Raw genomic sequence first — 57,671 nt, 5'->3', positions numbered from 1 at the left:
GGGTAAACGTGGATGAATGCTGACAATCGAAGCAAGCCCCATGTGAAGCTGCCGCTTGAGGCTTCGATTACATTGCTGAATCATGGAATTTATCAGTTTGGGAATGCGTTATCTACCATTTTCGTGAACCTGTACCTTTGGCGTTTGACCAATGATTTATGGATCAACGGCGCGTATAATCTGCTTGTCTTGATTTCTGCGCCGATCGCAACCGTTTTTGTCGGAAAGCTGGCGAAGCAGAAGGATCGGCTGCTGGCCTACCGCCTCGGTATTTTTTTGACAGCCATATTTTACTTGTGTATTCTACTCGCGAAGGAAGCAATGGTGCAGTACTTTGTAGTGTTCGCCATCCTGCGCGGAGTTTCTAATGCGTTTTACTGGCTGGGTCATTTTACGATGATTTATGATGTAACGAACAACGAGAACCGGCATCGTTACTTGGGCTTCAATTTGATTGTTACCAACGCTGCTATGCTGGCCGGCCCCTCGGTTTCCGGTTTGATGATCGGGATGTTCGACGGACTTCAAGGCTACACGATTATTTATACGCTTGCTTTCGTAATGTTTTTAGTATCTACGTTAATCAGTTTAAAAATGAAGCCCGTACCGGCCCAGCATAAAACCTACTATTTAAAATACACGTGGCAAATGATTCGGAAGTATCCCCAGTTCGGCCGGTCCTTATTTGGCTGGTTTATACTTGGCTTTCCGCAAGGGATCATGTCGTATATACCGGCAATTCTGCTGTATCAGGCGATCCCAAAGGAATCGTTTGTCGGTTATATCAATGTTGGCTTTACGGCACTGACGATGATCGCCAGCTACGGAATGGCCAAAACGGCGACCGAGGAACGGACGAAGCTTTATTTGTTGATTGCCGCCTGGGCGGTTGTCCTTTCCGCTCTACCTTTAACCTTAGGAATGACGCTTTGGACAGTTATTCTTTTTATGGTTATTTACTCGCTGAGTAAGCCGCTGCAAACCAATTCGTACACCGCGCATTACTACAAAATGAGCAGTGCGCTGCCGCTCAAAGAAAACTTTAAAATTGAAGCGGTCGTGACGAGGGAAACTTCTATTAATATGGGGCGAGCGTCTGGTATTGTCGTGTTTATGCTTTTTTCAAGCCAGATGGATGGGGCCTTTATGGCTTGGGTTCTCGTCTTCGCCATGGCGACACAGTTGTTTATTAACCGGCTGATTTTTAACAGCCGGGATCATGCTATACAAAAGACTGCAAGCTAGACGATCAACTAGACGAAAAATTTATTCGGATGTAGGAGGAACACACATGGCACAGTTTGACATTACACAATTTGGAGCGATTGGCGACGGTGTTACAGATAATACGGCAGCGATCGCAAAGGCAATTGAGGCTTGCAGCGAGGCAGGAGGCGGCACGGTTGTCGTTCCGGCAGGAACGTTCGTTACCGGACCGATTCAGCTGAAGAGCAACATGGTATTTTATGTAGGTGCTGGCGCTACGATTTTATTCTCGGACGATTTTGAGCGTTATACTCCGGTTGAGTCCCGCTGGTCCGGCTACGAGTGCTACAGCTACTCACCGCTCCTGTTCGGCACTGGTCTGAAAAACGTCTCCGTAAAAGGGGAAGGCGTTATCGACGGTCAAGGGAAGAAGTGGTGGAACGCGTATCGCGAGCTGAAGAAAGGTGTGCTGCCGGATTCGGGCATCCGCACACAGCTGCTTGAATTGAACCGTGCGAAGCTGGAAAGCATCAAGAGCAACATCGTTGAAATGGAAACACAATTTTTGCGCCCGCCGCTTTTCCAGCTCATCAACTGTGAGCATGTAGTAATTGAAGGAATTACACTGCAAAACTCCCCATTCTGGAATACGCATCTTGTGTACTGTAATGATGTTATTATTCATGGGGCGACAATCCGCAACCCGTCCGATACGCCAAACGGCGATGGAATCGACCTCGATTCCTGCGTGAATGTACGTGTTTCCGACTGTTTCTTTGACGTTGGCGATGATTGCTTATGCTTGAAATCCGGCATCGATGAGGACGGGCGCCGCGTTGGCCGTCCGACAGAAAATGTTGCGGTAACAAATTGCACCATGCTTCGCGGCCACGGCGGTGTTGTGCTTGGCAGTGAAATGTCGGGCGATATCCGTAACGTTGTCATTTCCAACTGTATTTTCATCGGTACGGACCGCGGCATTCGCTTAAAAACGAACCGCGCTCGCGGCGGGATTGTGGAAGATTTGCGCGTAAGCAACATTTTTATGAAGGATGTGCTTTGTCCGCTGGCGATCAACGGTTTTTACCGTTACGGCGTTGACGAATCCAACCCGCTGATGACCAGCCAAGAGGCGGTGCCGGTTGGGGAAGGGACGCCAATTATTCGCGGGCTTTATATTAGCGATATTACAGCGAAAAATGCGTTGGCAGCGGCAGGCTTTATTTATGGATTGCCGGAAATGCCGATCGAAGACGTTGTTCTGAAAAACATTACGATTGAAATGACATTAAATCCTGACGAACAGGGCGGCGAGCCGGATATGGTGCGCGAGCACCGCATTATGGCGGGCGACGGAGTGCTCTGTAAGCATGTACGCGGTTTAGAAATTCAAGGCGTACGCATCGAAACTCGTCAAGGACCGGCATTGCTGCTGGAAGATTCGCAGGATGTGACGGTTTCCGGGCTTGACATGAGACGCCGCCATAACGACACGCCGGTAATTTCGGCTTCTAAAGTAGCGGGCTTGAACGTAACTGGAGCACGTTCGGATGAAGCGGGATATCTCGCACTGAACTCCTAAGCAGGACGGTGCGGACTATGTATAATCCGGACGCATATATTGAGAATCTGCTTGATCGGCTCGAACAAAAGCGTTCCGAAGATCAGCGTCCTTGGCTAGAGCGGAAGCATGCGCTTCGCGGTGCCGTAACCCAGGCGCTCGGCAGTTTCGGGGAAGAGGGGCTTCCGCCCCTTGATCCCGTTGTGCTCGAGAGGGATGAGGTGGACGGACTGATTCGGGAACGGCTGGAGTATACAACGGCGCACGGACTGCGCGTTCCCGCTTATGCGGTTTACCCGAAGGAGGCGCTTGCGAAGGGCAAGCTGCCTGCAGTCTTGGCATGGCACGGCCATGGGTATGGCGTAAGGGAATCCGTAGGTTATGCGGTTGACGGCAGCTCAAATAAGGATAACCCTGGATGTCATAACAATTTTGTGCTGGAGCTTGCCAAAAAGGGCTTGTTTGTTCTTACTCCGGAGGTGGTTGGCTTCGGCAGCCGGAAGCTGGAGGAGGATATGTCGGCGCCGGAGGCGAATGCGAATTCGTGTTATATGTTGTCCGTCGCGCTGCTGATGGCCGGCAAAACCTTGGCCGGACTCCGTGTGTTTGAAGCGGTACGCGCTGCCGATTATTTGCTTTCACGCGACGAGATCGATCCAGACCGTCTCGGCTGTATCGGTTTTTCGGGCGGCGGTGTGATCGCCTCGCTTTCTTCCGCCTTGGATTCACGTATCAAGGCATCGGTCATTTGCGGATATACGAATACATACCGGGGAAGCATTCTGGATCGCAGGCATTGCCTGGATAATTACGTTCCGGGCACGCTGGTGCATGCGGAAATGCCGGAGGTCATAGGCCTTATCGCACCGCGACCGTTATTTATTGAATCGGGAGCGGGGGACCATCTGTTCCCTGAACGTCATGTGCGCCATGCGATTGAGGTTTTACGAGGCATTTATGAGAAGGAAGGCTGTGCTGAACGGCTTCAATTTGATATCCATGAGGGCAAGCATGAGATCAGCGGACGAACGTCCTTTGATTGGCTCGCGTCCGTACTGCGAAGCTAAATTTGCAGTGTTGCCGGCATGCACGAGTTTTGGCGCCGCAAGGCGCCTTTGCTCATTTTTTTATAAGGTTCCGCTAATCGCGGTCATTCAGCTTTGATAAGACTTCAATAGATGTTAAACAGTGACCGGGATTGGACATTTATGGAGGTGTTTCCCAATGAAAACGTTCCGTAATCCAATTTTGTCAGGTTGTTATCCCGACCCTTCCGTTTGTCGAGTGGGGGAGGACTATTACATGGTTACCTCTACCTTTGAATATTTCCCGGGTGTTCCGATTTTCCACAGCAAGGATTTGGTAAATTGGCGGCAGCTCGGTCATGTGCTGGATCGCCCTTCCCAGCTGAATTTGGACGGAACACCTTGCTCCAAAGGGATTTATGCGGCTACCATACGGTATCACGCAGGAGTTTTCTACATGATAACGACGTTTGTGGAGAGTGTGGAAGGCGAACGCCGCAACTTCTACGTAACAGCGGAGCGTCCGGAAGGACCATGGTCCGATCCGGTTTGGCTTCCTGGGGCACCGGGGATCGATTCCTCGTTGTTTTTTGACGACGACGGTAAAGTATATTTCACGGCAAACCGGAGACCGCCGCAAGGACAGCAGTATCCGAAGCATATGGAAATTTATATGCAGGAGCTGGATATCAAGGAAGGGAAGCTCGTCGGCCCGACCTACAGCCTTTGGGATGGCGCTTTAAAGTACATTCATGCCCAGGAAGGGCCGCATATTTATAAAGTCGACGGTTATTATTATTTATTGATCGCGGAAGGCGGAACGGGTCACACTCATTCGGTGACAATTGCACGCAGCGAATCGATTACCGGACCTTATGAGGGCTGCAAATCCAACCCGATCTTGACACACCGTCATCTTGGAAGGCAGCACGGCATCGTAAATGTCGGCCATGCCGATATGATTGAAACGCAGAATGGCGAATGGTGGATGGTATGCCTAGGATCACGGCCTTACGGAGGTTACTACCGTAATTTGGGTAGAGAAGCGTTCCTTGTCCCTATGATATGGGAGGAGGGCTGGCCTGTCGTTAATCCGGGAAAAGGCATCGTCGAGATGGAAATGCCATTTCCGAATTTGCCGGAAACGCGCTGGAGCTCTCAGCCGGCGTGCGACCATTTTGAAAGTGCGGAGTTAGGTTTGCAGTGGAACTTTATTCGCACCCCGCGCGGGGAATTTTGGAGCTTACGCGAACGGCCAGGTTATTTGCGGCTTCATCTGAAGCCGGACTCCATTACCAAGCTGGAAAATCCAAGCTTTGTCGGACGGCGTCAGCAGCATATAAACATGTCCGTGCGTACCGTAATGGAGTTTACGCCAGCGTCGGAACATGAATGCGCAGGGCTTGTGCTGCTGCAAAACACGGATTTTCAGTTCCGTATGGAGCTTGGCCGCAGAGAAGGTCAGTCGGAGCTTCGCCTAGTCGAGCGCAGGGCCGGAGAAGAGCGTGTGCTTGCGGCGCATGAAGTGGATGTAGGAAAGCTTTATCTTAAGGTAGAGGCAATCGGGCAATCCTATCGGTTCTACTATGCGGTTTCCGCAGAGCAGTGGATTGCATTATATGAAGATGCCGACGGCACGATCCTAAGCTCCGATGTGGCCGGAGGGTTTGTAGGCGCGTACATCGGCTTATATGCCGGAAGCAATGGATCCGTTTCTAACAATTACGCAGATTTTGATTGGTTTGAATATAAGGAGGAGCAGTAAATGATGACGAATGAAATGCCAGAAATCAAAGTACCCAACATTCCTGACCGTACATACCGCATTACCGACTTTGGAGCAGTAGCTGATGGCATAACTCTCAATACGGAGGCAATCAACCGTGCGATTGAGCAGTGTGCTGCTCAAGGGGGCGGAAAGGTTGTCATTCCTGCTGGTACGTGGCTGACCGGACCGATCCACCTGAAAAACAACATTGAGCTTCACGCGGAGAGCGGCGCACTTGTTGTATTCAGCAAGGATCCGCGGCATTATCCTCTGATTGAAACGATGTGGGAGGGCAATCAAGCAATCCGCTCGACGTCCCCGATTAATGGCGTCAATTTGGAAAATATCGCGATTACCGGCGAGGGAATCTTTGATGGTAACGGAGACGCTTGGCGTCCGGTTAAGCGGTTCAAGATGACCGATAAGCAGTGGAATGCGCTGCTTCAATCCGGCGGTGCGGTGGAGCAGACGAAGGAAACGGAAATTTGGTGGCCGAACGAAGGCGCGCTTCAGGGCGGGAAGGCCGTAGCGGCGCTGCAAAAATCGGAAGCTACGCAAATTTCGGATTATGAGCCGTATCGTACCTACCTCCGCCCGGTGATGCTTAATCTTAGACATAGCAAAATTATTCGCTTGGAAGGCGCGACGTTCCAGAATTCGCCGGCTTGGAATCTGCATCTGTACGATTGCGAGCACATTACGATGCGCCGTGTCGCCGTGCGCAACCCATGGTACGCGCAAAACGGCGACGGTCTTGATCTGGAATCGAGCCGCTATGCAATCGTGGAAGATTGCACCTTTGACGTCGGGGATGACGCGATCTGTATGAAGTCGGGCAAAAATGAAGAAGGCCGCCGCTTCGGCAAGCCGGTCGAATGTGTAATCGTTCGGAACTGTACCGTGTTCCACGGCCATGGCGGTTTTGTCGTGGGCAGCGAAATGTCTGGCGGAGCTCGCAACATCGTAGTGGAAAATTGCAGCTTTATTGGAACGGACGTCGGATTGCGCTTCAAGAGCACCAGAGGGCGCGGCGGTGTCGTAGAAAACATCGTCATCCGCGGTATTCAAATGAAGGATATTGCCGGACCGGCCATCAGCTTCAACTTATTCTACGGCTTATCCCAAGAGCAGGCCCAGCCGGTGCCGGTATCCGAAGAGACACCGGAATTCCGCAATATCATGGTTGAAAATGTATCCTGTGCCGGCGCGAAGCAGGCTATAGAAATTAAGGGCTTGCCGGAGCTTCCGGTAAACCGGATCTTCATGGACGGCGTAACGATCGAAGCCGATCGCGGGGTTACCGTATGGAACGCGAAGGATATCGTATTTAAGAACACGAAGATTGTGGCCAAAGAAGGCGAGACTTGGAATGTCTCTGAAAGCGAAAATATCCAACTTCCATAAATACATGATTTTCCCAACCTAGAGCATACTTGGAGGGAAAGGTGGTCGAAGCCATTATGTGCGAACGATTTTCCCTCAAGGCGGATGCTCGCGACTTAACAGAACGATATCAAATTGACCGTGTGCTTGTGTATGCTGCAAATCGTCACGAAATCGGTCCGATGCAGGAGATCGCAGCTGTCATCGTGCGGGAGGGTGAGCGGCAGCTTGATCAATTCCGATGGGGACTGCTGCCGTTTTGGGCGAAGGGTTCCCAGCTTGCCGATCAAAGCATTATTTTTGGAAGCAGGGGGCTGGATCGGCTGGTCCGCAAGCAGCGCTGTGTGATTCCCTCGGATGCGCTGTATGTGTGGGAGCGTAGAAGCCGCCGCCGAATGACCGGTCTTATGCGGATTGCCCTACCCGAACGTGAAGTGTTTGCGATGCCGGGTTTATATGAGGAATGGCGCAGCGCTTCTGGTGAAATGGTCCGCTGCTGCACCATTATCACGACGGTGTCGATCCCGGATGTGCTCCCTTACCGGGAACAAATGCCGGTGCTGCTGCCGTCACATTCCGCAGATGCTTGGCTGGATCCGAGTTTAACCGATAAGCAGGAGCTGACTTACGTTCTGGAGAAGAACGAAAATAAGCGTTTGCGGATGTATGCGGTACGCTCGTTTGAAGATTATGCCGAGGAAGACGGAGAAGAGCTTACATCAAATCCTGTTGCCGCTTGGTGACAGGATTTTTCTCCAGCATCGAATGGTTATTGAGACCGTACCCACTTTCTGGTAACGTAAAGAAAGAAGCAAGCGGGGGAAGAAAATCCGGCGTTATGGATGGAGTTAACGATCATTAAAGGGGGACGTTTACATGTCTATCGGTGTGTTGGCGCATTTATGCGGGAAGCTTCCATATCAGGAGCTCGCTCCTCGAGTAGGAGCCCAAGGCTTTCGCCACGTTCAGCTTGCACTCTGGAAAGCGCTCAGCGGGATTGATTTCAGCAAGCCGGGGAAATTGAGTCCAGGCTTAGCCAGCTCGATCGCGGAATCATTTGCGGAAAACGGCGTATCCATTTCCGTTCTAGGATGTTATGTGCATATGTTTGAGCATGACGAGGAGAAGCGTCGGTTTAATATCGAGCGGTTTAAAGAGCTGATCCGTCATGCCCGTTATTTCGGTGCGCCGATTGTAGCCGCCGAAACCGGAGTGATCGCTGATCGACCTTACAACGAGCAGGATTGGACGATTCTAAAAGATACAATGGCCGAACTGATTGAGGAAGCGGAAAAATGGGGCGTCATTATTGGGATGGAGCCGGCCGACCGGCATTTAATTGGAACGGTTCCGGACCTGAGTCGTCTGCTTGAGGAAATGCCGAGCTCGCAAATCGGTTTTGTGTTCGATCCGGGCAATTTGATTACACCGGCTAATATCGCACGTCAGGATGAAATTTTCGAGGAAGCGTTCCGGCTGCTAGGCAATCGCATTGTTGCATGCCACTTTAAGGACCGCATTCTGCGGGAAGATGGGACGGTTGACAGCGTGGCGCCTGGTACCGGCCACATGAATTATCCGCTCATCGTGGAGCGGCTGAAGGAGTATAAGCCGGGCGTACATATTGTAATGGACGCGGTTAACGAAACGACCATGCCGACTGCGAAGCAGTATATCGAAAGCTTCTTTCAGCGTTCCTAAGCGATTGCAGCGGAGCATGCAGCTGAATTCTTGATAAATTCGGGTAAAAAGCGCAAATGAATAGCGAAAGAAAAGCAGCCCTTCGGCCGACTGTATAAAACAGCGTCCCGAAGGGCTTTTTCGTTGCTTACAATGCGCTTCCGCCGAAAATAAAGCGGTGCTCCAAATGGGTATTGTCGATGCTGTCGATTCGAACGCCTCCAGAGGTCTTGGAGTATGTATGGAGGATTTTTCCGTTGCCAAGATAAATCCCTACGTGCTCCACACTTTGGCCGGATTTACTGGAAGGGTAATCAGATCTGCTTGTACCGCGGTATTCCATGAAAAACATCAAGTCGCCTGGTTTAAGTTTGGACCAAGATGTTGTTGTATTACCCTTGGATCTTACAAAGGATGCTTGTTCCTTCGAGTTGCTTGGAATCTTTCTTCCCGCGTCGAGGAACGCTTGGCGAGTAAAGTCAGAGCAGTCAAATGTGTTGGTATTGGAACGGCTGGAACCGAACTCGTACGGAGTTCCCATATATTTCTTCCCCGCATTGATCACTTTATTAGCTAAAGTCGTAGTACTCGTCGTTGAAGATCCGGACGATGAGCTAGATCCGCTGGACGATACACGGATATATTTAGAACTCGATGAAACATAACCGGTTCTTCCTTTAGAATCACGAATTTTATACCAATACGAATTCACCCGGCTGAGTATTTGGACCTTCATATCCTCTTTGAGTACAAACTTTATATTGCCATCCGTGTTTGGTGCGCTTCTTACGTTTACGGTATTATTGATGATGCCCGAAGCAGCGGATGCTTGTCCGGCAAATCCGACAATGGGGGATAACGCAATAGCAGAAACAATTAGCAGCGAGCCTAGTTGCTTTTTCATAGTTGAGTCCTCCTAATTGTAATGGTGGAAAATACTTTGGGTTGACTATTTTCGTAAATTGCATCCTTCTTTTCCATTGTACATGGTTTTGTACCAAGTAATGGGGGGTTAATTTGAGAATAACATGTCGAAATATGTCGTGACTAGCGGAAATACTTAACAATAGTGATGCGGATTTTTTAAGCTCTCTTTCAGCTGTTGATGGTAGAATAGAAAAAGCTGTTACTAAGGATGAGGAAGGCTGAAGGAATGGGCAAAATTTTAGTGGCCGATGACGACTTGAGTATCCGTAAACTAATGAAAGCATATTTACAGCAGGAGGGGTTTTCCGTTGTTGAAGCGGAGAACGGCCAAGAAGCGATGGATCTGCTGACGAATGTACAGATCGATCTCGTGGTTCTCGATATTATGATGCCCGTCGTAGACGGATGGGAATTTATTCAGGATATGAAAAAAACGCATGATATTCCGGTCATTATGGTGACGGCGGTAGGAGAAGTGTCGCAACGGCTGAAAGGCTTTCAGCTGGGAACCGACGATTATTTGGTCAAGCCTTTTGATCCGATGGAGCTGGTGGCCAGGGTGAAGGCACTGCTGAAACGGTACCGAATCGAGCACAATGATTTCGTGCAGGTCGGAGATATTACCGTCGATCGGAAAACGTTTGAGCTGAAGGTGAACGGAAAAGGGTCGATCGTACCGCCAAAGGAGTTTGAATTGTTGTTCAAGCTGGCCAGCCATCCCGGGCATATTTTTACCCGTGTGCAGTTAATTGAGCAGATTTGGGGGCTTGATTACGAGGGAGATATCCGGACGGTAGATGTACATATTAAACGGTTAAGAGAGCGTTTGGAAAATTTATGTGCGAAATCGGTAACGATTACGACCATGCGGAATTTAGGCTATCGTCTTGAGGTGGAAGCATGATTCGTACCCTTTATGTCCGGATTGGCGTCGTGATCTTTATTGTCGTATGGGGAAGCCTGGTGCTCTCCAGTATGATGTTTTCATATCATTTTCGCGGGCAGGTACATCGGGAGTTTGAAGAGAGATTAACGAATTCCTCGGTACCGATTGTAAAAATGCTGCAGACCGCAAATGAGGATACCATCGTTGCGTTGACGGAGCTGGCTTTTCAAATGAACAGGGGGCAAAACCTTCGTTTATACAACGGTTCTGGGCAGCAGCTGGCAGATTACGTACGCAATACCTGTACGGAAATTCCGCCGGAAGCGGTTGAAACGGTACTTGATGGATTTCGGTATAGCGATTTCTCCAAAAAGGATGAGGAAGGCTGTCCGCGCGGCATTGTCGGTATTTCTTTTCAAGCTGACGGCAAGCCTTATGCGCTTTTTCTGACCCCTGATGTCGGACCGCAAATTCGTTCTTTTGACCGTTTGCAAACGAGAAACTTATGGACGATATTAGCCATTAGCGGGATTGTAATTGTCATTGCCGCGATATACTTGGTTAGGCCGCTCAAGCAAATTACCGTAGCGACCCGGCGCATTTCGAAGGGGGACTTTGATGTGCGTCTGAATATTAAGCAGCGCGATGAGCTTGGGGAGCTGGCCGGCAGCATTAATCATATGGCGGAAGAGCTGAAGAAGATGGAGAAGATGCGTCAAGAATTTGTGACGAACGTATCGCATGACATACAGACACCGCTGACCTCCATTCGCGGCTTCTCCAAGCTGCTGCAGAACGATACGCTCGACCCAGAGGAAAGAATCGGTTATTTGAAGCTGATTGAAAGTGAATCGGAGCGATTGTCCCGTCTCAGTGAAAACCTGCTGAAGCTGGCTTCGCTTGAATCAGAGCATCACCCGTTTCACCCTGTCCGGCTGCAGCTGGATGAGCAGCTTCGCCTCTGTGTCGTCTCCTGCGAGCCGCTATGGTCCTCAAAGAAGCTTAGCATCGAGCTTGATCTAGCTTCGGTTTCCATTGTTGCGGATGAGGATTCGCTAAATCAGGTGTGGATGAATTTGCTGCATAACGCTATAAAATTTACCCCAGAAGGCGGAACAATCACCATTTCGCTGGAGCGGCAGGAGGATGGAGCTCTTGTCCGGATTTCCGACACAGGAATCGGTATCGCTCCTGAGGAGCTGGCCAATGTATTTCGCCGATTCTATAAGACGGATGCGTCCAGGCAAAGTTCCGGCTGGAAGTCAGGGAGCGGGCTTGGATTATCGATTGTGAAAAAAATTGTGGATTTGCATCATGGGGAGATCCAGGTGGCCAGCCGCTTGGAGAAAGGGACCACCTTTTCGGTAAAACTTCCTTCGAGGAAATAAGAAGATGGTTGGATCATATGGCATTTTGGGAAGTACTGCTTCTTATATAGAGGAAGAATTGAAACCGATCAGCGAAGGCTGGTTGGTTTTTTTATTTCCATTCTGGGGATTTTTAGCTGCGTTTAAGGTTCAGGACATATATAGTTCATATTTCATCCTTATAATGGGACCAGAAAGAGAGGAGCGAGACGAAATGAACGGTTATGGGATAATCCAATGCAGGATAATTGAAAGGGAAGGATGCACACATGGCACTGCAGCGTAAAGCGAAAGTTGCTCTTGCAATTGCGGTAGTTTTAGCCGCGGGCGGCGGAGGTACGTATTTTTACATACAAAAAAGCGGGAATCCGCAAGCGGCGAGCACGGCCGCACAGCAATCAACGACAAAGGTAACCAAAGGTGAGATCAAGCTTTCGATCTCAGGCACATCGCAGTTTCAGACGGAGCGTTTCCAGAACATTACGGCTCCCTCGGATGGAACGATCAAAACGATGAATCTCACCCGTACACAATCGGTAAAGCAGGGCGATGTATTGTTTGAAATTTCGAATCCGACGTTGGAATCCAGCCTGCAGGAAGCGGAAACCTCTCTGCTGAAGCTGCAGACCGAGCTTGCAGAGCTGATGGAGCAGCAAAGAAATTTGCGTATTGCGGCTCCTGCCTCAGGGGTGTTGACTCTAGGGTCAAATCTCGATGTCGGTTCAAGCGTCAATACGACAACCAAGGTTGGAACGATCGCAGACACCAGTGTACTCAAAGTAAAGCTTCCATTTTTGGTTGAGCATGCGGAGCAGCTTAAGGTTGGGGAATCGGTCGATTTAACGGTAAGCGGGTATTCCTTGACGAAAACCGGCGTAATCCAAAAAATCGGAACTGCCATGAAAGCGGACGCTTCAGGCAAACGAATCGTCGACGTTGAAATTACGATTGAAAATGATGGAACCTTGGATGCGGACAAGGAGGTCAGCGGTTCGGTATATATTGGCGGCCTAGAGTGGGATTCTCAGGGCAGCGCTGCGCTCGATTATGTCAAAACGACGACTTTTCTGGCAAATACCTCGGGAACGATTATGAACTTAGGGAAGAAAACGGGCGAGGCTGTAAAAGCGGGTGAATTGATTGCGGTTGTACTGAACGATTCGTTAGCGACGAGCATTCAAACCAAGCGCGCCGATGTAGAGCGTCAGCAGGCAAATTTGGAGAAGCTGCGCAAGCAGGTGGATGAGCTAACGATTCGCGCGCCTTTTGACGGAGTGTTTTCAACGGATTTTGCCGATCAAAAGACGAATGTATTAGCGAATTATCCTGTTGGCGCATCGATTGAAAGCGGTGCGAAGCTTGGAGCGGTGGCGAGTTTGGATGTTATGACGCTGCCGGTTCAGGTGGACGAGCTTGATCTATTGAATGTGAAGCCGGGGCTAAAAGCGGAGGTTACGGTGGATGCAATCTCCGGTAAAGTGTTTGAAGCTGAGGTATCGCAGGTATCCAGCGTTGGGGTGACGACGAACGGAGTAACTTATTACGATGCGATCTTATCCGTTCCGAACCCGAATAATGAATTGCGATATGGAATGACGGCTACTGCAGAGATTATGATTCAGCAGAAGAAGGATATACTGGTGCTGCCTCTGGAGGCTCTGCAGTTCCAGCGCGGAAATACGACGGTAATGCTAAAGAAAGCGGACGGATCGGAAGCAGAGCGAACCCCGGTTAAGGTTGGTCTGCGCAGTAAAACGCAGGTGGAAATTACAGAGGGCTTAAGCGAAGGCGATGAGGTTGTCATTCCGACGAGACAGCGTTCGGCGGATGGCAGCCAGCAGGATATCGAACGCATTCGGCAAATGATGATGCAGGGCGGACCTGGCGGAGGCGCATTCCCCGGAGGCACAGGCGGTGCAGGTGCCGGAGGCGGCAACAGGGGAGGTTGATCGTAGATGAATATCATCGAGCTATCGAATATTTGCAAGTCATACGGAAGAGGACCTGAACAAATTCAAATTTTGCGCAATGTTTCGTTAACGGTAAAAACGGGCGATTTTGTTGCTATCGTCGGACCGAGCGGATCCGGCAAATCGACGCTGATGAATACGATCGGCTTACTCGATTCGCCGACGGAAGGCACCTATAAGCTGGACGGCGTATCGACGGAGAAATTAAATGAAAATCAGCTGGCCGAGCTGCGAAATCAAAAACTGGGATTTATTTTCCAGCAGTTCAACCTGCTGCCGAGGCTTACCGCTTTGGAAAATGTCGAGCTTCCATTGATCTACGCCGGCATGTCCAAAGGGGAACGCCGAGAGCGCGCCAAGCGGATGCTGGAATCGCTAGGTATGGGCGGTCGTATGGACCACCGCCCGAGCCAGTTGTCGGGCGGACAGCAGCAGCGCGTTGCGATTGCACGGGCGTTGTCGGGCTCGCCATCGCTGCTGCTTGCCGATGAGCCGACCGGTGCTCTTGACTCGCGGACAGGGGCAGAGGTGCTGCAGCTGATGATCGACTTGAACAAGCAGGGAAATACAATCGTGCTTATTACGCACGATTTGCATATCGCGGATACGGCGAAGCGGGTTGTGATGATCCGCGACGGGGAAATCGTCGAGGATCGGCGGAACTCGCCTGAGCCTCAAAAAGAGGAGGCTTCCCCGGCATGAATGGAATTGAATTAATCGGGATGGCGCTGCGGACGATTACAAGCAAGCCGCTGCGTACGCTTCTTACGATGCTCGGAGTGATAATCGGGGTGGCTTCTGTCGTAACGCTGGTGGCGATCGGGCAGGGCACCTCAGAGCAAATTGAAAAGCAATACGAGAATATGGGCACAAACCTGATCGTAGCAAATTTGTTCGGCAACGGTCGTGCAACGCAGCTTGATTACGATGAGCTGATGGAGCTAGAGCTGCTGCCCGAGATCGGGGCGATGGCTCCGACGGTTACGAAATCGAACTCCAACGTGAAATATGATCGTACGACAGAGGCGTTCACCATGATTGGCACGAATGACCGCTACATCGACATTGTCAAGGCGGAGATCGATTCCGGCCGCTTCATCGTCCCGGCGGATAATGAATACCGTAATCCGGTAGCCGTGCTTGGCAGCGGAACGGCGGAAACACTGTTCGGGCAGGAGGATCCCGTCGGCAAAGAGGTCAATATCGACGGAATCGTATTTACGATTATCGGAAAGCTCAAGGAAAAAGGCTCCAGCCTTGGCGGCGCATCGGTTGACGACTCCGTGGTCGTTCCGCTGGAAACCGCGCGGCGCGCATATAAGCTGGGAACGATTCGCACGACGTACATTGAGGCGCAGGACACGACGACGATATCCCAGGCAGAAAGCACCATCACACAATACTTAACGGCAAAATTTAAAAGCAGCAACGGCTTTCGCATTACAAACCAGGAGGAGCTGATCAGCTCGCGCCAAGAAGCCTCGGCGACGCTGACTAACCAGCTGATCAGTGTTGCGTGCATCTCCCTTTTGGTCGGCGGAATCGGAATTATGAATATTATGCTTGTCACGGTAAGTGAAAGAACGAGGGAGATTGGGATTCGCAAGTCCATCGGTGCGAAGCGCAGACATATTTTGTCCCAGTTTTTGATGGAGGCGACGGTAATCAGCGGTTTGGGAGGCTTGCTGGGTTTACTGCTTGGCATTGGGGCGGCACTGAGTTGGCCGTTTCTTAATCCAGAACAGCCAACAAAGCTTTCACTGGAATTTGGCCTGTACGCTTTTGCGTTTTCCGTCATCGTCGGCATCGTGTTCGGCATATATCCCGCGAATAAGGCTTCCCGACTGAAACCGATTGATGCCCTGCGTTTTGATTAAACCTTGGAGGTAGATATTATGAAACCACGCGAATGGAGACGCGGACTGTGCCTGCTCCTTACAGCGTCGCTTTTCTTGTGCTTTGCTCTGACGCCGTTAACGGCCTTGGGCAAAGAGGGCGTTTTTATTAATGACAGCGTATATTTTACTTTGGATAATGTCCGGTATACAGAAGGGGCCGATGACTCCTCACTTCGTTTCTCGTTAACCTTGCATAACAAAGGTGCAAGCGTTGTGGATTTTAACCAGTACGGCGTACGCGTTGCCGATTCGAGAGGCATTCAATATCCGGCTGTGCTAAGCGGAAAGCTGAAAGCTAGAGTACAGCCCGGGCAGGAAAGTGTGTTCCCATTCTCGACGGAGGTCGCCCCAGGCTTAACCGCCGACCAGCTTTTTGTGACCGTATTCGCCTGGGGGCAGGGTTCGGCGGTGACTCGTACAATTGGCAGCTTATCTGTGGCATCCGCCTTGTCTTCCGGACAGGAATCGCAGCCGGCGGCATCGGTTCATATGGCTTCGGTGGACAGCACGCTGCCTGATCAGTCCTGGGTGACGATTCGCCAGCTGGATCAGTATTTCGTTTACAGGAACAACAAGTGGCAGCTCTATATCGAGGTAAGCGCGGAAAATACAGGAACCTCGGCTTTTACGCTTCCGCAGGCGTTGAAGGCGCGCGTACAAAATAGCAATGGCGTTAAATCAGAGGCGGCGCTCATTGACGGAGCGGATCAAACGCTGCTTCCGGGCAAACCGGTCAAGCTTACGCTTCAGGCTGCGGTTGCCGATGATCAGGCGGATGACGCCTGGGCGCTGCAGTGGTACGTTCAATCGGGAGAAGCTGCTACCGTCTTGGATAGTATCTCCTTGCTAGGAGCAGCTCCGACGAGTGTCGGCGAGTCTCAGACGCTTCGCGATTCGTACGGCCAGCCACTCTCGGTGCTTCAAGTGGATTCTGCGAAGGTGACGCAGGCGGCAGGTCAGCAGTGGGTACGTACGACAGTGAAAATTAGCAATACTTCGGACCGGATCGCAGCTCTCCCGGATTTGACGGGGTATTACTACTCCAGCAAAGGCGGGGTTACGATTCAAGCGGAAGACGTATCTTCCGATCATCCGGATTACTTATCGCAGGGCGAGTCGGAGACGTATTCTTTCAGTGCAGTACTGCCGAAGGGGATGTCCGTTGAGCAGCTGCAGCTTGCTTTGATGGAAGCGAAGAGCACTGAGGAATCGGCAGGGGCCGCATCTTCAACGGGCGCTGTTTCGACGCTGCTGCCAGTGGCCGTTGCTGACCTGAATCAAGCGACGGTGGTCAATCAAACCGGCGGTAACGGTGCAACTTACGAAATCGGGGAGCCGATGGAGATTGCGACGAATGCAGAGATGTCGGTAGCCTTGTCTGAGCTCAAGCTTTACGATAATGAAACGAATGGTTTTCAGACGGCAATCGCAAAGCTGAAAATTACGAATGTAGGCGAGGATGTTATTGCATTCCCGACGTTGTCCGCCAAGCTTAGAGACGCCGCTGGACAAGTGTATACAGGCACGCGTCAAGCAAGTGTCGCAGCACAAATCGATGCAAACAGCAGCTATGTCGTCAGCTATTCGTTCCTGCTTCGCTCCGCTGACGATAGTAAGCCAGTGACACTCAGCTTGTACGAGGGCAGCTCGGATGCCGCGTTAATCGCGAGTGTAAACTCGAATTATCAGAGCGATGATACGAGCAACGATAACTGGGATGTGTACCCGTACAATATTGTAGTCAAGAGCTCCGATCTTGTTTTGAACGGTACTCTCAGCACAAACTTCGCGTATTCGTTAAAAATGAACTTGGATATCGAGCGTAAGGATCAAGTCATTATGGATTCGGCCGTATCGAAGCTGCAGTTTGACATTGTGGACCCGCTCGGCCAGCTGCTCGGCAGTCAGACGGTTCCATTTGTCGGAACGACACGTTTATTGAATGGTGACAATCATTTGACCCTCTCCAACATTAGTTTATATCAGTACAGCATTAACAATTACGCTAAGGTATACGAGGTTGTGGATACCCCGAACGGTGCCGTGAAACGGTACTTGGGTGATATTCGGTAGGGAATAGTTAAAAGTAAAAGACGATCCAGGAACAAGCCTTCATGGCTTGAATGGGATCGTCTTTTATCGTTATCATTCCCTACTCATTTGTTACTCGAGAATAATATTTATCCTCAACTTCAACATCGTCAAAGAATACTTTTGCCGTCATTTGATCTTCCCAATAATCTCCCAATGCGATAAAGTTAAATTCCTTCACTCCTGTTGCGGTTGCCACCTTTTCGCCATCGATATACATATCAACCCCGGAACCTGACGTATAAACCCAAACGAATTCATGCCATCCGGTCGAACGCGGAATGGAGGTTGCTTTTGACCGATCATCAATTCTATAAACATAATTCGTCTCCGTTATGGTCGTGTCTACCCCTAAAGCTCTTGGAAGCATCCCATCATCGACTCTTCCAATGACTTTCATGCTTTTATCTTCCGCATTGTCATAAAATCTCAGGCTCAGCACCTTGTTTTGACCATGAGCGAATGTGTTTGTAATTACATCTACATCTCCGGAAGGAGAGAAGCTGCTGATTCCCCGATAAGATTGAATCGTAACAGGTAAATCATTTTCTTGGGAGTTTGAAATTTTCTTCCAATTTCCTAACCCCTCTTCAAAGCTATCGTAAAAGGCGACCGCTTTTTGCTTCTGTGTTGTATCACTTTTACCATGTAGCTTTGTACGGTGTTCATCGATGTAAAGTCCGATCTTGTCAACGGGTATCTCTTTAAAGCTTGGGATTTGTCTTAATATGGTCGACTTTGGTTTGCTAATCGGCTTTATAGTGGCTTCATTTACAAACTGAGCACTCTTATCATTGGTTTGAATGTTATTTTTAATGATACTGTATTCCTTAAAGGCCTCGGAAAGCTTGAACATGTCAGAGGACTGGTATACGACATTATTTTTTATTTCATTATGCTTTGGTTTCTCGGGCTCATCCTGCAGGATGTTAGCTAAATTGCTATATTTGCTCCATACTGAGGACTGATAAGGCACCTGATTTAGACGCTTGTATAAAACGCCTCCGGGACCGGTTTCATTTTTGTACCATGTCATCCCGCGATTATCGCCTCGGAATGCCTTCGAACTATTCATAATAACGTTGTTTTCAATAATATTGCTTCTGCCTCCGCCAATCATAAACGCTTGGTCTACATTATAAAAAATGTTGGAATGTGCGTGGGTTCCAGATGCAAGATCATCGAGATATATACCAAACTGGTCAATGGACACGCTATTATTAATATCATGTAAATAATTGTAACGAATGATATTGCCGCGCTCTGTCCAATCCCGGCCCGTGTAGATCGCTCCGCCATCGCCAGTATCATTCATAACATTAGAAATTTCGTTGTATTCAATAATATGGTCATTGCCGTCAAACCGAATTGCTAGATGTGGAGCATCGTGAATATAGTTGTTTTCCGCCGTATTTCCAACGCCAGACAGACTAACCGCAGCAGCATAGGTTTTTGCTAAACGGCTGTATCTGTAAATATGATTATTTTTAGCGGTATTTCGACCAGGCTCCAATGTTTCACGGTTTCCACCGGTCAAGCTAATACCACCGTTTCCGGTATCATGGATTTCCGAGCTAAGTACGCTGTTATTACGGCCATTATTTATTTTAACGGCACTTCTTCCAATTAAGCTTAGTTCGCAGCCTGTGATAAGGTTGTGTTCTCCGTTGTTTACAATAATCGCATCGTCTCGAGTGAGCTGGAAACTAATATCCTTCCATTGAATGTAAGATGTCTCTTCCATTTTTACTAAAGGCTTACCCAGCAGTGACAGCTGAATTTTTGCCTGCTCCATGTTTGAAGGAGGAATGAGATAAAGCTTTCCACTTTTTCGATCAAGGTACCACTCGCCTGGAATATCTAATTCTTCGAGAATATTATAATAATAGTAGCGTTGCCCTTGACGAATCGAATAAAAGCTAGCTGACTTTGTAGAAATATTGACGCTGTCAATGGATTGAATATTTAGGTTCCCATCTGCCCAATCCCAATACCAGTATCCGAACATCCATAAATCGCCGGTATTTTCCCATGTTGTAGGTCGAGAGTCTTTAAAGTTGAATACAGCCCCCTTGGACATTTCCAAGTCCATTTGCTGAGATTTTCCTTCTTTGGAACGTGGATTCCCTCCGGCGTCTATTACACTGCCTACTGTTACATAACCTTCATTCGGATAACGGGATAATGTCATCGGTTTCTCGTCAATAAATAGCTCAGGCGCCGCTGTTTTGGGAGGCAGCCCCATACCGACCTGTTCAATCGTTCCATAATCCGTGTAGCCTGCGTCGTGGAGATCATAATGGAATACTTGATCCTGCACGGAATCCTGCAAGCGATTTAATACAAAGGGGTCGCTGACCGGCTTAAAATCCGTTCCAGACAAGGTCACCCCGCCTGCAATTTGGACCTTCTCGCCCGGATAGGAAGAATATACGATTGGTTTGCCTTCCTTTCCAGAATCCAAGCTCTCTAAGATGAAGGTATCATTTCTCCGATAAGTTCCCTCACGAAGGTATATGGTCACGCCGCCATCAGGTAACCCCTTCTTTTGTTTGAGGTTTCGTACTTCATTACGAGCACGCTCTAGTGTTTGAAAAGGCGCGTCCTCGGTTCCAGGATTTTTATCACTACCATGAGGTGAAACAAAGTAGGTTTTTTTGTAATCGCCTTGAGCAATCGCAGCATGATCGGATTGTGGAAAGAAAGGAAATATTACAGAGCTTACAGTAATGGTTAGAATCGACCATAGCTTGATGGTACGACGAATCATGGCACTTCCTCCGAAAATTAATCTGTATATGTACAAGTATATCTAATTTTGGGTTAGCTTTCCTAGGGACCTTTGGAATTATTCTTAAGGTACTTTAAGAATAGAGTCCGATAAAGCGATGTGGGTATATACGAATAAAAAGCTGCAAACCGAATTGGTTTGCAGCTGCGTTGACTTTATAAAGATTTACGGTAAATTTCCAGCACATCTTCACGCTGCAGCGTCTTGAAGTGCCCGAATGGACCATAGACCATTGTTTTATCGGCCATGATTTCCAGCTTTTCATCCGTGATGCCGTAGTCAGCTAAGCGGCTAGGAGCTCCGATGGAGGACCAGAATGAACGAAGGGCTTGAATGCCTTCCAGGGCAGTTTCACGGTCCGATTTACCTGCAGGATCTATGTCGAACACGTTGACGGCAAATTGTTTGAACCGGGTGACCCCTTCATCAAGGACATGCCCCATCCAATTTGGAAACAGGATTGCCAATCCTCCGCCATGAGGGATATCGTAAACCGCACTTACTGCATGTTCGATGTTGTGGGTTGCCCAATCGCCACGTACACCCATCGCAAGCGTGCCGTTTAGAGCCATTGTTCCGGAATATAAAATGGTCTCCCGGTGTTCATAGCTTTGAAGATTGTCAAGAAGCTTTGGTGCCGCAGCAATCACAGTCCGCAGGATGGTTTCGCAGAAGCCGTCTTGAACCGGAGTGTTGCCGGTATGATTAAAGTATTGTTCCAAGACGTGGGACATAATGTCGACCATGCCGTAAACGGTTTGATCCTTCGGGACGGAAAAAGTAAATTCCGGATCCAGAATCGAAAATTTGGGGAAAACAAGCGGGCTTCCCCAGCCAAGCTTTTCCTGCGTTTCCCAATTTGTAATAACGGAGCCGGAATTCATTTCCGAACCGGTTGCGGCCAGGGTAAGTACGGTACCGAATGGCAGGGCGGCGTTCCCCGTTGCTTTACGGGTAATGATGTCCCACACGTTGCCTTCGTACTTGGCCCCGATCGCGATTGCCTTGGTACAATCAATGACGCTGCCTCCTCCTACGGCAAGGATCAGCTCGATATTTTCTTTCTTGCATATATCAATCCCTTTGTTCACTGTGCTAAGCCGTGGGTTCGGTTCAACGCCGCTAAGCTCATGTACTTTGGCATTCACTCCCGCCAGCTGCTGTATGACGCGGTCGTATACTCCATTTTTTTTAATACTTCCGCCTCCGTAAACGACTAATACATTCGTTCCGTATTGGGGGACCAGGTTAGTTAATTGCTCAAGGGAGCCACTGCCAAAATATAATCGAGTCGGATTGTAATACACAAACGTATTCATCGTTTAAATCCTCCTTTTAGTATAAATTCCGAAGTTTAATCAGGATTTCAAGCCTCTTACTCAATTATAGCAAATAGGGGGGCTGAAACCAAAGCAACTGGTACTCAGCCTTCGGAGGACATTCTTTGAACATTCACTTATAATATAGAAATCAGATAATAAGAGCATGGGGTGGGTATGTGATCAAGTTCGTGGCATTTGATGTGGATGGAACATTACGTGAAAGGGACTATTTGCCGGATTCAACCCGTAAGGCGTTGAGGGAACTAAAAGAAAGCGGAGTTACGCTCGCGTTATGTACGGGGAGAAGCGAATATGAGATGGCTTCCCTTCGTGAAGAGCTGGGAATCGACTGGGCCGTCACCTGCAACGGAAGTCATATCGGATATAAGGGAAAGACGTTAGAAGGAAAAGCGTTTTCTGAAAAAACAATATCAGCATGGCTCCATGAAGGCGAAGAACAGGATCATGGAATCGTTTTATACACCTCTGATCAACTGCTGATTAATAAGGAAAATCACGATTGCTTCCGCAGAGCTCAGCAAGAAATCGGATTTATGGAACCGATGGTTTTGAAAAAGGGGGAGCCGGTTCCAGACGTATATCAATGTATCGTTTTTTGTAATTCGGAGGAAGAGAAGCGGTACGTTGGAGAAGGGGATGCGCAGCATTACGTTCACCGATGGCGTCCGTGGGCGGTCGATATCAACCCTTCCGGTATGAATAAAGCGGTCGGCCTAAAAAGGCTGCTTGATCGTTTGGAAATCCCGATTGAGGAGGCAGCAGCGTTCGGGGACGGGATAAATGATTTGGAAATGATCGCTGCTGTAGGCACCGGAGTTGCGATGGGTAACGCCGTTGACGAGCTGAAACAGAGGGCTAAGTATGTTACAAAGCCACTTCATGAAGACGGAATCGCATACGCGGTACGCAGCTGGATAATCTAAGAAAAGCCGCTCTAGGAAAAGAGCGGCCCTTCATAATTTCTATAACAAGGGGCTCATCCCTTGTTGTAGCCAATCCTCACGGGTTGGTCCGTAGATGCTAGGTACACGCAGGCCGGCTTGTCGCATAAGTACCGTCATCTGACCACGATGATGAATTTCATGCTGAATCAGGATGTGAAGGGTCAATCCGTTCGGCCATTGCTCACCGTACATATCGCACAACTGAGCCAAGTGTTCGTCCGTCCATTGGTTTTTTATCACCTGGATTATTGCGCTGGACGAGTCCCGGTATGTTTGAGCAATGAACTGTGCGGATTGCGGCGCCATCTCTTCTCCCTCCGGAGCGGGAAATTCGAGGCCAGTACGAGATAACATTTCGTGAATACTCGTCGCTATATGCCAAGCGATTTGACCAAGCGTTCGGGATTCAGGCGTAATTGCTTGACTGAGGGCTTGGTCGTTGAGCAGATCCATAACGCGCTCCGTTGCTTTACTTTCATTTTGCCAAGCCTGAATAAATTGCTCGATCGATACAAACATGACATCTACTCCTATTCATATAATATGATAAGTACTCTTTTACCATATCATTTGGACCCTGACAGCCTTATGTCAGGGTTTATTGTATAGAGAAATAATTTCATCAATTTTTTGTAGCAGTGTTTGAGCGACCGAATCGGGTTCTAATACTTTTACCGTCGCTCCGTAGCTTAATAGCATTCCATAAAGCCACGGCTCATCCGGTTGACTGGTTTTTACGAGTAAAGAACCATCCGTTTGTACGGATACGTGTTCGTGAGGAAAATAATCGAAGACCTTGGATTTAGCCTCCGGCTTAAAGCGTAAGGTAAGGCGAATACAATCTTTGGAGTGGTCGCCAGCCCAACGTAGTCGCAATTGATCCATATTAAATGGACGGCGCTGAAAAGAATCCGTAAGCAGCTCCAACCTTTCAATGCGGGACAATCGAAAGATGCGAAATTCATTCCGGAGCAAGCAATAGCCGAATAGATACCATAAATAACCTTTCAAAACGATGCCCATCGGCTCACAGCTGCGGTCGGAACCCCGGCCATCCGAATTCGTATAAGAAAAGCGAACGAATCGGGAGCTGCGAATGGCATTTTTGAGAGTTGCTAATACTTCTTTTTCATGGCTGCCGTCACGCCAAGGATGGATATCAATGTAGAGCTGCTGTTGAAGTTCGCTGCCTTTGTTATGTTCTGTACGGGAAAGAAGAGCTCCAACCTTGTCCAGCAGTGTACCAATTTGCTCTTCCTCCAGAGTAGGTGCGACGCCTTTCAGTGCGATTACAATGGACTGAAGCTCTTCCGAACTTAGATATTGTCGATCAAGCCTATACTGCTCCATAATTTCGTACCCGCCGCACGACCCAGGATAGGACACAACCGGGATTCCGGCTTGCGTAATAGCTTCTACATCGCGGTACACCGTGCGAAGGGATACCTCGAAACGATCGGACAGCTCTTTCGCACTCACACGACGGCGATTTAAAAGCAGCATGGTAATCGCTAACAATCGATCCAGCTTCATAACTACAACCCCTAATTTGTTTCTCTAAATAAACAATATAAGGATATTCTCTATTGCGTAACGATCTCCTTTTTATAAATTGACATCTTTACCGGCTTACTATCAGAATAACTAGCGGAGTTCCCGCACGTTTCTCGGGGGTGAACATGATACGAATTGAATGGGAAAGAGCCGCACTGGCGTTATCACATATAAAAATCAGGGGAAGCCGATGGAATGGGCCGGTAAAAATTGAAGGAACGGCTCCAGGATTCGAGTGTGTGGGGGTTGGTACGGACGCGGCTGTCTTCCGTCATAGAGAGCTCACAGACGTTGTATTTAAAGTGTACTCTTCCCAGGCGACGGTTAAAAAAGAAACGGAAGAGAGTGTATATCTTCGATTAGGAAAATCCCCTTACTTCCCTGCATTGTATGGAAAAGGGAGTAATTATATTGTACTAAGTTATGAGGAAGGAATTACGCTCTTTGATTGTCTTGTTGAAGGGATTGAAGTGCCGGAGCAAGCGATTCAAGACGTGGAGGAGGCCAGGCGGTATACCCGTTCTATAGGCTTAAACCCTAGAGATATTCATTTGAAAAATGTACTGCTGCAGCAGGGTAGAGGAAAAGTAATTGATGTATCGGAGTATGCACGTCCCGGCAATGATCAGCGCTGGGAGCATCTGCTCTGGGGATATCGTTTCATATACCCTTACTTACGCGGTAGGAAAGTTCCGGTATGGGTATTGGAAGCGATTAAGCGGTTTTATAAAGGGCTTGCACTGCTATTCCGACGCAGAAAATAAATACTGGCGGTTTTTTTAGGTTTGCATCAAAATGAGCGGCAGTTCTAACACGAACAATGTGTAGAATGCCGCTCTTATTATGTTAGTAATTATATAGGATTAACTTGCACGTGAGACAACAGGTTTGTTATTAGTGCCAATAAAATATTTGGAAGCAAGTGGTATGTTTTTTATGATTAAGTGAGCCAATAAGGGAATCGTTACACCTAGTACTGTATAAGTAATGAACCCGTATTCGACATTAAAGATTTTTTTAATCGCAATGTTAGTAAGAATATGGAGATACATTATAGTTATTGTCATTGTTCCTAATCTTGCAATCGGGTTAAAGCGGAAGGGAACAACTTTAGAAATATAGTAACAGCAGACAAGAATCGCAAAAACTAAGGAAAGAGGAATGATGATGTCTAAGACAGGGTAAGAATGAATATTATATTTAATGTCAAGTGTGAACGGTAATGCCTTAGAATAATCTAATGCAACAAAGAGGGCTGAAAGAAGGAATGAAGCGATAACGATCATTGGTTTCTTAATAAGAGAAATTAAAAGTTCCTTCGAATGGTAACCTATAGCGTAATAAATGATGGTTAAAAACACGGAGTCAACATTCCATGGAATAAGATATTGAGTCCAATTAAAAGAATGAGATATCACATAAAGGAAAGCTATGATTGTAACTTCAGTTTTGAGTGAGAAACGAGATAGGAATCCAAACAATACTTGGGTAATCAGTAAGCATGTTATGAACCAGTAAACGCCAAACTCTCCTTTGAGAACTTGACCGCCGTATGCTAATTTCATAAGGTTTTTTCCGAATCCCATGATGTCAGCGCCATTTACTATAAAGATAATCAATGCTGTGGAAATACCATAGGCGATATAGGGAACAATGAGCTGCTGCACACGTTTTTTTGACCAAGAAGGAAATGTTTCCCTACTAATTGCTTTAAATAAAAATCCACTCACAATGAAGAAGAACGGAATACGAAACCATCCTAAGTAATGATCAACCAGCCCGTCGCCTGAATGTCCCATGACAACCAGAATAATGCTTAAACCTTTCGCGAAATCTATCCAAATTTCACGGGTTTTCTCCACTTTTTTACACTCCTCTTTTTTGTTACATATTGTATCAAAACAGGGCGGTAATGCAAACCATTTATTGACTTCACTATTTTTTTGTAATAAATTAGTACCAGATACTAATACTTAATGCTAATCGGAGGTGTGTTATGAAAGGATCAAGAATAACGGCTATTGGCACCTATGTTCCGGAAAAAAGAATAACCAATTATGACCTAGAGCAGATGGTTGACACTAGTGACGAGTGGATCGTGCAGCGTACGGGAATTCGGGAGCGGCGTGTTTCAAGGCCTGATGAATTCACCAGCGATCTTTGTGCAGCTGCCGTTAAGGATCTGATGCGCCGCTATGATAAAAAAATGGATGATGTGGATATGGTAATCGTCGCCACAGGTACTCCAGATTTTTCTTTTCCCAGTGTTGCTTGTCTGCTCCAGCACCAACTAGGAATATCATCAGACGCCGGATGCATCGACCTAAGTGCGGCTTGTGCAGGCTTTGTATATGCAGTCAATACTGCGAGCGCTCTTGTAGCATCAGGCGTTCATCGGAAGATCCTTGTTGTAGGTGCAGATGCCTTATCAAAAGCAACGGATTATACGGATCGAACAACATGTATTTTATTCGGTGACGGAGCAGGGGCCGTTATGGTGGAGAGTGATGATTCCAGCCTGGGAGTGCTCGCATCTTCTTATTCCAGCGATGGCGGCGGCGCACAGCATGTTTATCGTACGGGGCTTAGAAATGAGGTGAACGGTGTACCGCTTGTAGGCACGCAAAAAATTGTGCAAAATGGGAGGGAGGTATTTCGGTGGGCGGTTCGTAATGTACCTGAAGGAGTTCGCCGCCTCCTGACGAATGCGGAAATGTCAATGGATGCAGTGGACTGGTTTGTTCCGCACAGTGCAAACTTACGAATGATTGAACCAATCGCAGAGAAACTCGGCTTATCTATGGAAAAGGTGCTGTACAGTCTAGAGTATTACGGAAACACTTCCGCAGCTTCCATACCATTGGCACTCGATCTTGGAATCCGGCAGGGAAGGGTGCGAAACGGCCAAACCGTGCTGCTTTATGGCTTTGGTTCAGGATTAACTCAAGCTGCAGCCCTGTTCACTCTGCAGCTAGACGGTTCAGTAGCTGAAGACATTATAGGTTAAGGAGGTGGGCTGTTTTGGATTATGTTAAGGAAATAAGGGCATTGGTTGGTAGCAGGCCGCTGCTTCTGGCGGGTGTGGCCGTCCTAATCTTGAATGAAGAGGGGCAGCTGCTTATGCAGCACCGTGCAGACACGAGGGATTGGGGTCTTCCAGCCGGTTATATGGAAATCGGAGAGAAGCCGGACGAAGCGGCGAAGCGTGAAGTGAGGGAAGAGACGGGGCTTGCTGTTCGCAAGCTCGAACTTGTCGATTTATTCGGGGGGAAAGAAAACTACATCCTGTATCCTAATGGTGATGAGGTGTATTCTTTAACTGCAATTTACCAGTGCAAAGAATATGATGGTTCCATTCAAATGGACGAGGAAAGTCTCGCGTTATCCTTTTTCCCCATTAGATAGCTTACCCCGTAATATTTTGCCGCCTCATCGAGTGATTATTGAACGCAGCTTTCCAAATATATAAATGAAAACGATGCTTCTAAGTAAATATATTGTTACTCTTACTGTCCAGGGAGCCTAAAGCAAAAGCTTTAGGCTCTTTCTTCTTCAATGATACAAAAACAATACTTCAAAAGTCCTTATTTTTGATACGGTTTGTAACTTGGTTTTTGTGGATTTTTCGTTTTCGTATATGAGATTCTTCTATGCATTCCTCCAAATATCCTATTTTTCGATACTGAAAATACAAGAAAAAGGATCTGTCAAGAGATGAAAATGCTACTTTTCAAATTACTTCCAAAAAAATCATGTCGAATGTGAAAAAGTCAACAAAAATTTTCGGTTACAAGAAAAAAAGTTTATGATACAATACGTATCAGTGGTTGAGATAAAGATTCTTCGGAAATGGAGGGGAGACGCGATGGTTGAGAACAATGGAGAAAATTTAGTCTTTTTACTATGCGTCCCCCGCAGCGGGAGCTCACTTGCTACCGTAATGCTGCAAAATCACACTAAGGTTTTTGCCACTCAGGAAATGTGGTTTCTGATGAGTTTATACGATCTGCAGCATCCATCCTACAGGCCGTATGGCGGAACCGGAATTATTAAACAGTTTTTTAATGGTGTAATGACCAGCGAAATTTATGAACAAGCCTGTAGGGCTTTTTCGCTTCAAGTTTATAATGGTTTGCTGCAAAGCAGCCAAGGTGCACAACTGGTAGTAGATAAGTCTCCGCGCTACTACTATTTGCTAGAATTCTTAGACCGACTTTTTCCAAAGTCCAAACGAATATGGTTAGTGCGGAACCCGTTGGATATTGTCGCTTCTTATAAGAAGGTCAATCGGCACACTGGAGAGACGTTTGATCTAAAACAAAAACTGCTAGACTCGCAGTTTAATATAAAGATGGCGGATATAACCGTTGGACTGTTTCGTTATATTCAGTATTTTTCAGCCTCTCATGAGCAGGCTTATCGTCTGCAGTATGAAAGGCTGGCTGCTGACCCGGAACAAGAAATGTTGCGGCTCTGCGAATTTTTGGGGCTTCCATACGAGAAGGGCATTGAACAGTATGGACAATTTATGGACAGCGCGAAAAGTGAATTATTTTTCAGTATGGGGGTTGGTGATCCTTATGTTGGAAAGCATGACGCACCGCATCTTCAATCGATCAACAATTGGAAAGACGTCTTGGATAAAGAGGAAGTAGAAATGTATTGCAGCGCAATTGGTGCCCAGGTTTTCTATGATCTAGGCTATGGGGATCAGCTGGAGGAGGCTGAGCGCTATACGGGTGTAACCTTTACAAAACAGCCGAATGAGGAGCTGCTATCGATGCGTGCGGCGCAGTTGATGGAGGCCTCGGGATGTAATTGGATTCCGAACTATCGCTTGAGTTCGGAACCTATAGGGAACACTGTTGTTCCGCAACCGGAGCTGTCCGCGGGGCAGGAGCCTATTCAGCAGGTAAACCCAGAGCTGCTGCAGCTGCAAATAAAGCTTCGGACGTTAGAACGTCGCTTTGACAAATGTTACATAGAGCGGGAGCGTTACCGTAAAGAGTTATCCGCATTACGAGGAAAGGTGAACCGAATGAAAGCTATCGTTCCATTCGGAAAACAGATGGCGAAATGGGCCTCCACCTATCTGGTGCCTAGCGGGAGGCGGACATGAGCGCCATTGTAGGGATTGTACAGCATACGGGTGAGGTCATTGAACCGGATGTCTGTCGAAATGTAATGGAGGCTATGCGCCAATATACTGCAGATGAAACTCGAATGCTGAACAGAGGCTCGTTATTTTTAGGCTGCAGATCACTGTGGCTTACTCCGGAATCCATGCATGAACCGATTCCATTTGAGGATTCGGCCACGGGAAGAATTATTGCCGCGGACGTCGTGCTTGATAACCGTGAGGAATTATTTCGCCTGCTGGATGTCGATTCAGCTTTAAGAAGTCAAATGGGCGATGCGGAGCTGATACTTCTAGCCTTTGATCGGTGGGGAGAGGCGCTGCCGACATATTTACACGGTGATTTCGCGTTTGTAATTTGGGATTCCAGGCAAAGAAAACTGTTTGGTGCACGGGATTTTTTTGGGAACCGAACGCTGTACTATGTGCAAAATCCGAAGAGCTTTTCATTTTGTTCAGTAATGCAACCCTTACTGAAGCTGACCGGGGAAACTGTTGTCATGAATGAGCAATGGCTGGCCGAATACCTGGCTATTCCGGTAATGATGGAATGTACGGATGCATCCGCAACGGTCTACAAAAACATTCAGCAGATCCCGCCCGCCCATTGCTTCACGGTGGTGGATGGAAGGTTTGTGTGCCGCCAATATGATGCTATTGAGCAGATCGAGCCCCTTCATCTATCTTCGAATGAAGAATATGAGGAAGCTTTTCGTGAGGTCTTCGGTCAGGCCGTGCGATGCAGAGCGCGCACCATCAAAAAAGTAGGAACGACGCTCAGTGGCGGTCTCGATTCAGGGGCAGTGACAAGCTTTGCGGCAGAGGAACTGAAGAAACAAGGAAAGCCGCTCTATACATACAGCTATGTTCCGGCAAATGATTTCGCCGATTGGACCCCGCGTTCCAGGCTTGCGAACGAAACGCCATACATAAAGGAAATCGTTCAGCATGTCGGCGGCATTCATGACCATTATTTGGACTTTCGGGATAAGCATCCTTTTTCGGAGATTGACGAATGGCTTGATATTTTGGAAATGCCCTACAAATTTTTTGAAAACTCCTTTTGGATTAAAGGGATTTTTGAAAAAGCGCAGCAGGACGGAATCGGCGTGTTATTAACGGGGGCCCAGGGAAACCATACGGTATCCTGGGGACCGGTTATCGATTATTACTCGCAGCTGTTGAAGAAACTGCAGTGGTTTCGCTTGGCGAAGGAGCTGCAGCTCTATAGCAGGTACAGGGGGATTCGCAGGTCGAGATTGCTGTCTATCATTAGCAAACAAGCGATGCCGGCATTTGCAGCTCATGCGCCGGCCCAGAAGAAAATCGCAGATATGCCGGTCATGATCAACCCCGCATTTGCGCGGAGGACCAAAGTGATGGAGCGGCTTCGTGCACATCCGTTTAATCCTATGGATTCGTCCAGTAGTGCATCCATTTCAAGGCTTCGCCGATTCCAAAACCTGGCGATAGCTAATTTGGGGGGGACAAAGGCGACGAAGCTGTCACTGCGTTACGGTGTACTTGAACGTGATCCGACCTTCGATCCAAAGGTCGTTCGCTTCTGCTTGTCTGTTCCCGTTGAGCAGTATGTTCAGGGAGGGTATGACCGCTCCTTGATCCGAAGAGCTACGAAGCAATATTTGCCGGATAGTGTTCGGCTTAATCAGCGAATTCGCGGCGTTCAAGGTGCAGATTGGGTGCATCGAATGCTGCCTGACTGGCCTGAATTTATGGCGGAATTAAACCGTCTATGCCGAGATTCGATCGCAAGTGAGCTGATGGATGTTCAGCGGATTCGTTCGGCGATGGCATACGCAGGTGACGTGCCGCGACCGGATCAAGCGTTTCACCCGGAGATCCGGCTGCTCATGCGCAGCGTTATCATGTATCGTTTTTTACAAAAAATCATTCTTTGAAAATGGATGGATATTAAATAAGGAGGTGAGAGAGAATGGAGAACCGTGCTAAAAAAGAATGGCAAGCACCAGTAGTTGAAACTCTGGTTATGAGCCAAACAATGGCAGGAAAAGGAACGTCCTACATCGATTTCGTTTCCGTAAGCGACTTGGACATTGGCGATGAGCCGACTGACCGCCCAGTACCAGTTTCCTAGGATTTTGCGTAATTTTCTCTACTTAGTTTTATGATTTCGGCCCTTATCCGGTGCATACCGATAAGGGCCCCCCTTTAAAAAGAAAAGCTTTTTAGAGCTAGAGGGTGGGAACCATAACGTGAGCACTATAGTCGATTATCGAATGTATACCGCTTTTGGGATGAAGGTTCAAAGTGAGTTCGAGCTGCCGGAATTTGTGGAGAGTGAAGAGGACTGCTTGTCGGTTGACTTGATTATTCAATATGCGGATTTGTTTGAGCAATGGAATGAATTGCAGGTAATAGACAGCTACTATGCTGTTCGTGAAGACACACTATGGTTTCACATTCCGCAAACCGCAATCTATCGCGTTGTAAAGGGTTCTCTTATTGAAGTATGTCCGATTCAAGGCGGGGATGAAGCTGAGGTAAGGCTTTACTTACTGGGTACGTGTATGGGGGCGCTTCTGCTTCAAAGGAAGACATTGCCTTTACATGGCAGCGCAGTTGTGATTGAAGGAAAGGCGTACGCTTTCGTCGGCCACTCGGGGGCGGGGAAGTCTACTCTTGCCGCAGCCTTTGCCAGCAGCGGCTATTCTCTCATAAGCGATGATATCATTGCAGTTACAAATCAAGAGAACAATACGCCCCCCTACGTCATGCCATCCTATCCACAGCAGAAGCTTTGGCAGCAAAGCATAGATCATCTTGGCATGCAGTCAGCGGAGTACCGCCCGTTAGCCTATGAGCGCACGAAATTCGCTGTCCCGGTTCGTGCAGCATTTTCAACCGAACCGATTCAGCTTGGCGGCATTTTTGAGCTGGTAGTGCCGGGTGGAGAAGCGGTCCATATTCGTTCTCTTTCTAAACTGGAAAGTCTTCCTTTATTGCTTCGTCATACCTTCCGCGCCTTTCTAATACCAGAGTTGAAAACGGAACAATGGCATTTTGAAGCTACAGCAGCAGTGGCAGGAACCGTCCCGGTATATCAGCTGCAGCGTCCTGCAGATGGATTTTCAGTGCGTGAAATGGTAAACGAAATTGTAGACTGTATTCGAAACAATGGGGTGAAAGAAAATGGATACAACACGGATCCAAATGGAACAAACCGTTTCTCAATCGCCAGGTAATCTGGTAAGTGATATGGACGGGGAAAAGGTAATGCTGAGCATTCAGAGCGGAAAATATTACAATTTAGGCAAAGTTGGCGGGAGAATTTGGGAGCTTATTGCTGCTCCGGTTCAAGTAGCCGCCGTAGTTGACAGCCTGGTTGACGAATATGAGGTTGAGCGATCGGATTGTGAAGCTCAGGTGCTTGCCTTTCTTGAGCATTTGCAGGGTGAGCAGCTTATTCAAATTGCGTAGAACGGGGATTGGGTCATCTTGTGGAGGAAAATCAAAAAGTTCCTTTCTTTACGGCGCAGCAATCAGATGCTCTTATTGGAAGCCTTTTGTTTTTTAGCATGGGCTCGGTTCTTAAAGTTGCTTCCCTTTTCCAAGGTATCGCCATCATTAGGGGTGTATATGTATGAAACTCCAAAGGAACCTCTTCACAACGGAAAACAGGTGCTCGTTCATAACATCTCCAGTGCCATTCACCTTATGAGCCGGTACACCTGGTGGGAAAGCAGATGTCTGGTGAAGGCGATTGCCGGCATGAAGATGCTGGAAAGACGAAGGATCGAAAGCACGCTTTACTTGGGAACAGGTAGAGACGAGAAGGGGAAAATGGTCGCCCATGCATGGCTGAGAAGCGGTACTTCCTACATCAGCGGCCAAGAGGAAATGCACCGATACGCTGTTGTTGGTGTGTTTGGTAAAAAAATATCGTAAGCAGGAGGTGAGATGGTGGAAAAGCGTCTAATTTTCGATAATGATCGGTTCTCTATGGAAATGCAGGTGATGCTTCGGATTATGTCATCCAGTAATGATGCAGAAATCAAGATGGATGAGATCCATGATGAAAAATTCGACTGGGCTCTTTTCACGGAGCTGGTTATCCATCACCGTGTGTATCCTTACGTGTATCATGTTCTCAAGAAACGGCAACCGCAAGACGTTCCGTCCGACGTAATGCAAAAGCTTTATATGGAAAGCACTAGCAATATGTTTATGATGATGAATTTGACGAGAGAGCTGCACGACCTTTCGGTATTATTTGATACTCATCACATTCGTATGTTGACCTTAAAAGGACCGATTTTAGCGGAGTATTTGTATGGGGATATCACGCTGCGAACTTCGAAGGACGTCGATGTGCTTGTACCTCTTGAGGAAGTAGAAAACGCGGAGAAGCTGCTCTTAGAACGCGGATATGTTGAGGACCACGACACTCCGCGCATATTGGATGACTGGAAAACCACTCAATATCATCTTACTTACACTCATCCGGTAAAGAGAATTCAAGTAGAGCTCCATTGGAGAACGAATCGTTATCTTTGGCGTGAGCCTTCGTTTGAGGAGCTATGGATACACCGGCGCACCTCGGAAATTTCGGGCGCACCGATTCATTTTCTTGGATCGAATCATTTGTTTATGTACTTATCCCTTCATGGCGCAAGGCATGGTTGGTTTCGTCTGCGCTGGTTAACCGATATTGATCGTTTGTTACGGAAAGAAGGGAATTGGGAGCAAGCCGTTGGAACGTTCGACAAGTACCACTGCCATTTGGTAGGGGGACAGACATTGCAGCTTCTTTCCGCATTGTTCCATACGCCGATTCCTCAGGAGCTTTTCTTGCTCATGAAGTCGAAGCGCGCCTACCGGTTAGCGTTTGATGCCGCTGTTTTTTTTGAATCAAGGATCGAAATGCATCCACAGCCTCCCGCGAATTTGGAAAAACCATTTCAGAACTACTTGTCGTCAATGATGACGTGGAAAGAAAAATGGCTTTTAATGAAGAGTAAATTGCAGCCTAGCTCTAATGATGCTAGATTACTGCCGCTTCCAAGAGCATTGTATTTCCTATATCTCCCTTTACGGCCTGTGCTTTGGCTGCTACGGCAGAGGAAAAGACAACTATCTTAACTAGAGGAGCTCGCAAATGTCCGCTATTCTCATCTATTTGAAAAAGCTGCATGCCTTTGCAGGCTGGAAACTCTACTTTAATATCATAGGCATGATGCTGATCGGCTTTGTTGAGACTATGAGTATATTCCTCATTATTCCCTTGCTCAGCCTAATAGGGGTGTTCAAATTAGAGGCAAGTATTCCTCTACTAGGTCCTATTGTCAATGCACTTCAAGGGACTTCCATTGAATTCAATTTACCGTTAATTTTAATCCTTTATTTAGGATTGATGCTGGGTCAGGCTTGGCTGTCCCGAAATCAAACGGTAATGAACATACAAATTCAGCAGGGCTTTATCCGCCATCTACGTATTGAAACTTATCGTTCTCTTCTACAAGCGCAGTGGTCTTTCTTTCTGCGGAAACGCAAATCCGATTTTCAGCATATTCTGACCTCTGAGCTCGCGCGAGTGAGTCAAGGTACGCACCTTAGTTTAAACATATTAGCTTCAATTGTGTTCACCGCAGTTCAGGTAGGCTTCGCATTTTGGCTCTCAGCTCCCCTTACCCTGCTTGTACTGGCGGGAGGTCTTACGCTTGTTTTACTCTCACGCAGGTTTTTGCGAAACGCCAGATCTATTGGAGAAAATACTTCGGAGCTTACACAAAGCTACTTTGCAGGGATCACGGACCAGATGAACGGGATCAAGGATATTAAAAGTAATTCACTCGAAGCTTCCTATAATGAGTGGTTCCGCTCCTTATGCATGCAAATCTCCGACAACATTGTCCGCTTTGTAAAGCTGCAGGCAGCAAGCAAATTTTATTATAAAGCCGCTTCTGCGATCATGATTACCGTATTCATTTATTTATCTTTTGAGGTGTTTACGGTACAAGCGGAGCAGCTGATGCTTATTGTTGTTATCTTTGCCCGATTATGGCCGCGCTTTACCTCCATTCAATCCAGTTCCGAGCAGCTGGCGCAATCTATCCCTGCCTTTCACACCTTAATAGATTTAAATCAGGAGTGTTCTCTCGCAGAAGAAGCGGCAGTAATGCGTCGGACTGCAAAGCCAATGGAAATAGAACGGGGAATTGAATGTAAGCATCTCTATTACCGTTATCCTGGGGAATCCAACGATACCCTTAAAGATATCACGATTTCCGTTCCTGCTAACCAAATGACCGCAATTGTCGGGAAATCGGGGGCTGGAAAAAGTACATTAGTGGATCTCATTATGGGGCTGATTCAGCCTAATGAGGGTCAAGTATTGGTAGATGGCAAGCAGTTATCCGAAGATGATATTGTTGCTTATCGCAGCTCCATTGGCTATGTGTCTCAAGATCCTTTTTTGTTTCACACATCCATAAGAGAAAATCTTCAGTTAGTTAAGCCTGAAGCTACGGATCAGGAGATGTGGAGCGCACTCCGTTTCTCTTCCGCCGAGGAAGTGGTCAAAGCTCTCCCTAAAGGACTGGATACGATCATCGGGGATCGCGGAATACGTTTATCCGGTGGCGAACGGCAGCGGATTGTACTCGCAAGAGCAATCCTGAGAACGCCGGCGTTGCTCATTCTAGACGAGGCGACAAGCGCCTTGGATACGGAGAATGAAAACAAGATTCAACAAGCGCTGGAGCAGCTAAAGGGAACGATGACGATTATTGTCATCGCTCACCGTCTCTCTACGATACGTAATGCTGATCAAGTGCTTGTATTGGAGAATGGAGAAGTCGTTGAATACGGCGGTTTTCAGCAGCTTGCTCATAAAGAAAAAGGAACATTTCAACGATTGCTTCAGCAGCAAGTGTGATGTGGAAGAAAAACATGTAAAAAAGGTTCTAACCCCCATAACATGAAGGATACATATATTGACGGAGTAGAAGTAAGGGAGTGGAATCCAGTATGGATATTTGGAAAAAGGCGGTGGAATATGCACAGCAGCGTTCGGAGCATTTCTGGCTAAAATGCACCGCAGCAGCAGCGTTGGTACTATTTGCTGGACTCATATACGCTGGTTCCGCTTATCAAACTCGGGAAGCAGAAGAGCAATTGGCCTCATTTCAAATAAAGGAAAACTGGAGCTTTTACGAGAAAATTGCGAATTCCGCCCAAATAGAAATTTTGGTGGTTGGCGACAACATTGGCGGAGGTCTTGGTGTAAACTCTTCCGATCAAACGTGGTATTCTCATGTTCAAGCAAAACTTCGGACGTTGTATAACGCATCATTGGATTTTGACTTAAATCCGACCGGAGCTCCGACTGTCCTTGACGGTTTGGTGGATTATGCGATGTCCCAAACTAAAGAAAAATATGACCTCGTATTTGTTTGCTTCGGTTATTTTGATCAAGAGTACACCTCAATGTCCGAATTTTCCCGGCACTACGAGCAGTTGATTCGTACTCTAAAGGAAGAGAAGAAGAATCCAGAAATTTACGTAATCATTGAACACAACATGTATAACGACCAGTACGCAGAAGAAATTAAAAAGCTGTCACACTATTACGATGTCCCATATGTAGATACCAGAGGGGCTGAAAGTGTGGCTAAGGCTGCGGACTCTTCGGAAATTTACCCTGATGAAGAAGGTCAGCACCTTTATAGTAATGCAATTATACAGGTGATTGAGCAACAGCTTCGGAAAGGTAAAACTGTGGTTTACGAGGGGAAAGAGCCCTTGCAAAAACTAGAGGAAAATCCGAGGTTAGAAACTAATTTCAAGATGTCGACGGGTTTCCGCAAGGCAGGTCGTTTGTATATGGCTCGTAATACAAAGGAGAGGCTGACATTACAAACGGAAGGCAGACCATTAGGCGTCATCATTTCCCGTTCGTTAGAGTCGGGCTTACTCCACGTTTATGTTGACGGTAATAAGGTCATGTCGATCGACTGTTATGGGCCTGAACGTGTTCAAAATTATTGGTTCCCCCACAAATTTGAGGATGGACCCCACACCATTGTTCTTGAGGTTTCCGATCAGCAGCGCGTGGAAAAAGGGGGGGGTGGAGCCGATGTGTTGGGCATCATTGTAAATTAAAAAGCTGCTTGGATAAGCAGCTTCCCAGTAAGTTTGTTCATTTAAGTTTACTTCATTGCGCGTTCCGCTCTTACAAAAGCGATGAAGCGTTTCGCTTCTTCTGCAGTAAGTTCTCTTCCATCAACCTTCAGAGCAAAGCGTTCTAATATACTTTCATCCGATAATTCCAAACTTTCCTCAAAAAGCTTGACGTTTGATTGCACGCTTGAATTGGATTCATCTGTGCGTCCAATTAAGTAGTCGACCGATACTTTGAAATAGTTTGCAATCTTATCTAGAGTCTCGTAATCCGGTTCTCTCCGGTTTTTCTCGTAGTGAGAGAGGGATGCTCTGGATATATTAAGTTGTTTTGCAAGCTCTTCTTGGGTCAAGGATTGAGCTTCACGCAGTTCGGAGATTCTTTCTCCACAGGTTTTCATGGGTACCTCCTAGCGATAATACGAGCAGAAAATCTATATTTTTATGAAAAATATTGAAAAATATTGAAAAACATTGAGAAAAAACGACAAATATTAAGATTAAATGCTTGACAATGTTACGTTTTGTATCATAAATTAAGTATATAAGAAATTGATACAAATCGTATCAAGGATATTAGATAGAACGCGAGGAGAGACTTTATTGAATAAGAGCCCGGATAAGTATACTACCGAGATTATATTTGCTTTTGCTCCAGTAGAAACTGCTGCTACCACTCATCTTAGCCGGATGAAACAAAACATAAACCCTTCCTTGCATTATTCTCTAGAAAATAGAAATAAACCGACAAATAATGAGATTTTACGCAAGAAAGCGCAACAAAGTTACTACGCAAATACAATTTATTGCCCCTCAAAGCATTGTAATACATAATTCGAAATCTATTATAGTTCATTCAGACTATTTTTGAAAATAAATTATTTGATAGGGGTTTTGAACATTAAAGGAGGAGTGGAATGGACACATAAAGAGAGGATATCGAAGATTCCATAGGATTAACAGGTCAAAATAATAAAGAAGAAGAGAAAGAAAATTATCGTGGAGGGACATTATGGATACTGTTGAATTGAAAGATATTTTCAAGATCATCCGGAAACGAATATGGCTGATCGTGGTGTGTGTAATTGTTGTAAGTTTGTTTACTACAATCTTTAGTTACTTCTTTGTTAAACCAATGTATCAGGCATCGGCTAAATTGATAGTAAATAACTCGGAAAAGCCGCAAGTCGCGGGACAAACGCTTAATTACAATGAAATGAACGCCAACATTTTAGTTATTAATACATACAAAGAAATTATTAAGTCAGCTGCAATCATGGATCAGGTTGTTCAGAAGTATCCCCAGTTAAATCTTACGCCAAATCAATTGATTGCGATGGTCAAGGTCGGATCGGTTCCGGAGACGATGGTGATGAACATCTCGGTTGTTGATTACTCCTACGAAAGAGCGATGAACATCGTTAACGCCGTAGCGCAGGTGTTCAAAGAAGCCGTTCCAAGCATTATCAAAGTAGACAATGTTCAAATTTTAAATGAAGCCAAGATGCTGGCAAACCCTCCGACAACAACCGCTAACCCCATTCAAAACATTGTTCTAAGCGCAGTTGTAGCACTGATGCTTGCTGTTGGTCTATCTCTTCTGCTCGAATACTTGGATGACACTGTTAAAACGGATGAGGATATCAATCGTCTCATTCAAACGCCTACACTGGCTTCGATCGCAACGATCAGCTCAAAAGACTTACAATCTCGCAGAAACAATCCATTAAGTAAGAACCTGAAGGAGGCACCTTATGCGACGGCAAACCAGTGAGTGGCCCATTGTCATGAGCAGCAACCCGCAATCTTTCATTTCTGAGGCGTATCGGTTACTACGTACAAATGTCGAATTCGCAGGCTTTGAGAAGAAGAATAAATCGATATTGATTACATCCTCACAACCGAGGGAAGGGAAGACAACGACTGCGGTAAATGTAGCAATAGCATTTGCTCAAAGTGGAAAAAGAGTTGTCTTGGTTGACGCGGATTTGCGCAAGCCTGTCATCCACGAAATTTTTAACAAGCATAACCGTGGAGGCTTGAGCAATATTATTGCCGGACAAAATACCGTTGCTGAATTGCTTCAAGAAACGCCGTTTGAGAACTTGAGTTTAATTACATCGGGACCGATCCCGCCAAATCCATCCGAAATGCTCGCTTCCCAAGCGATGACGGAATTGATCGCTGATCTCGAAGAAAGCTTTGATATGGTAATCATTGATGGTGCGCCTGTATTAGCGGTAAGCGACGCGCAAATTGTTGCTGCCAAGGTAAATGGAGTAATCCTGGTAGCCCAAAGCGGTGTTGTAAAGAAGCAAAAGCTGGTTAAGGCTAAGGCATGTTTGGATCATGTCAAGGCAAATGTCATCGGTACTGTGCTAAATCATGTGAAAGTTAAATCTCTATATGATTCGTACCATTTTGCAAATGGAAGCAAAGAAGCAGGAGCGCTCTCCTAAATCACGGGAGAGCGGCATATTCACAAGTCATTAACCCAACTAATTAATAGGAAAAAGCTATGTAAAAATCAATTCCTATAGGTAATGTCTACTGTACCTTTATCACTGTAGGCACTCGGTCATGCTGTGGGTTTCGAGCCTTAGACGTTTATCGTCAAGGGTGTGACGTGAGGGCGGGTTAGATGCCCATCTATTTTTTACTTAGATAAAAATTCGAGTTGTGTTGTTTTACACCTGGTTAAGACAAGAGAGCTGGGCTTTTTATCTTGTGAAAAACACAAGAAATAGATAAATTGTCGGGAGGAAATGAGAGATGAAAAAAGTTAGAAAAGCAATTATCCCCGCTGCAGGTTTGGGAACGAGATTCTTACCGGCCACCAAAGCAATGCCGAAGGAAATGCTGCCGATCATTGACAAGCCAACGATTCAGTATATTGTCGAAGAGGCTGTGGAGTCAGGAATCGAGGATATTATTATCGTAACAGGAAAAGGGAAGCGGGCAATTGAGGATCACTTTGACCATGCATTCGAACTCGAAACGAATCTTGTTGAAAAAGGAAAATTAAAGCTGCTTGAAGAAGTACAGCGTTCGTCCAAAGTAGACATTCATTATATTCGCCAAAAGGAACCGAAAGGACTTGGCCATGCAGTTTGGTGTGCTAGACGTTTTATCGGTGATGAGCCTTTTGCAGTTTTGCTCGGTGACGACATTGTTTCTGCGGAAACTCCTTGCTTAAAGCAGCTTATTAACCAATACGAAGCGACAGCAAGCTCTGTCATCGGTGTGCAGCCGGTTGCAGACAATGAAACGAACCGTTACGGCATTATTGATCCAATCGGTAAAGACGGTCGTTTATATCAGGTTGAGAAATTTGTGGAAAAACCACCAATCGGCACTGCACCGTCAAATCTAGCTATTATGGGCCGTTACGTATTAACACCTGAAATTTTTGATTTCCTTGCTTTACAGGAGCAAGGTGCAGGTGGGGAAATCCAATTGACGGATGCTATCCAAAAATTGAATGAGTTCCAAAATGTGTACGCATATCATTTTGAAGGCACACGGTATGATGTTGGTGAAAAACTAGGTTTTATTTTAACTACCCTTGATTTTGCAATTCAAAATGGTGAATTACGTCTTCCACTCCTAAAGGCTCTTGAGGAAATCATTAGCAGAGAGACTATGCAGAAAGTGATTGGGTAAGGGGTCGGATTACATGTTGGAAACGACGAGGGAATCCAAAAAGCATAACAATAGAGGGTCCAGTGATGCGGATGATTCTCTTGGTTTGGCAGAAGCAGCGGTTGGTTTATCAACCGCTGCTTCTTTATACAGGCTTATCGATCCTGCCGCAGAGCTGCAAAAGCCAAGAGGTGCATACGTACAATTCGTGAAGCCGTTATTGGACTTTACATTCGCGCTGTTATTTTCTGTTTTGCTGCTCCCAGCAGCTCTCCTGATTGCCCTTTTAATCAAATTGGACTCCAAGGGGCCAATTATTTTTAAACAACCGCGTTACGGGAAAAACGGTACAGTTTTTCATATTTACAAGTTCCGAACGATGTATTCAAGTGTCCCTACTCAGGGACGTTCGCCCGTCAGCGGAAACGATGCGAGGATCACACGTCTTGGGAAAATATTGCGGAAAACAAGCTTGGATGAAATCCCGCAGCTACTCAATATTTTACGGGGGGAAATGAGTTTCATTGGTCCAAGACCGGAGCAAAAAAGGATTGTAGAGGAGCAGTATACGGATAAGGAGAAGGTACGCTTTCTCGTTACGCCGGGAATAACCGGGCTGTGGCAAATTAGTCCCGACCGTAAGGCGCCGATCCACGAAAACTTGCAGCATGACATTCAATATATACAACATGTTTCTTTTCTATTGGATCTAAAAATCTTTATGAATACCTTCATCGTCATGATTAAAAGCAATACCCACTAGCTTTTACGCCGGGAGATAACTATGAATGGAAAAATAAAGGGAATTCACAAAAATGAACTCGCCAAAAATACCGTCTGGATGCTAATCGGATTTGGGTTCCGCATACTCATCCAAGCCGGTTACTTTGTCGTTCTGGCACGAATGCTCGGTGCTGATGGTTTTGGCAGCTTCGTTGGCGTGGCCGCCCTTGTTATGATCGCAGCGCAATTTTCCGGGCTCGGCACAGGAAATTTATTGGTAAAAAACGTCGCAAGGAATCCTAAGGCGTTTGAGGTGTACTGGGGTAACAGCTTGGTAATTACGCTGCTGTCCTCCCTTCTACTAATACCGCTTGTTTTGCTTGTTTCTTCTATTATATTGCCGGGTAACATATCAAGCTTGTTTGTGCTGCTGATCGCTGCGGCGGATATCATTTTCCTCCGGGTGAATGAAAACGCGGCACAAGCATTTCAAGCTTTCCAAAAGCTAAGTTGGACTGCGTTTACGAATGTGCAAATCAGCACGATCAAAATGATTGCAGCTGTAGGGATCATGTTAATGGTGAAAGAACCGCAGGTCATGGATTGGGGCTATGCTTATTTACTCTGCTCCATCATTAGTGCGGTGATTTCGGTTGTTTTGGTACATACCAAGCTTGGCAAACCACGTGTTCATCTTGCCATCATGAAGCCGGAACTCAAGGAAGGCCTTTATTTTGCAGTGGGGGGCGCCTCTTTGGGCGCTTACAATGAAACAGATAAGTCGTTATTAACGAAGCTCTCCAGTTTGGAGGCAGCCGGAATTTACGGGGCGGCGAATCGTATTATTGATGTTACGTTTACCCCTATTCGTTCGCTTTTGTTTGCAGCGTACGCCAAATTTTTTCAGCATGGTGAAAAGGGAATTAAAAACAGCTTCCAGTTTACCATCAAGCTTTTACCATTAAGTACAGGGTACGGCATTATTTGTGGAGCATGCATCTTCTTGTTTGCCCCGATCATGCCCCTCGTACTGGGTGCGGATTTTGAGGCATCGGTAGAAGCTGTGCGTTGGCTTTCCATTGTACCGCTGCTGAAGTCGTTTCACTATTTTGCTGCGGATTCATTAACCGGAGCAGGTTATCAAGGGTTTCGAAGCCTTGCACAAATTGGAGCTGCGGTAGTTAGCATCGGCTTAAATATGTTTCTCATACCAATGCTCGCCTGGAAAGGTGCTGCGATCACCGCAATCATCACCAACACAGTTCTTTCCATGACGATGTGGACAGGGATTTTGTATTTAACAAGAAAAAAAGATCAGCCGGTTCCGGAAGCCTCAGCATCAAAATCTTACTAGGGATAGGAAGAACAGGATGAGTACTGTAATTATTTTTCGCGACCTACTGCTGCCTCCCTCTGAGACATTTATAAGAGAGCAAGGGGAACGGCTAACTCAGTTTTCACCTCTTTACGTTGGTCTGCGTAATGACAAAGGGATCTCCTTACCGAAGGAAAAAACCTATATTGTAAATGATGGTTCGACTTACGGGAAGATGAAGCAGATCGCATTTAAAGCGATACAGGCCGATCTGGGGATCGCGAAGACCTTAAAAAGGCATAAGCCGCGTCTGATTCATGCACATTTTGGTCCTGATGGACTAACCGTACTGCCATTGGCAGAAAAACTGTCCATACCGCTTTTAGTTACTTTTCATGGGTACGATGCAACGGTCTACGATGAGTATGCACTTAAGTCAAAAATTTTTAGTCACCGGAATTATGCGAAAAAAAAGAACCAGCTTCAAGCAAGCAAAGCAAGATACATAGCCGTTTCGCATTTTATCAAGCAGAAGATGGTAGAATCCGGTTTTGATCCGGAGCATATCATTCAGCACTATATAGGCATTGATATTGACAAATTTACACCAATTCCAGATGTTCCACGCGAAGATATTGTTCTTTTTGTCGGGAGACTTGTAGAAAAGAAAGGATGCTCCTATCTGATATCCGCGATGGCTGAGGTTCAACAACGCTGTCCTGATGTTGAACTCATCGTTATCGGTGATGGCCCGCTGCGCTCTGAACTTGAGCTTGAGGCAAAAAATAAGCTCAAAAAATTCCGTTTTCTTGGTTTTCAGCCTCCGAAGGAAATTAAAGCTTGGATGAATAAAGCCAAGCTGTTTAGCGTGCCCAGCATTATTGCTGAAAACGGTGATGCGGAAGGGTTCGGAATGGTTTTTGCGGAGGCAAACGCCATGGGTGTTCCGGTAGTTAGTTTCAAAACCGGCGGAATTCCTGAAGCGGTATTGGACGGAGAAACTGCCCTTCTGGCAGAGGAGAAGGATGATAAGCAGCTGGCTGAGCATATTCACTACTTATTAACCGATCAAGAGGCATGGAAGAGATTTAGTGACAATGGTTATCGCAGAGTAAGAGACTTATTCGATATCCGGCAGCAAACGGCCAAGCTGGAACAAATCTACGAGGAAACGATAGCGGGCGGATATACTCCGGCTCAAAGGTAGGGGGTGAGATGTTGTACTATCCAGTGGAATCGCCAAAGAAGAGTTTACTGGTAAGCATTGTCATCCTATTTTTCTGCCTACGTCCTATTATAGATTTAGAGGGAAAATACGACGGCAGCGGGATTAACGCGGGTGGAATCGTCGGAATTTTAGCTGCGGGAGTGATCTTGCTCTGTTGTTACCATTATTTGAAGGAAATGAACGGCCTATCGGTCGTCATTGTTTCTTCATTTATTTATTTATGTATTCTTTTTACGTATAACGTCTTTTTCAGTGATAACAGAGGTGCTACGATCGTAGATTTCAGCAGATTTGTGGTCGGATTTTCACCAGTGCTTCTACTGCTGATCAGCAATTTTGGGAGAAACCTCGTTGATGAGAAAATGCTATATAAAGCGACGAAACTGCTTTTCTTATGCACGCTGGTTCCCATCGCGATCTCTTGGCTGCAGTTCCTCGGTTATTACCCTTATACGTATTTTGACTACGTGAATAATGCTTGGGTAGGGCGCCCTTCCGGTGGATACTTTCAGCCAAACTCGCTGGCCCGACTCCTCATTTTTAACCAGATATTACTGTATCTTATGCACTCAAAAGGACAAGTAACCTTATGGTTTAAAAATGGCTTTACTGGGGTTCTAGCGATCACAACGCTGATTTCGACTCATCGGACTTCACTCATTATATTAGTTTTAGTCATCGTTATCTATGAACTCTATCATTATTTCATTGTGAATAAAACGCGTGTAAAAATGGAAGGGCTCGTAGCATTTTTCCTAATCATGTCGATAATGACCGTCGGATTATTCTTTGCGAAAACGGCCGTTATCGATGCTTTTCAAAAAAGCATTGATACCTTATCGGTAGTTTTTAACAACCCGGATGTGTTTAATCCCAAGAGTGACGATTTCCTTAGAGGTAGAGGGGAAAAATACAAAATGACCTTTGAGGAAATGGGATCTGTTGGCTGGGGGGGGAAGCTTGTAGGCATCGGCTATGAGAAATTCGAGCCTCATAACGATCTGCTGCGAATGTTTCTCGTCACCGGATTGCTAGGGGTAGTGCTTTACAACATGATTTTGTACTGTTCACTGTATTTTGTGTGGAGAAAAGTAAATACGTACGGCCGCCTTTCGTTAATCGTATATTACCTTTACATCACTATATACGGCCTAACGCTGCAACCAACAGGATACCCTTATTTTATGTGGCTCTTCTTCTTCGGATTGTATTTTATCCAGGTTGTCTATAAGAGAGAGACCAATCAAACTGTAAAGGAGGGAGTCGCTTGAGTCGAGAAACAGGTTCCTATCCTTCCGTTGTCACGGTACTGATCGCAACCTATAACCATGAAGCCTATATCGGCGAAGCTGTTAAAAGCGTGTTTGCAAATGCCGACGATCTTGAGCAGCATGGGATTGGGACTCATATTGAGATTGTAGTTATGGATGACGGCTCGGTTGACGGAACCCGGCAGGTCGTTGAGGATTTTATAGACCTCAATCCGGCCAAGGTAACAGTGAAATACCAGTACCAAGAGAATAGCGGTCAAGCGGCTGCCTATCAGAATTCATTGCCCTTGATAACTGGGGAGTATGTATGTTTGCTGGATTCGGATGATCGCTTTTTGCCGCAAAAGATTCGTAAGGTGTTGGAAGTGTTTCTTCGTGAGAAAGAGGTTGGTTTACTCGGCCACCCTTTATATGTCATTAATTCCGCGGGTGAAGGCGAAGGAGAAGTGCGACCGAAAGCGGCCAAGATTAGTCACGGGGATATTAAGAAGAGTATCCTGAAAAATGGAAGAAATGTTGCGCCGCCGACATCCGGCTTAACTTTTAGGAGAGAAGTATTTTTCGAAATTCATCCCTCGCCTCTTTACGGTTTACCAAGCGCCGCCGATGCGTATTTATCCATCTCGGCCTCTCTTAAAGCAAATGTTTTCGCTATGGATGAGCCATTAGCTGAATATAGGCAGCATAATGGCAGTCAGTATGTAAAGAGGCTTACCTCCATCAGCGGATTACAAAGGACTATGGCTACGCAATCAAAAATTCTTACTCATCTTAAGCTAGAAAAGACGCTGGCAAACAATTCGTACTTTATGAGGCACAAATTTGTTCTTGTACGTATGGAAGAGCCTTTCGCCAAATGGTTAAAGCAACTTGCTTTGTTTAATGCGGCTTTACTTAAAGATCCATTTCTGGGATTTAAGCATAAGGTCGCATTTTTGTTATTCTGGAACGCAATCGCATTTTTGCCGAAATCAACATTTTGGAAAATGTGGATTTTCTTCCAGATGAAGCATACCGGGAATCGTGAATTGTCTTCATTATCAAACAACCAACCAGCAACAGCAGCATCCAAATAAAAATATAGTGGAGGGATTTTCCATGTCAATCGTAATCATCACAGGTTCTGCAGGCTTAATCGGTTCGGAAGCAACAGAGTTTTATGCAGGATTAGGCTATAAGGTTGTCGGGATCGACAACAACATGCGTGAGGTGTTCTTCGGGACGGAAGGCTCGACAGTTTGGAATCGCCAGCGTCTCGAAGGAAGCCTCGGTAAAAATTACGAGCATTTCAACGTAGACATCCGTGATGCCGACGCAGTAAGCGATTTGTTTGAAAAATTCGGCAGCGATATTTCGTTGATCATTCATACAGCGGCACAGCCTTCTCATGATTGGGCGGCACGCGATCCATTCACGGATTTCGGCGTAAATGCAAATGGAACATTAAACCTGCTTGAGGCGATGAGAAAGCATTGTCCTGAAGCAGTTTTTATTTTCACCTCAACGAACAAAGTGTACGGCGACCGCCCGAACACACTTCCATTAATTGAGTTAGAAACACGTTGGGAAATTGACCCGAACCATCAATTTAAGAATGGTATTTCCGAGGAAATGAGTGTTGACCAAAGCATGCACTCCCTGTTTGGAGCCTCGAAGCTTGCGGCCGACGTTCTCGTACAAGAGTATGGAAGATACTTCAACTTCAAAACGGTTTGCTTCCGCGGTGGCGTGCTGAGCGGTTCAAAGCAATCTGGCGTTCAGCTTCATGGTTTTACGAATTACCTGGTGAAGTGTGTCATGACGGGTACTCCTTACACCATTTTCGGATATAAAGGTAAACAGGTACGCGACGTGATTCATTCGAGCGATGTTATCTCGGCATTCCACGCCTTTTTCCAAAATCCGCGTACCGGCGGTCAAGTATACAACCTCGGCGGTGGCAGAGCATCCAACGTTTCGATGCTTGAGGCGATTGCTATTACGGAAGAAATTACAGGACGCAAGCTTTCCTATACCTATTCCGATCAGGCGCGTGCTGGCGATCACCAATGGTATGTATCCGATTTAGCAAAATTCCAAGAGCATTATCCGGAATGGAAGCAGCAGTATAACCATATCCGCATGATTATCGAAGGGATCGTTGAAGAAAACAAAGAGCGCTGGAGTGTTGGCGTATGATCGATCGCGGAAGGCATTCCATTTGCGGCGTTAAAGTGAACGCCATGGATTATGAGCAGGCGGTACAGCGTATCGTCGATGCAGCAAAGGCCGGGGAACCCTGTGCGGTTTCCGCCCTTGCGGTTCATGGAGTAATGACGGGCTGCCTTGATGAAGAGCATCGCCGCAGGTTGAACGGACTTGATCTTGTTCTCCCTGACGGACAGCCTGTTCGTTGGGGGTTGAATCTTGTTCATAGAACAGGCTTAAAAGAACGCGTTTACGGACCGGAGCTTACTCTTCGTACAGCAGCCGCAGCGGCAAAACACGGACTTCCGGTTTACTTATACGGTAGTAAGCTTGAAACGCTGGAAAAATTCTCAGTTAATCTTCAGAAGAAGTACCCGGGATTGCAGATTGCAGGAATGGAGCCGTCGAAATTCCGTAAGCTAACGCCTGAGGAAAAGAAGGAAGTTACGGAACGCATTAAAGCGAGCGGAGCAAAAATGGTATTCGTCGGATTAGGCTGTCCGAGACAAGAGGTCTGGGCATATGAATATCGCGATTTGCTGCGCATGCCTCTGTTAGCTGTCGGTGCCGCGTTTGACTTTCATGCGGGAACATTGAAGCAGGCACCAGCATGGATGCAGAAACGCGGTCTCGAGTGGTTCTTCCGTTTAACGCAAGAGCCAGCTCGCTTGTGGAAGAGATATCTTTATCTCAATCCGCTCTACCTGTTGACTCTATTTGGTGAATTTACCGGGGTACGACGTTTGCCTACCTTAATGCCGAACGGCCAGGAACGCGAACAATCATTTGGATAAATATAAAATTTTGGAGGAGAGAATACCATGAAAAAAATCGTCATTTCCGGAGCGGCCGGCTTCCTCGGCTCCCACTTAACAAAGGAATTACTTAACCAAGGACACCGGGTTGTCGGCATCGATAATTTATCAACTGGAAAAGCTTCGAACCTAGAGGATGTCAAAGACAATCCTCTTTTTTCTTTCATTCAGTTTGATGTATCGGAAAAATACATTATCGAATTGCCGGAGCTGCAAGGGGTAGACGAAATTTATCACCTGGCCTCGCCGGCTTCTCCAAAATTTTACCAAGCGGCACCGATCGACACGATCTATGTAAATACGATCGGTACCCAAAACATGCTTGAGCTTGCACGCAGAAATGATGCAAAAATCTTGTATGCGAGCACAAGCGAAGCTTATGGCGACCCGGAAGTTCACCCACAGCCGGAGGAGTACCGCGGCAACGTAAATACATGGGGGCCGCGTGCATGCTATGACGAAGCAAAACGTCTTGGCGAAGTATTCTGCTATGAATATCATCGTTTGTACGGCGTGCGCACCAAGGTGGTGCGCATTTTTAATACTTACTCTGCTGGACTCCGTAATGACGATGGGCGCGTCATTTCCAACTTTGTTACGCAGGCGCTTACCGGTGAAGATATTACCGTATACGGTGACGGCAGCCAAACGCGTTCGTTCTGCTATGTTGACGATACGCTTCGGGCGTTCCGTCTAATGATGGATTCGGATGAAGCAACCGGCGAAATCATTAATGTCGGCAACCCAACAGAGTATTCCATCATGGATGTTGCATTGATGGTTCAGAGCCTGACGGGCACCTCCAGCCAAATTACGTTCCACGAACTGCCGAAGGATGACCCGAAGGTTCGCCGTCCGGTTATTGACAAGGCAAAAGCAATCCTTGGCTGGGAACCGCTCGTTGCGCTTGAGGAAGGACTTCAGCGCACCATCGAAGTGTACAGAGAGCGCCTGGTGCTTGAAAAAGTAGAAGCAGTCTAATCGGTTAACCACGATAACGAACGAAGACCTATTGCTATTTACACATAGAGGAGGATATAGAGATGAATGTTGTATGTATCGGATCGGGATATGTTGGAAGCGTAACGGGGACCGCATTTGCGGTTCTCGGCCATAAGACGACGGTGTTGGATATCGATGAAAAAAAAGTAGGGCTGATGAATTCCGGAAAAAGCCCGATTTACGAGCCGGGTCTGGATCATCTCATCTCCACTTATATTGGCAAAACATTGTTTGCAACGACGGATTACAGCTGCATTCATGATGCGGATGTAGTCTTCGTCGGAGTAGGCACTCCTTCGAAGCCGGATGGTACAGCTGATCTGAAATTTATTAAGCTTGCGGCGGAGGGCATCGGCCGTCATCTTAATCCAAATCAATATACGGTTATCGTCAATAAATCGACGGTACCTGTAGGTACGGCGGATCTCGTTTCTTCCATTATTGAAGAAACGTCCGGGCTGAAGCCGAATGTTCACTTTGCCGTGGTCAGCAATCCAGAATTTTTGCGCGAAGGCTACGCGTTAGAAGACGTATTCTTCCCGGATCGTATCGTCATCGGCGCAGACCACGAGCGTGCTGGTTTGGTTATGAAGAACCTTTATCATAACCTTGTAAACCGTATCGGTTATGCGGAGAAGAGCCAGGATTTCATATTCCCGCATCAAATTCCAGTTACACAGCCGGTCTATTTCGAAACCGACGTAAAAAGCGCGGAAATGATCAAATACGCATCCAATGCATTCCTTGCCGTTAAGATCAGCTACATCAACGAGATGGCTAGATTGTGCGAGGTGCTTGGTGCTAACGTAACCTCGGTTGCAACCGGTATGGGCCTTGACTCCCGAATCGGCAATAAATTCCTGCAAGTATCCAGCGGCTGGAGCGGAAGCTGCTTCCCGAAGGATACAGCGGAGCTGCTGGCGACAAGCCGCAAATACGGCTGCGAGCTTACTGTGGTAGAAGCAGCGGTAGAGTCCAACGTGCAAATGCACAACTTCGTCGTCGACAAAATTAAGCGCCGTTTAAAATCCCTTAACGGCAAAACGGTCGGTATTCTCGGTCTTACTTTTAAACCGAATACAGACGATGCCCGCAAGACACAAGCCTCGGTCATTATCAACGATTTGATCAATGTCGGTGCGCGTGTGAAGGTCCATGATCCACAGGGGATGGAAATGTTCCAGGCGTTAAATTCCAACTTGGATGTGCAGTACTGTGAGGATGCGCATCAGGTGGCGGCAAACAGCGACGCTCTTGTTTTGTTAACGCATTGGGATGAGTACAATGTACTGCGGTGGAATGAAGTGTTCTCTTCCATGAAGCAGCCATATATTTTAGACACACGGAACTTCCTCAATCAAGCGGAGCTGCAAGCGCTCGGTTTTGCTTATGAAGGTGTAGGCATTACCACTTCGGAAAACACCGGAGTATCCGAGGTTGTTGCCGTATAAACAGCGGTTCGATTTGCGAAGTCTAGAAGGCTCCTCTGTCAGGGCGGAGCCTTTTGGGCTTGTCAAATGAGGTTCATGGCAGCGGTCGGCAGCACATGATTTCTTATACAAACGCTTGTCCAAGCAAGGAGTGTATAGATGAAAATTGTGTTACTGTCTGAGGGTGCAAGTAAGCGCTTACTTAAAAACGAGGATGAGCATCCCTTAACGCTGCAGCCAGTGCTTGCTTCTCCTAAATCGAAGCAGGAATCGATGGTGCAGCGCTTATGGCGGCAAATTGGGCAGGCCGACTTGCAGAAGGATACGTTGGTGGTGACCAACAGTAAACAGGCGCAGCTCCTTCAATCACAGTTCGGCGAACAGGCCAATGTGATTATTGCACCGCATCGCCACCATACATACGCCGAGACTCTGCTTGCTGTAAGTCACTTATATTCGGAAGCTCAAGTCGGCTTAAGTGAAATCATTATCGTTTTACCGGCTGATCTTGTCGTTGAAGATGCCTTTTTTTCAATCCTGGAGCAGCTCGAAGTCACTTTGCGGACAAGTAAACAGGATTTGGCTTTACTCGGAATGAGGCCGACACATCCATCGGAGGATTTTGGGTACATTATCCCCAGTGAAACTTACCATCACGAGTTCCAGCCAGCTTATATTAACGTTTCGCAGTTTGTGAACCGACCTCGTACTTCCGAAGCTCAAGCTCTTTTGGAGCAAAATGCGCTTTGGAGCTGCGGGGTATTTGCATTTCAGTTAAATTACATGATTCACCACATGATTCATTATGAACTGCCGATCCGCCAGGTCCAATTGCAAAAACAATACCATCGCATTCCAAGAATCAGTTTCGATGAAGCGGTTACGGAACAAGCGCGGAATGTCGTTGTGAAGCCGTATCATCCGGCACGAATTGGCCAATGGGTGCGAAGAGCGGTCATAGGGCAATCCTTAGGGAGTGTGAGGTCGTCGCTTAAGACGGGGGGCACCATAGTTTGAAGATATACCTATAGAGAGAGATGTAAAACTTTGGGTGAAGCCGAAATGACAAAACTGCCGTTTCCCTGTCTGGCGTAACGAAGGATCCGGACAATTAAATGTTTAGAAGATATTGGTGGCGAACAGGCAGCAAGGCTCTGTGATTAACGTTAGGCAATTGAAGTGTGTTGGACTAGTTGCTGCAGTTTTGTTCATGAATGGAGTTGAACCATTGTTTTGCAAAATCGAAGCTATACCTCAAGATGGCTGATCACGTATAAAGGCAGAACATATGCTTCTGTGTACGGGAAAAAGAAGGCTTACGACCTGTTCGTTAAGCTAAGTCATTGTGTCAGCGGCCTTCATGTTGAGCCTGCCCCGAAACGAAGCAAGAAGCCTAGATCGCAGCGCGAAATTATTGAATATATCCGGCAGTGGCGGCAAAAGAACAAGGATAAAGTGCGGGAATATAACCGCAAAAGCTATTCAAAGAGAAAAAAGAAGCTTGCACAAAGGTCTTCGAAGGAGAGGAAAGAAGCCATGTTAGAACAAACACAGCTTACGTATACAGTTCCTTTTGACGCATACAAGCGTTGGAGCATGGCGGACATGCCTGCTTGGATGAAGCAGGAGCTGGCTCAAATGGACGAGGCTGCAATTAAGGAATGCTTTGGCAGCCAACTCGCCTTTGGCACCGGAGGCTTACGTGCGGAAATCGGAGCGGGCACGAATCGGATCAATATGTTCACAGTGCGGAAAGTGACGAAGGGGCTGGCGGACTATCTCAACCAGCTTGGCGGCAGCGCACCCGAGCGGGGAGTAGCCATCGCCTATGATTCCAGACGATTCTCCAAGGAATTTGCCGATGAAGCAGCGCTGGTGCTTGCGGAGAATGGTGTTCGCGCTTATGTTTTTGACGAGCTGCGTCCAACGCCGCTGCTTTCATTTGCCGTCCGGCATTTGGGAACGGCTGCTGGAATTGTCATCACCGCTAGTCATAACCCGCCGGAATATAATGGCTATAAGGTGTACGGCGAGGATGGATGCCAGCTTCCGCCTGCAGCGGCCGATGCGATTACCGAAGCTGTAGATCGGGTCGAAAATGAGCTGACTGTACGCGTTATGGACAAAGCCGAGGCGATTGAAAAGGAGCTGTACATTTCGATTGGCCATGAAGTCGAAGAGGCTTATCACACACGGCTCCTCAAGGGAATTCAAAATACAGCTGCAATCCGCGAAGCGGGGGATACACTCAAAATCGTTTATACCCCGCTGCATGGCTCCGGAAATCGTCCCGTTCGGGAAATCCTTGCCAGAGCAGGTTTCCGCAACGTCCTGACCGTGAAGGAACAGGAACTTCCAGACTCCGAGTTTTCTACGGTTTCCTCACCGAATCCGGAAGAGAAAGCGGCGCTTGCGCTGGCCATCGATCTCGCATCCGCAAACGAGGCGGATATCGTTCTAGGGACGGACCCGGATGCCGATCGTGTCGGCGTTGCAGTTCGTAAGGCCTCCGGAGAGTACGTTTGTCTCACGGGCAACCAAACCGGTGCATTAATGCTGGACTACATATTGTCGCAGCGTCAGTACCGCAATGATCTGCCATCCAATGGAATCGTTATGAAAACGATCGTAACCTCCGAGCTCGGCCGTGTCATTGCATCCCGGTACGGTGTGGAAACCATGGATACGTTAACCGGCTTTAAGTATATCGGGGAAAAGATCGCCCAATTCGAGCAAACCGGTGAAAAGCAATTTTTATTCGGCTACGAAGAAAGCTATGGTTATTTATTTGATGCTTTTGTCCGGGATAAGGATGCCGTTCAGTCTTGTTTATTAGTAAGTGAAATGGCAGCTTACTACAAAACGAAGGGCATGACGCTGGACCGTGTGCTGGATGAGCTTTACCGGACGCACGGTTATTTTATGGAAGGGCTTCATTCCATCACGTTAACAGGACTGGAAGGGATCGTCCGCATCAACCAGATGACCAACTATTTGCGGGAGCATTTGATTTCCAAAATCGGAAGCTGGAGAGTCAGCTCGATCAGCGATTACCAATCGGGGTCAGAGCTGCATCTAACGAGTAACACGCGGAAACCAATCGATCTCCCAAGCTCGAACGTCGTAAAGTACATTCTGGACGATGGCGCTTGGTTTGCTGTCCGGCCTTCCGGCACGGAGCCTAAGCTGAAAATTTACTTCAGCGTGATCGGTGAAACCGCTGAGGAAGCTCAAAACAAGCTATCTTTACTTAGAGATCAGGTGCTGAATTTGATGGACAACATTAAAATGTATCTCGGTCTTGAAGTTGTTCAAAAGTAACGAGCTTGGAGAGCGGGCAGTATGCGGATGAGCTGCGGCCTGCTCTCCTTTTAATTTTCCGCTGTTGCGATCTACATAGAGAGGATGGATTGGCGTAGGAAAGTTTACTCGTATTTTTATTTTATTGGTGTCAATCTGCTGGATCGCGGTGATCTTTTACTTTTCTTCTCAATCCTATTACGAGCAAACGATCATTCCTCAGCTGCAGTCATGGCTTCCTGCTAAGGAGCTTCGTGAGCGGGTGCCCGATTTGGTTATCTCCTACGATCATGTATATGTGAACGCTAAGAAAAATCCATATGGTTTCATAGAATTCATATTCCGAAAATTGTCTCATCTATTTGTGTATGCGGTGCTTGGCTGCTTTTTTATGCTTCTTTTTCGATTTAGGATTGCAAAGAATTGGCTTTCTATTTTATTTACTCTAGTGCTCTGTATGGTGGTTGCCGGGTTAGATGAGGTGAATCAATTGGACGCAGTCAAGAGAACGCCTTCCATCGTGGATGTGGGTATCGATGCGGCCGGAGCAATGATTGGTGTCATGGTCGCTCTACTCGTGCAAAGGATCTATGCGAGGAATAAACGTGAATAAACTATATTTTCTTCTGGTAAAGAAGGGATATTTTATCGTCATATACGGAAAAGGAGAGCGATCAGTATGGAAGAGCACAAGCAACGGGAAGGACGCTTTCAAAACCATTTAATGAAAGATGTAATTCCGCTAAAGCACAACCTCTATCTTCATCCTGCCGATCCTCGTTATTATGAGAAAAAATTAGAATATTACGATCGGAATTGCCCCGAGGCCCACTATCATCTCGGTTTGAAAAAGCTTCGTGAAGGAAACCGGGAAGCGGGTGTTCTCCATCTCACGCAATGCCTGCGTACTCCTACTTCCCCTTACTATTCAAAAGCCAGATCGGTGCTAGCCAAAGTAGACAAGGAAATCCGCGTCTCTCTGGATTCGTCGAAGTTGGATTCATCCGGGGCGCCGACGCACTTCAAAAAATCCAAGCAGAGCCCGTCACGTTCTGCCGCAAGGGTAACCCTAGTAGCGGCCATTCTCTGTCTTTGTTTTGCTTTTCTACTCTTTATTAGTGCTCCGATTCTCCGTTCGGCGGAGATTGCCAGTCCCTTCTCCAGCGTAGGGATGGACGTGGTGTACGAGAGTGAAGAGCTGCCCTTTGTTATTTACCTTCCTTACCAGCTATCTACAGCTGAAATTGAACGGCTTTTATATGATCATGCAGTAACATTGGCAGCCGAACATCCACAGAGAAAGGTTCTCTTGTACGGCGTATATTCTTCTGCCAAGGCCGCAGGCACCCCAGTGCCGCTTCGCGAAATCGAATTGAAGGACCAGGCGTTTGTGACAGCGGCATATAAGTCGGAAACGGATGCAAGTGTTAAGATTCGCTTTCATCAAAGTGCAGGAAACTCCTCGGGTGAGGCCGGGCGAATAGAAGAAACGCAGTTTGCTGCGAATGTGGTGCGGACGGCACTGCTGCAATACAAGGAAGACCATGGAAAGCTCCCGGACGATGTCCGGGAGCTTTTTGGCGTTTATCCTGATAATTATTTAAGTGTACTTCCTCTGGAGCCGTTATCAGAGAGCCACAAAGTGTTGGCAGAGATCGATTACACCGGCGGATGGGCGTATAATTCCACGGAAATAGACCCGGAGCAGATGTTTCGTCCCAACTCCCCCATGAACATTGCATTTGAACCCGTTGAAATTGTAGTGAACCGACAAACTCATCAACTGGTATTACGCAGCGGCAGCATCGTTGCGCTGAGGGAGCAGGTCGGGTTAGGTAAGGAGAGCAGCACACCTGTGGGACTATTTGCTGTGGATCAAAGAGTCCTCGATCCTCAAGGACGTAAATCGGGAGTGTACGGGACGGCGGGGTTATCCTTTGGGCAATGGGCAGTCCATGGTACGAATGATGAGCACTCGATCGGTAAAAACGAATCGTTAGGCTGCGTAAGAATGAAAAATGAGGCTATCAGCAAACTGTTTCCAATGGTTCCGAAAGGAGCGGCGATTCGAATCGAGGAGAGCGGATTACAGGATGCCATAGAGTCAAACTCGTACCTGTCACAAGTGCATCGTTTGTTTCCTTCCATAGAAGCTGAGGAAGAGCGAGCGCCGAAAAACACTTTATTTTCCTGGTTAGGCTAAGAGAACAGCTTCGGGTATGCATTCGTTCGCGGAGGCAATGCATCGTAATAGGAGTGTAATCGGGCTTGTGTATAGTAGAAGAGAGAGAAGAGGAGAGTTGCACATCAGCTGAAGAGGGCAATCATCAACGAGAGGTTCGAAAGCAGCTTACAAGAGACCCTGTCGAAAACATATTGATCTGTCGATTGGATTCGACAAAGAAATCGAGAAAAAACCCCCGTGTTTCGACAGACAGCGACTATGGGTGATGTGGTAAAATATTCTTGTGACAATTTGTAACATGGACAACTAAATAAGTCATCTTTGATGGGATGCGATGATCTACGTTCACCAATTTGGGCACCTTAGAACGTGGGGAGTAGGTGGTGCAACCGACCCTTTCTACGAATATCGATTCAGTAGGGAGGTTTTTTTTATCAAAGAGAAATAGGAGGAGTGGCGGACCTATGCGTCAAAGGGAGAGAGTCAGTCTCGAAATCGGAGACATATTAGAGCAACTCGGTATAGACAGAAAGAAATGGGACCAAAAAGAAAATGAGTCCGTTGCGATTTCTGTGACTACAGAACCATTAACTGTGCAGGTTAACAGTACTATCGCAACGAAAACAAAAACGAAGACTCATATTCTAATTAGTTAAATCGTATGTCTACTATAGTTCATTATACTTAAAAAAGTCTTCTTTTCAAGTCGGGTTTAGTGAGAACCCGGCTTTTTTTATCTTGAAAGACTACTTCTTTATATTACCATTATCCTAGAGTCGGGGCAATAGATTTTGTAATCAATTTGTAATTCTCTTGATAGTTCGTTCATATACATTAATGTGAAGAAGAACTAACGATAAAGCAGGTGTTTAACGATGTATG

51 protein-coding genes and 1 riboswitch (1 of these 52 only partly in view) are annotated in these 57,671 nt (G+C 46.9%); of the genes, 44 read left to right on the top strand and 7 right to left on the bottom strand.

Annotation, left to right across the window (positions count from 1 at the left end):
* From GQS10_RS02420 to GQS10_RS02385, 8 genes are all read left to right on the top strand, one after another.
* Positions 1-6: the 3' portion of a prenyltransferase/squalene oxidase repeat-containing protein gene (locus tag GQS10_RS02420; protein WP_166238641.1), read on the top strand. Its footprint begins 1,113 nt before the window's first position; only the last 6 of its 1,119 coding nucleotides appear in the window; the start codon falls outside the window, past its left edge; its stop codon occupies positions 4-6.
* A gap of 6 nt (positions 7-12) precedes the next feature.
* Positions 13-1,245 (top strand): MFS transporter, encoded by a 1,233-nt coding sequence (locus tag GQS10_RS02415; protein WP_166238639.1) that lies wholly within the window; start codon positions 13-15, stop codon positions 1,243-1,245.
* A gap of 46 nt (positions 1,246-1,291) precedes the next feature.
* Positions 1,292-2,788 (top strand): glycoside hydrolase family 28 protein, encoded by a 1,497-nt coding sequence (locus GQS10_RS02410; RefSeq protein WP_166238637.1) that lies wholly within the window; start codon positions 1,292-1,294, stop codon positions 2,786-2,788.
* A gap of 17 nt (positions 2,789-2,805) precedes the next feature.
* Entirely contained in the window at positions 2,806-3,834 is a 1,029-nt protein-coding gene (locus GQS10_RS02405) for a dienelactone hydrolase family protein (protein ID WP_166238635.1), read from the top strand.
* A gap of 157 nt (positions 3,835-3,991) precedes the next feature.
* Entirely contained in the window at positions 3,992-5,557 is a 1,566-nt protein-coding gene (locus GQS10_RS02400; protein WP_166238633.1) for a glycoside hydrolase family 43 protein, read from the top strand.
* Positions 5,558-6,964 carry a glycoside hydrolase family 28 protein gene (locus GQS10_RS02395; protein WP_166238631.1) on the top strand — a complete coding sequence of 469 codons (1,407 nt, stop codon included), beginning with the start codon at positions 5,558-5,560 and terminating at the stop codon, positions 6,962-6,964.
* A 41-nt stretch (positions 6,965-7,005) separates the two neighbouring features.
* Positions 7,006-7,686, top strand: coding sequence for an SOS response-associated peptidase family protein (locus tag GQS10_RS02390; RefSeq protein WP_166238629.1), 681 nt, complete (start codon positions 7,006-7,008; stop codon positions 7,684-7,686).
* A gap of 133 nt (positions 7,687-7,819) precedes the next feature.
* Positions 7,820-8,644 (top strand): sugar phosphate isomerase/epimerase family protein, encoded by an 825-nt coding sequence (locus tag GQS10_RS02385; RefSeq protein WP_166238627.1) that lies wholly within the window; start codon positions 7,820-7,822, stop codon positions 8,642-8,644.
* A gap of 127 nt (positions 8,645-8,771) precedes the next feature.
* On the opposite strand, the gene GQS10_RS02380 is transcribed toward GQS10_RS02385, so the two are convergent.
* On the bottom strand, positions 8,772-9,527 hold the full coding sequence (locus tag GQS10_RS02380) for a C40 family peptidase (protein ID WP_166238625.1): 756 nt from the start codon (positions 9,525-9,527) through the stop codon (positions 8,772-8,774).
* A 249-nt stretch (positions 9,528-9,776) separates the two neighbouring features.
* Between GQS10_RS02380 and GQS10_RS02375 the strand changes: the two genes are divergently transcribed.
* The 7 genes from GQS10_RS02375 to GQS10_RS02345 are packed head-to-tail and all read left to right on the top strand — an operon-like array spanning position 9,777 to position 17,744.
* On the top strand, positions 9,777-10,454 hold the full coding sequence (locus GQS10_RS02375; RefSeq protein WP_166238623.1) for a response regulator transcription factor: 678 nt from the start codon (positions 9,777-9,779) through the stop codon (positions 10,452-10,454).
* Positions 10,451-11,824 (top strand): sensor histidine kinase, encoded by a 1,374-nt coding sequence (locus GQS10_RS02370; RefSeq protein ID WP_166238621.1) that lies wholly within the window; start codon positions 10,451-10,453, stop codon positions 11,822-11,824. Before GQS10_RS02375 ends, GQS10_RS02370 begins: the two co-directional genes overlap by 4 nt.
* Before the next feature lie 4 nt (positions 11,825-11,828).
* Complete coding sequence (locus GQS10_RS02365; protein ID WP_166238619.1) at positions 11,829-12,089, top strand: hypothetical protein; 261 nt, start codon at positions 11,829-11,831, stop codon at positions 12,087-12,089.
* Complete coding sequence (locus GQS10_RS02360) at positions 12,073-13,752, top strand: efflux RND transporter periplasmic adaptor subunit (protein ID WP_166238617.1); 1,680 nt, start codon at positions 12,073-12,075, stop codon at positions 13,750-13,752. The genes GQS10_RS02365 and GQS10_RS02360 overlap by 17 nt, the downstream gene beginning before the upstream one ends.
* A 6-nt stretch (positions 13,753-13,758) precedes the next feature.
* On the top strand, positions 13,759-14,475 hold the full coding sequence (locus GQS10_RS02355) for an ABC transporter ATP-binding protein (protein WP_166238615.1): 717 nt from the start codon (positions 13,759-13,761) through the stop codon (positions 14,473-14,475).
* A complete protein-coding gene (locus GQS10_RS02350; RefSeq protein WP_166238613.1) occupies positions 14,472-15,650 on the top strand; it encodes an ABC transporter permease in 1,179 nt (392 codons plus the stop codon). The genes GQS10_RS02355 and GQS10_RS02350 overlap by 4 nt, the downstream gene beginning before the upstream one ends.
* An 18-nt stretch (positions 15,651-15,668) precedes the next feature.
* On the top strand, positions 15,669-17,744 hold the full coding sequence (locus GQS10_RS02345; RefSeq protein ID WP_166238611.1) for a hypothetical protein: 2,076 nt from the start codon (positions 15,669-15,671) through the stop codon (positions 17,742-17,744).
* A gap of 79 nt (positions 17,745-17,823) precedes the next feature.
* Here the strand turns inward: GQS10_RS02345 and GQS10_RS02340 are convergent, their stop codons facing one another.
* Together GQS10_RS02340 and GQS10_RS02335 are read right to left on the bottom strand one after the other, a co-directional pair.
* Positions 17,824-20,532: a right-handed parallel beta-helix repeat-containing protein gene (locus GQS10_RS02340; RefSeq protein WP_166238609.1), complete on the bottom strand. Its 2,709-nt coding sequence runs from the start codon at positions 20,530-20,532 to the stop codon at positions 17,824-17,826.
* 176 nt (positions 20,533-20,708) lie between these two features.
* Positions 20,709-21,872 carry an iron-containing alcohol dehydrogenase gene (locus GQS10_RS02335; RefSeq protein WP_166238607.1) on the bottom strand — a complete coding sequence of 388 codons (1,164 nt, stop codon included), beginning with the start codon at positions 21,870-21,872 and terminating at the stop codon, positions 20,709-20,711.
* A gap of 179 nt (positions 21,873-22,051) precedes the next feature.
* Here GQS10_RS02335 and GQS10_RS02330 point away from each other — a divergent pair, with 179 nt between their 5' ends.
* Complete coding sequence (locus GQS10_RS02330; RefSeq protein WP_166238605.1) at positions 22,052-22,819, top strand: Cof-type HAD-IIB family hydrolase; 768 nt, start codon at positions 22,052-22,054, stop codon at positions 22,817-22,819.
* Between the two features lie 39 nt (positions 22,820-22,858).
* Here the strand turns inward: GQS10_RS02330 and GQS10_RS02325 are convergent, their stop codons facing one another.
* Together GQS10_RS02325 and GQS10_RS02320 are read right to left on the bottom strand one after the other, a co-directional pair.
* Positions 22,859-23,359: a DinB family protein gene (locus GQS10_RS02325; protein WP_166238603.1), complete on the bottom strand. Its 501-nt coding sequence runs from the start codon at positions 23,357-23,359 to the stop codon at positions 22,859-22,861.
* A gap of 72 nt (positions 23,360-23,431) precedes the next feature.
* Positions 23,432-24,373 (bottom strand): helix-turn-helix transcriptional regulator, encoded by a 942-nt coding sequence (locus tag GQS10_RS02320; protein ID WP_166238601.1) that lies wholly within the window; start codon positions 24,371-24,373, stop codon positions 23,432-23,434.
* Positions 24,374-24,519: 146 nt separating this feature from the next.
* Here GQS10_RS02320 and GQS10_RS02315 point away from each other — a divergent pair, with 146 nt between their 5' ends.
* Positions 24,520-25,158, top strand: coding sequence for a serine/threonine protein kinase (locus tag GQS10_RS02315; RefSeq protein ID WP_166238599.1), 639 nt, complete (start codon positions 24,520-24,522; stop codon positions 25,156-25,158).
* A gap of 99 nt (positions 25,159-25,257) precedes the next feature.
* On the opposite strand, the gene GQS10_RS02310 is transcribed toward GQS10_RS02315, so the two are convergent.
* Positions 25,258-26,256, bottom strand: coding sequence for an acyltransferase family protein (locus tag GQS10_RS02310; RefSeq protein WP_166238597.1), 999 nt, complete (start codon positions 26,254-26,256; stop codon positions 25,258-25,260).
* Positions 26,257-26,390: 134 nt separating this feature from the next.
* Between GQS10_RS02310 and GQS10_RS02305 the strand changes: the two genes are divergently transcribed.
* The 11 genes from GQS10_RS02305 to GQS10_RS02255 all read left to right on the top strand — a co-directional run bounded on the left by GQS10_RS02305 (position 26,391) and on the right by GQS10_RS02255 (position 37,673).
* Positions 26,391-27,401: a ketoacyl-ACP synthase III gene (locus GQS10_RS02305; RefSeq protein ID WP_166238595.1), complete on the top strand. Its 1,011-nt coding sequence runs from the start codon at positions 26,391-26,393 to the stop codon at positions 27,399-27,401.
* Between the two features lie 14 nt (positions 27,402-27,415).
* Positions 27,416-27,799, top strand: coding sequence for an NUDIX hydrolase (locus GQS10_RS02300; RefSeq protein WP_166238593.1), 384 nt, complete (start codon positions 27,416-27,418; stop codon positions 27,797-27,799).
* A 460-nt stretch (positions 27,800-28,259) separates the two neighbouring features.
* Complete coding sequence (locus tag GQS10_RS02295) at positions 28,260-29,513, top strand: sulfotransferase family protein (RefSeq protein WP_166238592.1); 1,254 nt, start codon at positions 28,260-28,262, stop codon at positions 29,511-29,513.
* Positions 29,510-31,450: an asparagine synthase-related protein gene (locus tag GQS10_RS02290; protein WP_166238590.1), complete on the top strand. Its 1,941-nt coding sequence runs from the start codon at positions 29,510-29,512 to the stop codon at positions 31,448-31,450. Before GQS10_RS02295 ends, GQS10_RS02290 begins: the two co-directional genes overlap by 4 nt.
* Positions 31,451-31,485: 35 nt before the next feature.
* Positions 31,486-31,647 carry a paeninodin family lasso peptide gene (locus tag GQS10_RS02285; RefSeq protein WP_166238588.1) on the top strand — a complete coding sequence of 54 codons (162 nt, stop codon included), beginning with the start codon at positions 31,486-31,488 and terminating at the stop codon, positions 31,645-31,647.
* Between the two features lie 118 nt (positions 31,648-31,765).
* Positions 31,766-32,755: an aldolase gene (locus GQS10_RS02280; RefSeq protein ID WP_166238586.1), complete on the top strand. Its 990-nt coding sequence runs from the start codon at positions 31,766-31,768 to the stop codon at positions 32,753-32,755.
* Positions 32,703-32,990, top strand: a complete 288-nt coding sequence (locus GQS10_RS02275) for a lasso peptide biosynthesis PqqD family chaperone (protein ID WP_166238584.1) — start codon at positions 32,703-32,705, stop codon at positions 32,988-32,990. Before GQS10_RS02280 ends, GQS10_RS02275 begins: the two co-directional genes overlap by 53 nt.
* A 66-nt stretch (positions 32,991-33,056) precedes the next feature.
* Entirely contained in the window at positions 33,057-33,458 is a 402-nt protein-coding gene (locus tag GQS10_RS02270; protein WP_166238582.1) for a lasso peptide biosynthesis B2 protein, read from the top strand.
* Between the two features lie 15 nt (positions 33,459-33,473).
* The gene (locus GQS10_RS02265) at positions 33,474-34,652 is read left to right on the top strand and encodes a nucleotidyltransferase family protein (RefSeq protein ID WP_166238580.1); all 1,179 of its coding nucleotides are present in this window, start codon (positions 33,474-33,476) and stop codon (positions 34,650-34,652) included.
* Positions 34,653-34,668: 16 nt separating this feature from the next.
* The gene (locus GQS10_RS02260; RefSeq protein WP_166238578.1) at positions 34,669-36,447 is read left to right on the top strand and encodes an ABC transporter ATP-binding protein; all 1,779 of its coding nucleotides are present in this window, start codon (positions 34,669-34,671) and stop codon (positions 36,445-36,447) included.
* Between the two features lie 92 nt (positions 36,448-36,539).
* Positions 36,540-37,673 carry an SGNH/GDSL hydrolase family protein gene (locus GQS10_RS02255; RefSeq protein ID WP_166238576.1) on the top strand — a complete coding sequence of 378 codons (1,134 nt, stop codon included), beginning with the start codon at positions 36,540-36,542 and terminating at the stop codon, positions 37,671-37,673.
* A gap of 47 nt (positions 37,674-37,720) precedes the next feature.
* Here the strand turns inward: GQS10_RS02255 and GQS10_RS02250 are convergent, their stop codons facing one another.
* The gene (locus GQS10_RS02250) at positions 37,721-38,092 is read right to left on the bottom strand and encodes a helix-turn-helix domain-containing protein (protein ID WP_166238574.1); all 372 of its coding nucleotides are present in this window, start codon (positions 38,090-38,092) and stop codon (positions 37,721-37,723) included.
* A 611-nt stretch (positions 38,093-38,703) separates the two neighbouring features.
* Here GQS10_RS02250 and GQS10_RS02245 point away from each other — a divergent pair.
* The 16 genes from GQS10_RS02245 to GQS10_RS02170 all read left to right on the top strand — a co-directional run bounded on the left by GQS10_RS02245 (position 38,704) and on the right by GQS10_RS02170 (position 56,807).
* Positions 38,704-39,465, top strand: a complete 762-nt coding sequence (locus tag GQS10_RS02245; protein ID WP_166238572.1) for a YveK family protein — start codon at positions 38,704-38,706, stop codon at positions 39,463-39,465.
* Between the two features lie 13 nt (positions 39,466-39,478).
* Complete coding sequence (locus GQS10_RS02240; RefSeq protein WP_243734897.1) at positions 39,479-40,150, top strand: CpsD/CapB family tyrosine-protein kinase; 672 nt, start codon at positions 39,479-39,481, stop codon at positions 40,148-40,150.
* A gap of 313 nt (positions 40,151-40,463) precedes the next feature.
* Positions 40,464-41,354, top strand: coding sequence for a UTP--glucose-1-phosphate uridylyltransferase GalU (gene galU / locus GQS10_RS02235; protein ID WP_166238568.1), 891 nt, complete (start codon positions 40,464-40,466; stop codon positions 41,352-41,354).
* 13 nt (positions 41,355-41,367) lie between these two features.
* The gene (locus GQS10_RS02230; protein ID WP_166238566.1) at positions 41,368-42,096 is read left to right on the top strand and encodes a sugar transferase; all 729 of its coding nucleotides are present in this window, start codon (positions 41,368-41,370) and stop codon (positions 42,094-42,096) included.
* A 21-nt stretch (positions 42,097-42,117) separates the two neighbouring features.
* Entirely contained in the window at positions 42,118-43,410 is a 1,293-nt protein-coding gene (locus GQS10_RS02225; RefSeq protein WP_166238564.1) for an oligosaccharide flippase family protein, read from the top strand.
* Positions 43,411-43,426: 16 nt separating this feature from the next.
* Positions 43,427-44,578, top strand: a complete 1,152-nt coding sequence (locus GQS10_RS02220; RefSeq protein ID WP_166238562.1) for a glycosyltransferase — start codon at positions 43,427-43,429, stop codon at positions 44,576-44,578.
* A gap of 11 nt (positions 44,579-44,589) precedes the next feature.
* Positions 44,590-45,870, top strand: a complete 1,281-nt coding sequence (locus GQS10_RS02215; RefSeq protein WP_166238560.1) for a hypothetical protein — start codon at positions 44,590-44,592, stop codon at positions 45,868-45,870.
* Positions 45,867-46,946: a glycosyltransferase gene (locus GQS10_RS02210; RefSeq protein WP_166238558.1), complete on the top strand. Its 1,080-nt coding sequence runs from the start codon at positions 45,867-45,869 to the stop codon at positions 46,944-46,946. Before GQS10_RS02215 ends, GQS10_RS02210 begins: the two co-directional genes overlap by 4 nt.
* Positions 46,947-46,968: 22 nt before the next feature.
* Positions 46,969-48,048, top strand: a complete 1,080-nt coding sequence (locus tag GQS10_RS02205) for an NAD-dependent epimerase/dehydratase family protein (RefSeq protein ID WP_166238556.1) — start codon at positions 46,969-46,971, stop codon at positions 48,046-48,048.
* Complete coding sequence (locus tag GQS10_RS02200; protein WP_166238554.1) at positions 48,045-48,851, top strand: WecB/TagA/CpsF family glycosyltransferase; 807 nt, start codon at positions 48,045-48,047, stop codon at positions 48,849-48,851. The genes GQS10_RS02205 and GQS10_RS02200 overlap by 4 nt, the downstream gene beginning before the upstream one ends.
* 27 nt (positions 48,852-48,878) lie before the next feature.
* Positions 48,879-49,853: a UDP-glucuronic acid decarboxylase family protein gene (locus GQS10_RS02195; protein WP_166238552.1), complete on the top strand. Its 975-nt coding sequence runs from the start codon at positions 48,879-48,881 to the stop codon at positions 49,851-49,853.
* 62 nt (positions 49,854-49,915) lie between these two features.
* Positions 49,916-51,325 carry a UDP-glucose dehydrogenase family protein gene (locus tag GQS10_RS02190; RefSeq protein WP_166238550.1) on the top strand — a complete coding sequence of 470 codons (1,410 nt, stop codon included), beginning with the start codon at positions 49,916-49,918 and terminating at the stop codon, positions 51,323-51,325.
* A 138-nt stretch (positions 51,326-51,463) separates the two neighbouring features.
* Positions 51,464-52,321 carry a sugar phosphate nucleotidyltransferase gene (locus GQS10_RS02185; protein WP_166238548.1) on the top strand — a complete coding sequence of 286 codons (858 nt, stop codon included), beginning with the start codon at positions 51,464-51,466 and terminating at the stop codon, positions 52,319-52,321.
* Between the two features lie 519 nt (positions 52,322-52,840).
* A complete protein-coding gene (locus GQS10_RS02180; protein WP_166238912.1) occupies positions 52,841-54,625 on the top strand; it encodes a phospho-sugar mutase in 1,785 nt (594 codons plus the stop codon).
* 127 nt (positions 54,626-54,752) lie between these two features.
* Positions 54,753-55,217 (top strand): VanZ family protein, encoded by a 465-nt coding sequence (locus GQS10_RS02175; protein ID WP_166238546.1) that lies wholly within the window; start codon positions 54,753-54,755, stop codon positions 55,215-55,217.
* A gap of 66 nt (positions 55,218-55,283) precedes the next feature.
* A complete protein-coding gene (locus GQS10_RS02170) occupies positions 55,284-56,807 on the top strand; it encodes a L,D-transpeptidase (protein WP_166238544.1) in 1,524 nt (507 codons plus the stop codon).
* A 300-nt stretch (positions 56,808-57,107) separates the two neighbouring features.
* A riboswitch (cyclic di-GMP riboswitch) is annotated at positions 57,108-57,193 on the top strand.
* The last annotated feature ends 478 nt before the right edge of the window (positions 57,194-57,671 follow it).

This window comes from Paenibacillus turpanensis, assembly GCF_011421635.1.
GTDB classification, from domain to species: domain Bacteria; phylum Bacillota; class Bacilli; order Paenibacillales; family YIM-B00363; genus Paenibacillus_AK; species Paenibacillus_AK turpanensis.
This window is presented reverse-complemented; position numbering and strand designations above follow the sequence as displayed.

Coding starts and splice junctions, on each gene's coding strand:
- GQS10_RS02415 (WP_166238639.1), top strand. CDS start 13: ATGAATGCTGACAATCGAAGCAAGCCCCATGTGAAGCTGCCGCTTGAG.
- GQS10_RS02410 (WP_166238637.1), top strand. CDS start 1,292: ATGGCACAGTTTGACATTACACAATTTGGAGCGATTGGCGACGGTGTT.
- GQS10_RS02405 (WP_166238635.1), top strand. CDS start 2,806: ATGTATAATCCGGACGCATATATTGAGAATCTGCTTGATCGGCTCGAA.
- GQS10_RS02400 (WP_166238633.1), top strand. CDS start 3,992: ATGAAAACGTTCCGTAATCCAATTTTGTCAGGTTGTTATCCCGACCCT.
- GQS10_RS02395 (WP_166238631.1), top strand. CDS start 5,558: ATGATGACGAATGAAATGCCAGAAATCAAAGTACCCAACATTCCTGAC.
- GQS10_RS02385 (WP_166238627.1), top strand. CDS start 7,820: ATGTCTATCGGTGTGTTGGCGCATTTATGCGGGAAGCTTCCATATCAG.
- GQS10_RS02380 (WP_166238625.1), bottom strand. CDS start 9,527: ATGAAAAAGCAACTAGGCTCGCTGCTAATTGTTTCTGCTATTGCGTTA.
- GQS10_RS02375 (WP_166238623.1), top strand. CDS start 9,777: ATGGGCAAAATTTTAGTGGCCGATGACGACTTGAGTATCCGTAAACTA.
- GQS10_RS02370 (WP_166238621.1), top strand. CDS start 10,451: ATGATTCGTACCCTTTATGTCCGGATTGGCGTCGTGATCTTTATTGTC.
- GQS10_RS02365 (WP_166238619.1), top strand. CDS start 11,829: ATGGTTGGATCATATGGCATTTTGGGAAGTACTGCTTCTTATATAGAG.
- GQS10_RS02360 (WP_166238617.1), top strand. CDS start 12,073: ATGGCACTGCAGCGTAAAGCGAAAGTTGCTCTTGCAATTGCGGTAGTT.
- GQS10_RS02355 (WP_166238615.1), top strand. CDS start 13,759: ATGAATATCATCGAGCTATCGAATATTTGCAAGTCATACGGAAGAGGA.
- GQS10_RS02350 (WP_166238613.1), top strand. CDS start 14,472: ATGAATGGAATTGAATTAATCGGGATGGCGCTGCGGACGATTACAAGC.
- GQS10_RS02345 (WP_166238611.1), top strand. CDS start 15,669: ATGAAACCACGCGAATGGAGACGCGGACTGTGCCTGCTCCTTACAGCG.
- GQS10_RS02340 (WP_166238609.1), bottom strand. CDS start 20,532: ATGATTCGTCGTACCATCAAGCTATGGTCGATTCTAACCATTACTGTA.
- GQS10_RS02335 (WP_166238607.1), bottom strand. CDS start 21,872: ATGAATACGTTTGTGTATTACAATCCGACTCGATTATATTTTGGCAGT.
- GQS10_RS02325 (WP_166238603.1), bottom strand. CDS start 23,359: ATGTTTGTATCGATCGAGCAATTTATTCAGGCTTGGCAAAATGAAAGT.
- GQS10_RS02320 (WP_166238601.1), bottom strand. CDS start 24,373: ATGAAGCTGGATCGATTGTTAGCGATTACCATGCTGCTTTTAAATCGC.
- GQS10_RS02315 (WP_166238599.1), top strand. CDS start 24,520: ATGATACGAATTGAATGGGAAAGAGCCGCACTGGCGTTATCACATATA.
- GQS10_RS02305 (WP_166238595.1), top strand. CDS start 26,391: ATGAAAGGATCAAGAATAACGGCTATTGGCACCTATGTTCCGGAAAAA.
- GQS10_RS02295 (WP_166238592.1), top strand. CDS start 28,260: ATGGTTGAGAACAATGGAGAAAATTTAGTCTTTTTACTATGCGTCCCC.
- GQS10_RS02290 (WP_166238590.1), top strand. CDS start 29,510: ATGAGCGCCATTGTAGGGATTGTACAGCATACGGGTGAGGTCATTGAA.
- GQS10_RS02285 (WP_166238588.1), top strand. CDS start 31,486: ATGGAGAACCGTGCTAAAAAAGAATGGCAAGCACCAGTAGTTGAAACT.
- GQS10_RS02275 (WP_166238584.1), top strand. CDS start 32,703: ATGGATACAACACGGATCCAAATGGAACAAACCGTTTCTCAATCGCCA.
- GQS10_RS02270 (WP_166238582.1), top strand. CDS start 33,057: ATGCTCTTATTGGAAGCCTTTTGTTTTTTAGCATGGGCTCGGTTCTTA.
- GQS10_RS02260 (WP_166238578.1), top strand. CDS start 34,669: ATGTCCGCTATTCTCATCTATTTGAAAAAGCTGCATGCCTTTGCAGGC.
- GQS10_RS02255 (WP_166238576.1), top strand. CDS start 36,540: ATGGATATTTGGAAAAAGGCGGTGGAATATGCACAGCAGCGTTCGGAG.
- GQS10_RS02250 (WP_166238574.1), bottom strand. CDS start 38,092: ATGAAAACCTGTGGAGAAAGAATCTCCGAACTGCGTGAAGCTCAATCC.
- GQS10_RS02245 (WP_166238572.1), top strand. CDS start 38,704: ATGGATACTGTTGAATTGAAAGATATTTTCAAGATCATCCGGAAACGA.
- GQS10_RS02240 (WP_243734897.1), top strand. CDS start 39,479: ATGAGCAGCAACCCGCAATCTTTCATTTCTGAGGCGTATCGGTTACTA.
- galU (WP_166238568.1), top strand. CDS start 40,464: ATGAAAAAAGTTAGAAAAGCAATTATCCCCGCTGCAGGTTTGGGAACG.
- GQS10_RS02230 (WP_166238566.1), top strand. CDS start 41,368: ATGTTGGAAACGACGAGGGAATCCAAAAAGCATAACAATAGAGGGTCC.
- GQS10_RS02225 (WP_166238564.1), top strand. CDS start 42,118: ATGAATGGAAAAATAAAGGGAATTCACAAAAATGAACTCGCCAAAAAT.
- GQS10_RS02220 (WP_166238562.1), top strand. CDS start 43,427: ATGAGTACTGTAATTATTTTTCGCGACCTACTGCTGCCTCCCTCTGAG.
- GQS10_RS02205 (WP_166238556.1), top strand. CDS start 46,969: ATGTCAATCGTAATCATCACAGGTTCTGCAGGCTTAATCGGTTCGGAA.
- GQS10_RS02200 (WP_166238554.1), top strand. CDS start 48,045: ATGATCGATCGCGGAAGGCATTCCATTTGCGGCGTTAAAGTGAACGCC.
- GQS10_RS02195 (WP_166238552.1), top strand. CDS start 48,879: ATGAAAAAAATCGTCATTTCCGGAGCGGCCGGCTTCCTCGGCTCCCAC.
- GQS10_RS02190 (WP_166238550.1), top strand. CDS start 49,916: ATGAATGTTGTATGTATCGGATCGGGATATGTTGGAAGCGTAACGGGG.
- GQS10_RS02185 (WP_166238548.1), top strand. CDS start 51,464: ATGAAAATTGTGTTACTGTCTGAGGGTGCAAGTAAGCGCTTACTTAAA.
- GQS10_RS02180 (WP_166238912.1), top strand. CDS start 52,841: ATGTTAGAACAAACACAGCTTACGTATACAGTTCCTTTTGACGCATAC.
- GQS10_RS02170 (WP_166238544.1), top strand. CDS start 55,284: ATGGAAGAGCACAAGCAACGGGAAGGACGCTTTCAAAACCATTTAATG.